Consider the following 51,790-nt stretch of genomic DNA (forward strand, 5'->3'; position numbering starts at 1 on the left):
CCAGCGCTACGGCGTGGGGCAGCTCTTCACCCGCAGCGATGGCCGCGGCCAGCGTAGAGATCACGGTGTCACCCGCGCCGGTCACGTCAAACACTTCACGCGCACGCGCAGGCAAGTGCATGGCCGCAAAGTTTGGGCGCAACAAGGTCATGCCGTGCTCGCCACGCGTCACCAGCAATGCCCCCAAATCGAGGTCAGCCATCAATTTGGCGCCCTTGGACACCAGCTCGGCTTCATCGGCGCAACCGCCGACGATGGTTTCGAACTCGCTCAGGTTTGGCGTAATCAGGCTGGCTCCCCGGTACACCGAGAAGTCCTTGCCCTTGGGGTCGGCCAGCACCGGGATGCCTTTGGCGCGTGCGGCCTGGATCAGCACCTGGTGGTTTTTCAACGCACCTTTGCCGTAGTCCGACAACACCAGCACCTTGATGCCTTCAAGCAAGTTGTCGACTTCGGCGCCCAGTGCCAATGCATCCGTGGCAAAGGGTTCTTCAAAATCAATACGCAGCAGTTGCTGATGACGGCTCATGACCCGCAGCTTGACGATGGTCGGCTGGTGCGCAATGCGCTGGAACAGTGCACGAACACCCGCGCCTTGCAGGCTGTTGGCCAGGCTGTCGGCGGCTTCGTCGTCACCGGTCACGCCCACCAACGAGGCAGGAGCACCCAGTGCAGCAATGTTGAGCGCAACGTTGGCAGCACCGCCCGGACGGTCTTCGATCTGCTCGACTTTGACCACCGGCACTGGCGCTTCAGGGGAAATCCGTGAGGTTCCGCCATGCCAATAACGGTCGAGCATGACATCGCCTACCACCAAGACAGGGGCTTGATCGAATCGCGGCATGGACAACTTCATGGAGAACCCACATACAAAATGAACAGGGGCGCGATATTAACACAGGGTGAACGCTGGTCAGTTCACGGTATTAATCGCGAGGAATGAGAATCAGACGTGGCTTACAAAACCTGCGCTCACTGACACACAGGCCCGTGCAGGAGATGGGCGAACCCATCCCCTGCAAGGGATCAGGCGATGTCGCCCGACGCCAACGGTGCATCAAGCCCCAAAGAATGCAGGCGAGCGTAGTAACCGTTTTGCGCCAACAGCTGGGCATGAGTCCCGCGCTCAACGATCTGGCCCTGGTCCATGACCAGGATCATGTCGGCTTTTTCGATGGTCGAAAGGCGGTGTGCAATCACCAAGGTGGTGCGGCCTTTCATCACATGATCCAGTGCGGCCTGAATGTGACGCTCGGACTCGGTGTCGAGCGCCGAGGTCGCTTCATCCAGAATCAGCAGCGGGGCATTTTTCAGCAAGGCGCGGGCAATCGCCAGGCGCTGGCGCTGACCACCCGAGAGCAATACGCCGTTTTCACCGACCTGAGTGTCCAGGCCCTGGGGCAGTTGCTCGATGAAGTCCATGGCGTAGGCGTCGCGCGCAGCCTTCTCGATATCGGCCCGCGGCGCGCCCGCCAGGTCACCGTAGGCAATGTTGTTGGCCACGGTGTCGCTGAACAGGGTGACGTGCTGGGTCACTTGCGCAATATGACGGCGCAGATTGAGCAGGCGGTACTGCTCGATATCAATGCCATCGAGCAGAATTTCACCCGAGGTGTGATGGTAAAAACGCGGAATCAGGTTGGCCAGCGTTGACTTGCCGCTGCCCGAACGCCCCACCAATGCCACCATCTGGCCCGGCTCGGCAATGAACGACACATCCTTGAGCACCTGGCGATCGGTGTCGGGGTAGGTGAAGTTCAAGTTGCGCACCTCAAGGCGACCGCTGACGTGGTCGCGCTCAACAGTGCCGGTGTCGACTTCCGGTTTTTCGTCCAGCTGTTCGAAGATGCTCTCAGCGCCCGCCACACCCTTCTGGATCGTGGAGCTGACTTCGGACAATTGACGAATCGGCTTGGGCAGCAGGCCCGCCAGGGTGATGTAGGCGATCATGTCGCCCGCCGAAGCGTCGCCACGCATGTACAGCACCAGGAACATCAGGATGCCCATGGCCACGTAGATCACCAGTTGCAGCATCGGCGTGTAGATCGCCCCGGTACGGGTCATGCGCAACTGTTTATCGGTGTTGCTCTGGCTGGCTTTCAGAAAGCGTTTTTGCTCGTAGGTTTCGCCGCCGAAGCTGCGCACCACGCGATAACCCTGAATGGTTTCCGAGGCCACGTGGGTGACGTCGCCCATCGCTACCTGAATCTTCTTGCTCTGCTTGCGAAACTTCTTGCTGGCCGTGCTCACCATGACCGCGATCAGCGGCAGGATGGCGATCATCACCAGCGTCAGGCGCCAGTTCATCCACAGCAACGATGCAAACAGGAACACCACGGTCATGCCTTCGCGGATGACGACCTTGATCGCATCGGTGGCAGCACCGGTGACCATGGTCACGTTGAAGGTGATGCGCGAAATCAGATGGCCCGAGTTGTGTTTGTCAAAGTAGCGGTTAGGCAGCACCAGCAGGTTGTTGAACAACTGAACCCGCAGGTCGTGAACCAGTCCCAAAGACACCTTGGCCAGGAAGTAGTTACCCAGGAAGGAACCCAAACCCTGCCAGGCCGCGATCAGCACGATCAATAGCGGCACCGCTTGCAGCAGGCGCAGGTCGCGCAAGTACGGCACGGACGGGAACAGCACCGCATCCGGGTTGGACAGGCCGTCAACAAAGTACTTGAGGATGTAACCCAGCATGGGCTGAGTGGACGCAAAAATGAGGAAGCCGACAATACTCAGCAGAAACAGACCGATATAAGGCCGGACATAACTGAGGAGGCGCAGATAGATCTTCAAGCTCGATTCGCTTGAGCTGGGGCTGGATTCGGTCATATCACGCGACAGTTGTGAAAAAAGGTTGCTGACTTTATCACAGCTTCTCTGGTGTACTGCCAGCCGGTTGGGACAAGGTCTCACAGGACGCCTAAAACGACATTAAATGGCCATTACGTTAGTATGGCCATCCAAAACCTGGAATGAACCTTTCAGCATGCAATTCAGTTACTTGAGCTACTCAAAACATCGGATGTTCGATTTCATTTGCCTGTGGCTACTGCCAATCGGGCTTTTTTTGCTTCTATCTGATTTGTATTTTGTGCCTGACCGCAGCATCCATCACAAACTGTATTACGGTTTATTCAGCATTCCGACGTTGATTGCCCTGCTGCTGCGTCCGCGGGAGATGAAAACGCTGCTTCAGGAACCCCTGATCCTGTGCCTGCTGGCGTTTATCGGCTGGTCAATGTTCACGCTGATATGGAGCCCCACCGCCGACAGCGCACTGGGCCTGCTCAAACCGCCGCTGCACATTTTGATGTTGTTTCTGGGCTGTTCTCTGTTGGTCAAATACCGCAGTGAAAGCCTGCAACCGATATTTTTTAGCGCCGCCGTGATCGCGATGCTGATCACGCTGTATAACCTCTACGTGTTTGCCGGGGAGTGGTCGCCCGACATCCCCGAGCAACGCATGATTGGCGCCGGCGCCTTCGATAACCCGTTGCTCAGCTCCCACGCCTTCGGCTTTTTCTGCATCTATTGGCTGACGCTGGGCATGACCAGCAAGCGCAAGGCCATCGTCATGGCGGCGGCCCCTGCGTTTCTCATCATGTTTGCCGCCTTGCTGGCTACAGGCTCGAGAACGCCGCTGGTGGCGGTTGTCCTGAGCATGGTCTGGCTCAGCTTCATTTGCTGGAATCGCCGCTCTCTGGCCTTGATCGGCATGCTCACAGCAGGCGCCGTGGTGGTGCTCGCGCTGTTCTCAGAGATGATCTTTCTTCGCGGCAGCTCGTTCCGGCTGGACATCTGGCGCATGGCGCTGGAGCTGATCGCGCAACGACCGTTTATCGGGCACGGGTATGAAGCACCTTTGGCGTTTGATGTGCCGCAAGTGGGTTACACCCTCAGCGAGCCGCACAACTTCGCCCTGGGCGTGCTCTATTACGTTGGCATCATCGGTTTCATTCCGTGGGTGTTCATGCAGGTGTGGGGGCTTTACAGCAGTTGGCGCCATCGCGTTAACCCTTTGTTCATCCTGGCGTCTGCCTGGTTGGTGTACGGCATCGGCGCCGCGTTGACCGAGGGCGGGGGAATCTTGCCGCGACCTAAAGAACACTGGTACTTGCTGTGGATTCCACTGGCACTGATCGCCGCGTTAAGCATTAGCCAACGCCTCAAAACCTTGCTCGACCGCCCCGTTAAGCGCCTGAACAACGCTGACTACACTGCGCTGCTAGCCCATGCAAAAGTGATCGAAGAAGACGGCCTGGGGCCCAAAGTTCTGCGCCTTGAGAACGGCAGCTTCCTGAAACTGTTTCGCGAGCGCCGCAGCTATACCTCCGGCAGCTTCAACCCCTACTCCCAGCGTTTTGCCGTCAACAGCGAACGCTTGCAAGCGATGGGTATTGCCGCCCCCAGGATTCGCGATCTGTACCTGTTTGCCGATGGCAGCAGCGGGGTGTTGTATCAGCCATTGCCGGGGCAAACGCTGCGCCAGGTGATGCAGTCGATGGGTTCGGGCGCCATGCGCCAGGCACTGGTGGAGCGCTTCGGCAAGTTCCTGGCACTGCTGCACGACAAGGGCGTTTACTTCCGCTCGCTGCACTTGGGTAACGTGTTGCTGATGGACGATGGCGAGTTTGGCTTGATCGACATCGCCGACCTGCACTTCTATCCGTCCTCGCTAAGGCTGGCCTTGCGTCAACGCAACCTGCGCCACATGCAGCGTTACCCCGAAGACCGCCGCTGGCTGTTTGAAGAACAGCTGCAAGCGTTACTCGACGGTTACGCCGTCCAGGCCCCACCGATTGCCGTGGGTCGCTTGAGGCAACAGATAGAACAGCTGGGCCGCACTGAGAGCACTGTCAGTTGAGCCTGGGGAGCAACAACCCGCTATGGGCCGTGATCGCATACGCACTGGCAATCACCACTTCAGCATTGTTGCTCCGCTTCTTCCCGCGTCTTCAGCGCAGCGTGCAACACACAGGGCAACAGCGCTTTAGCAGCGTCGATGGTTTGCGCGGTTATCTGGCGTTCGGGGTGTTCGTCCACCACACCGCCATCACCTGGATCTACCTGCACACCCGCGTGTTTGACGTCCCCAAGAACTATTTCTACGCACAAATCGGCCTGGCCAGTGTTGCGCTGTTTTTCATGATTACCGGCTTCCTGTTCTGGGGCCGCCTTATCAAACATGGCCGCCATCACGACTGGCTGGCCTTTGCCGTATCGCGCATTTTCCGCCTGTACCCGCTGTACCTGCCGCTATTGCTCGTCGTGATCCTCTGCGTGTTTTACCTGCAAGGCTGGACCTTCGAGGATGAACCGCTGGTGGTCGCCAAACAGGTTCTGGCCTGGCTGGTGTTCGATCGCCCCGACATCAACCAGTACCCGCAAACCGGCATGCTGATTTCCAATGTCACTTGGACACTGAGCTACGAGGTGTTCTTTTACCTGGCATTGCCGCTGTTCGGGATGGTGTTTGTGTACCGCAAAAACTGGAAACAGGCCGTGCTGTGCCTGCTGGGCATTTATGCCCTGTATCAGGTGGTCGGCTGGGAGCATTCGCTGAAAAAACACATCCTGATGAGCTTTCTCGGCGGCATTGCGGCGGCTTATTGGGTGCGTCGCCCACAGTGGGTGGCGTGGGGCCAGACCCGTCTGGCAGCCTGCATCGCCTTGATGCTGTTGGTCGTGGTGCTGTTCATGTTCCGCAAGAGCTTCGCCACAGCGCCACTGCTGCTGTTGACCGCGTTCTTCTGCATCGTGGCCTCGGGCAACACCTTGTTTGGCGCCCTCACGCTGCGCAGCATCCGCTGGATGGGCGAAATCAGCTACAGCACCTACCTGCTGCATGGCCTGCTCATTTGGCTGTTGATGCACCGCCTGCCGGTGGTGATGCAGTGGGACATCCAGCAACCGCTGGTATTTGTTGCATTGGCGGCGGTCGCCAGCAGTTTGCTGATCGTGATCAGCAGCCTGACGTTCTTGTTTATCGAGCAGCCCGGCATGCTCGCGGGCAAGAAGACGGTGCGCTGGCTACGTCAGCACACCCCTCTTAAAACAACCCAATCCGTGAAAGACGACGCCTGATACTCAGTCTTTTTCCAGCGGCGAAAAGTACAGACGCCCCAGACCGCGCCAGGTTTTACCGGTCCAGTGTTTGAACGGAATTTGCTTGAGCAGTTCGCGCGCCAGACCACGGTCCCGGTTGGAGGTTTTCAGGAACATCGAGTTCAGGAACTTGTAACGCACTTCGTCATACAGCGGGTGATCACTGAACAACGCGTAGATGCGCAAAATGCTGTCGATCATGAACCGGTGGTTTTTGTACGAGTTGGTGGCGTGCTTGCGGTACTGCGCCATGACCACACTCAAACCGTCGATAAAGTACCCGGCGTGGGTGATCTTCAGCTCGATGTACAAGTCTTCCAGACGAATGCTCGGGTCAAACCCGCCCACCTTGTCCAGCGCTTCACGACGAATCATCAGCGTGGTCGCGGGCGGGTAAGGTTTGCGCTCCAGAAACATGTCATCGAAGTCCAGGCGACGGAACGGCACATCACGGCGCTGGCGCTTTTCGGGGTAGAGGTTGCCCTCGGCGTCGATCAGTTCGATATTGCCCGCGCAAATGCCGACCTCGGGCTTGCCGTCCATGTACTCAACCTGAATCGCGATGCGGTCCGGTTTCATGATGTCATCAGAACCGAACGGCACGATCAACGAGCCTTTAGCCCGCGCAATCGCGCCATTGAGGGTGTTGGTCAGCCCCTGATTTTGCTGGACGCGAAAATCAAAGCCGTGCGCAGCCTGCAAGCGTTGAATGCGCTCAACACTGTCATCGCTCGATCCGTCGTCAACCACCAACAATTCGATATTGGGGTAGCTCTGGTCCAGAACGCTCTGAATGCTCTGTTCGATGTACGGGCCGTGATTGTAAGAAGCAATAATCACCGAAACCAAAGGTTGAGCGTCTGTCATGAGCGGTCCTTGCGTGCTTGACTCAGGCCTGAGTCGATCAAATCCAGATACGCCTGACGGAACACCTCGATGTCGTGGTGTTCTTGCAGGTAGCGATACGCCTGTTCGCCCTTGGCGTGCAGCGCCTCGTCTGGCAGTGCGAGGTACTCATCGAGGGCGGCGGTCAATGTCGCCACGTCGCTGGGTTTGACGGCCAGCCCTCCCGCGCCCTGAATCAACGGCAACATGGCGGGCACATCGGTGGCAATCACCGGCAAATGGCCACTCATGCCTTCAAGCAATGCCAACCCCAGACCTTCGGCCAACGAAGGCATGGTCCAGATGTCGAACGCGCGCACGTACTGCAAGGCGTTCTCCTGAAAACCCAGCAAATGCGCGCGACCGTTCAGGCCCAACTGTTCGATCTGTTCGCGCAAGCGCGACTCTTCACGACCGGCGCCGATAATGGCCAACTGCGCGTTGGGGTATTTGTCCTTGAGCGCGGCAAAAGCCTGGAGCAAGAAACGATGGCCCTTGATAGGCACCAAACGTCCCAGTGCACCGACCATGCGCGCGTTCTGGTCCAGGCCCAGTTTTGCACGGGCTTCAGCCCGCGGCAGTTGCAGGGCCTCGGCTTGCACGATGTCGATTGCGTTGGTAATCGCGTAGGTGTTTTGCTCGGTAAACCCGCACTTGCAGTCCAGCAAGTACTGTTTGACCGCTGGCGATACACCGACAAAACGCCACGCCTTGTCGATCAGGCGTTTGGCCTGGCTGCGACGATAAAGGCGGTCGTACTCACCAAAACCATGGGAAATGCCAATGCATAACGGGATTTTCAGCCAGCGATTAAGCTGCAACATCATGTTGACCGGCTTGAAGCGGTTGCAAATCACCACGTCAAACTGTTCTTTGCGACAGAACTTGTACAGCGCCCACATCGCGCGGATGCGCATGCCTTTGAGCGACTTGTCACTGAACTCGAAGTACACCGAGTGATCGGCCTTGCTCACCGGCTCGCCGGGGCCAGGGCGACCGCGCAAGAACGCGGCCGTGATTTCATAACGCTCATTGGGCAGCGCACGCACGATTTGCTCGGCCAGGTCAGCGAAATCATGGGATTTGACGTTGTAATCAGGCTGCAACTGCAAAACCTTGGAACGCTTCATAACTCTCCCCGGTGAAATCCGGTGGCATCAATAACCCAGGCAGGCTCGGCGGCCAGACGCTGGACAGTGGCGGGATCGGGAATGGGCAACGCGGCCCATTCATTGCGCTTCCAGCACACGAAGTGAAAGTACGGAAAGGTGTAGTCGCCGTCGCGGTCATTGGTCAGTTGACCCTTCTTCCAGAACCATTTGCCCGGGAAGTTTTGCGTGCCGTCATGCCACTTGATGCAACCGCCCGGCGTACTGAACGCCTCGGTGAAGTCGCTGGTACGACGCAATGGGTTGAACTTGCCCACCAGATCAAACAACGGCTTGGGAAAGTTCTTGCGCCATAAGAAGATCCGGCTGAAGGCTCCTTCATCAAGTGCATGGTGCTGATCGTCGGTAAAACGCTGCTGCCAATCCTCGATTTTCATGAACAGCTCGCGCTTGCACGGCGTGTTGCGCATCAAGCACAAATGACCTGCGACGCGGCGTTCATGGGTGGAGAACAAGTCGTAGCGCGCCAGCCGCTCAGCGGTGAAATAGCTGCGCAAGTTGCCGTACACCAGGTCGATGTCGCCAAAGGCCCAGAAATCATAGCCGTGCAGGCTGTCTTCATGGATGTAACCCAGCGCGGGCTTGATATCGCACAGTTTGTAGGCGGCTTTGGGCGCGAAGTTGATCTTCAGGCGCTCAGACACCTTGCGGCAATAATCGCCAAAACTGATGCTTTGAACAGTCACATTGGGCGGCAGGTTTTCAGGCACCCCACAGTCACTGAACAGCAGCCAGTCAATGTCAGGATTGTGCCGGCAGCTTTCCAGGAAAAAAGGCATCCAGAACGGCCATTGGCCGAAGTAAGGGATGACAAACGCAATACGCGGTGATGGTTTTATCACAGGGAACTCAATGTAATGGTCGAGAAAAGGGACAACGCTATGCCCCTGAAAACGGTGTTTTTATTATTTAAGGTGCCAAAACAGTTCATGTCGGCGAACCGCTTTGCGGAAAAATTCGTTCTCACCGTAAGGTGATGGCTTTCGGCCAGCCAAGAGCCTTTGTATCGACCGCCGCACCCGCCGCTTGAGCGCTGCACGCGGTTGCAGATCATGCATCATGCCCAGCGCCATCGCTTTGTCGCGCTGTTGCTCAAGGCTCAACACCCGGCTATACGGACGCAGCGTGAGTGAGGCATCGAACACCGGTGGCAGTGCAATGCCATCCCCGCTGTTGCCCATCGGCCAACGGTCGTTGTCATGCAAGTGGTTGGCGTAGCCCAGCAACGTGTCCGGCTGCCACGCCAAGCCTTGCAGCGCCTCAATGACCGCCGAATGCGCGCAGATATGATCGGGGTGCGGATCAATGGCGGGATGCGGCAGCACGATCACTTGCGGCTTGGCCCGCAGGATTAACGCCCGCAGGTCGGCCAGCAAATTGTTCCAGGTCGGCGCGCCATCCTCATCACCCGGCAGCGCCACGCTGTTGAACTGGCGAAACATGCGGGTATCGGTCAGGTCGGCTTCGCGAGAAGGGATCGGTTGCTCAGGGGCCGCCTGCATGGCGGGCAATTGCAGGCAGAAATAACCGAGCTGCGCGCATTGGGCTTGCGGCACACCGGCCCAGCGCGGCACCGCCACGCTGTCCCAGGCACGCAGACGACCCTTGAGACGCGCCGCTTGCGCAGGTTCGAGCCCCATCTGCTGATAATGCTGCGCTTCGATCTCACCCGCGGTCAGCGTCACGATCCAGGCTTCTTTGGCCTGACTGTACAAATCAAACGCAGCCAGCTCGGCGTCGTCGGCATGCGGGGCAATGACCATGACCCGCTGCTCGCTGTAGTCCGGCTGAGGCAAAACCCACAGTTGGGGCTGGCCCACTACACGGCAAAAGCGCCCGCGCAGCGACACCTCACCGGCGCTCAACGCCTCAGCACAGCCTGTGAGGTTCAGATAACGCAGGCCATTGACGCCGCGCTCGAATGTTTGCCGATCGTCGGCGAGCTGGACAAACGGGTCGACAAACCGCCCCAGCACGCCACTTTTCACCTTGAGCGCCAGAATCAGTGTTTCGTCACCCGCCAGGCTCAGCGGCGCTTGCAGCAGCACGCGTCCACCTTCAAGGCGCACATCAGGGCACTCAGTGTCGGCCGCAAAACGGTATTGATAGTCGTCTTTGGGGGCATAAAACAGATGGTCGGCAAACCACGCTTCATGGGCGATCCAGCCCACCACCGCCAGCAGCAGGGGTAACCACCAGGCCACCAGCACACCGCTAGCAATCAGTAACAGCAGACCGATCACCAGGCTGATGCGTTTATTGCGTCGATGGCGCTTGAGGAGTTGCTGTTTGCGGCTCATGGCTTGGCTCTTGTTGGCTGATTGCCGTTTTTAGGCGCGAGCGTGGCCCCATTGCGAGCGCGCTCGGGCCTAACGGGACGACATCACACTTTGAAGACGGGCACCGGGTTGCACCAGCGCTCTTTGTATTCGCGGTCAGCGCGGCCGAACGAGAAACGCAGCGGCTTGTTAACACTGCGGGCCTGCTCCCAGGCCGACTGGGTGTTGATAAAGCTCAACACGCTGCCGGGGCTGAAAGCACGCGTTTGGGGGTCGACGCCGCCATTGACGTACTCAACGCTGATCCATTGCGGCGATTCAACCCGATACACCAATTGGATGGCAATGGGCGCATCGTTGAGGAAGATCACCGAACCGATCAAAAACTCGCGTAATAGCTCAATGACTTCAGCCATACGCTCGGCCCCCGTGGCCACAAAGCCCCAGCGCCGCAGAAACAAATCGCAATAAATGGCCGACAACTCGACGCTGGAAAACTCAGACACCGGGCGTATGACTCCGCCCGCCTCTTCGAGTAAACGCAGTTCACGGCGCTGGTTATAGCGAAACTTCTTTGACAGCTCTTCGGGCGTGCGTGCCATCGCCAACTGTTCGGTTTGCGCGACTAGCGTACTGAAACGCCCCTCGTTGAGTTGTGACAAGTAACGCCCACGATGGCGTAAAGGCGCTGCTGCGTCATCGGCCGCTGGCAAAATCAACTCGGCATTGCCCAGATCAAACAGGCCTTTTTTGCCGTGGCGCTTGAGCACGTCCTTGGACAGTGCCAAGTCGCGGCCCCACGTCGCGATTGCGGCTTTAAGTTCAGCGCCCTGCTCCCAGGCTAAATAACGCACCGGGATGCCCGCCAAGTGCGCCAGGCGCTCAATGACCTGTGGATGGGTGGCGACGCTGCCACCAAAACGCTGCCAGGCATGGGCATAAGTGTCAGCGTCAACCGCCTGCCAGCCGCGCTCGCGCCAGCCCTGAAATCGATTAAGCATCAGGCCCCCGCAGTCAGGTCGGTGACTTGCGGCAAGTGCCAGAAGGTATCGCGCACCGCTTGATCGCTAAAACGCTCATGCAGGCGCGCCAGCATCAATTGGGCACAGGCCAGACGCTGCGCATCATCGAGCTGCGCCAAATGTTGCAGGCCCTGAGCCAGATGATCTGCGTCGCCCAGCGGGAACAGAATGCCCACGCCCTCGACCACTTCCTTGGCGCCACCACAGGCCGTGGCCAGTAACGGCACGCCAGCAGCCATCGCCTCCAGCAGCACCATGCCGAACGGTTCATGGTCGGAGCTGAGGGCAAACACATCAAACGCGCGAAAGTAGCGGCGCGCGTCGGGCACTTGACCAAGAAACTTCACCTGCTCGGCAACGCCGAGTTCTTTCGCCAGTTCCTTGAGGTCTTGCTCCAGACGGCCCTTGCCCATGATCACCAGTCGGCTGTCCGCAGGCAGGTGCGCCAGTGCCTTGGCAAAGCCTTGAATCAGCGTGGCCTGGTCTTTGTCAGGGTGCAGACGCCCAACGTTGCCGATCACAAACCCGTCAGCCGACAGCCCAAGGTCGGCACGCGCCTCGGCACGCGGTACCTGGCTGGCTTGCACCGCCTGAATGTCGATCCGGTTGTACAGCGTACTGATACGCCCGTTTGGCCATTTTGGCAGGCACTTGCGCAAGTCATCGCGCACAGCATCCGAAACGCCGAGCAGGCTCAAACGCTTGCCAAACAAGTGAGCGAACAGCTTGCGGCTGCGACGCTGGTAATCGCCGAACGCATGGTGCACGCCGATCACCGGCAAATCAGTGGCCAACAAAGCGACGTAAATCGGCTTGAAACGGTGTGCGATGCAAAAGCTGAAATCGCGCGAGGCAGCAATTTTGCGCAGCTCGCGGATGGCGCCCAGCTTCAGGCCACGAATGGCCTTGGAGCTGAATTCCATGAACAGCACGTCGTCCGACCCGCAGCCCGCTGCAACCTGGGGGTCGGCCGCCCCGGTCAAAAAGACCGTGGTGACCTTGTACCCGGTGCCTGCAAAGAGGCTGGCGTATTGACGGGCGCAGTCCAGAAACGGCCCGTCATAGCCGTGACAGAACTGCAACACATGACGCTCAGTCGAGCGAGTCATAAGCATCCGCGCCGTCTTTGACTACCAAAATGTCTTCCATGATCAGGTACTGCAAATCAGAACCGAAGAACATGTTCAGGGCGTCGGTCGGCGAGCACACCATCGGCTCGCCACGACGGTTGAGCGAGGTGTTGAGTGACACACCATTGCCGGTCAGCACTTCCAGCGCTTTCATCATGTCGTAGTAGCGCGGGTTGTATTGACGCTCAAGCACTTGGGCACGGGAGGTGCCGTCTTCGTGCACCACCTCTGGCACGCGGGTCTTCCACTCTTGCGCCACTTCAAAGGTGAAGGTCATGAACGGGGCCGGGTGATCGACCTTGATCATTTGCGGGGCCACGGTGTCGAGCATCGAAGGGCAGAAAGGCCTCCAGCGCTCGCGGAACTTGATTTGTTCGTTGATGCGGTCAGCCACACCCGAGCTGCTTGGGCAGCCGATGATCGAACGACCGCCCAAGGCACGCGGGCCAAACTCCATGCGGCCCTGGAACCAGGCCACCGGGTTGCCGTCGACCATGATCTTGGCGATGTTTTCAGGGGTGTTGTTGATCTTGCGGTACGCCGGTTTGCCAGGATGACGGGCACAGGCCGCGATCACGTCTTCGTTGCTGTACGCAGGGCCCAGGTAGACGTGTTCCATCTTCTCGACCGGTACGCCACGGGCGTGCGACACATAAGCGGCGGCACCGACAGCGGTGCCTGCATCGCCGGACGCCGGTTGCACGAACAGCTCTTTGACGTCAGGACGGGCAATGATCTTCTGGTTCAACTTGACGTTCAGCGCGCAGCCACCGGCAAAGGCCAGCTTGCCGGTTTCTTTAAGCACGTCGCCCAGGTAGTAGTCGATCATCTGCAACGACAGTTTTTCGAACAGTGCCTGCATGCTGGCCGCGTAGTGGATGTACGGCTCGTCGGCGATATCGCCTTCGCGCTTGGGACCCAGCCACTCGATCAGTTTTGGCGAGAAGTAGAAACCTTTGCCCTTTTCTTTGTAGCGGCGCAGGCCGATGACGTTGGCGTATTCGGTGTTGATCACCAATTCGCCATTTTCGAACGAGGCCAGGCGCGAGAAATCGTACTTGCTGGCGTCGCCGTACGGCGCCATGCCCATCACTTTGAACTCGCCGTCCAGCATCTCGAAACCGAGAAACTCGGTGATCGCGCCATACAGGCCGCCCAGGGAGTCCGGGTCGAAGAACTCTTTGATCTTGGTGATCTTGCCGTTTTCGCCATAACCGAAGAAGGTCGTGGCGTACTCGCCTTTACCGTCGATGCCCAGGATCGCGGTCTTCTCTTTGAAACCCGAGCAATGGTAAGCGCTGGAGGCGTGAGCCAAGTGGTGCTCAACCGGTTCGATCTTGATTTTTTTCGGATCGAAACCCAGTTGCTCAAGGCACCAGACAATCTTGTTGCGATAGCGCTTGTAACGACGGTTACCCATCAAAATCGCATCCAGCGCACGATCCGGGGCGTACCAGTAACGCTTGGCATAGTGCCAGCGCGCCTCACCGAACAAGCTGATCGGGGCGAATGGAATCGCCACTACGTCAACGTCGGAAGGCTTGATACCCGCTTGTTCAAGGCAAAATTTTGCAGATTCGTACGGCATGCGGTGTTTTGCATGCTTATCACGTACAAAGCGCTCTTCTTCCGCTGCCGCGACCAGCTTGCCGTCGATATACAGGGCGGCGGAGGGGTCATGGCTCAGGGCGCCGGACAGGCCAAGAATCGTCAATGCCACAGGTTGTGCCTCTTTTGAATGCAGGCAGGCGGCAGGCGCCTGAAAAAAGGGTGTGCTGCGCGCAACGCGCAGAAACAACTAAAGGGCGCGATTATAGCGTAAAGAGCGCGGTAATGACCCAGCGCGATTTGCCACGCCCTGCCTTGAGGGCTGATGGCGCCCTCGCGGCGTAATCCCTCCCCCACGCAATACATATGTAAGCCCAGCCCCCCTGCACTTTGCGATTTCCTGTGATGACGCATTGGTGTGCATCTCGCACCCACCCCCACGACAGGAACGCCCCCTATGCCTGACAACTTGGCATTGCTCACGAACGCCGCTAATGAACTGCTTACCCTGAGGAGAAACCTGCCAGACCTGGAAATCGCGATGGAGCATCGTCTGCGTCAGTTTTTCCCGACGCTGGCTGAGGACGTTTGCACAGACCTGCTTTTCATCAATGAACAAGTCCCGCCTGAGCCGGGCCAAACGCCCTTCATCACCAGCAAAACACTGAGCATGCTGATTGATCAGTGCTATCTCGAACAAAAGGTCCCCGCCTTTGTCCAGGGCCAAACCAAGGTCTATCACTATGCCCACACCGTGGAAGAACAAGACCAGGCCAGCGAAATCACCGTGGATCTGCTCGAAAAATTCCTCGCCTACACCACGTTTAGCCTTGAGCTTTGCCTGCGCGATGCGCTCACCGATTTTTGGCAAAAACCCCAGCGGGAGTTTAATTCACTGACGCCCAAAGCCTGGCTATCGCGCTATGTTACAAACCTGATCCGCACCGAAGCCGCTGTGCGTCATGCCGACAAAACCCTTGATGAAGCGGCCCTGAATGCCGTCAACCAGGTATTTGCTTCGCCCACACAGCCGCCCACGCCAGGCACATTCGGGTTTTATACGCTGACCCTCAACGGCAACACCCAATTGGCGGCCCTGCCTCTGTACGGCCACTTCGTAATCACCACGAAAAACCTGCCAGTCGACTCCACTGACTCCTCCCTCCTGCGCGTGGTGCAAGACGATGCGCCGCGTACGGTCGTACTTTTCACCCCCACCCAGGGCCTGGAGTCTTTCGCGTCCTTGTCGGCATTGAGCCAAGAGCTCAATGCTCGGCTTACTGACAATTACCAGCGCGATACGTTGCTCGAGAGCGTGCTGGTGCAAGACCGTGTGCGCGCCCTTGCCCATCATCATGTGGACCTCAGCCCGGTCGCCGACGCCTCTGCCCAGACCTTTTATGCCGATCAACTGATCCACAAGCAAAAACTCGACATGCGCCATGCCTGGCCAGTGGCGGTCGCGAACGGACAAGACAAGACCCTTGAGGACCTGTCCGATCACGTGGAGCAATCACTGGACTCAAGCATTGTGTTAAAGCCCGCCGGCATTTTGCAGGCGCGCTATACCCGACTGCTGGAAAGCCAGCTCCCCGAGTGGCTTAAACAGGCGAGCGAAGCGGACAAAAGCCAGTGGCGACTGGCGGTTGAAAAACTCAACCATGAACAACTGGCGTCCGAAGCCAGTCAGGCGCAATCCATTAGCCTGAGCGGGCAAAGAAACACATTGTTGGGGTACGCGCGCCAGCAGCTCATACAAAGGATCAAAACCGAGCGCAACATAGAGGTCGATCCCGATTCCATTTTCATCTCCACCACCGAAGCCTTGCAGACAGGCGCCGTGATTTACCCTTTCGGCGGTTCAGGGTTTCCCGCCGGTGTCAGCATCGAGCGGACCGGACCGTCAATTACCCATAAAACCACCGTGCGTAGCCTCAGCGAACTGGCGCTCGCCAACGTCGGGGTCTGGGATGTCACCTTTGCCCTGACGGCACGCATTACCGATGCACAAGGGCACACACACCCGATCCTGACGCACAACTACATCAAACAGCTGGTGCGAGAACTCGATATCGGCGAACGCTACAAAACCCGGCTTAATGATTTGCTGTTGAACTCACAGCAAGCGCACTGGCGCAAAGAACGGTATGTCGCCCTCAAAACGGCACAACTCAAACTGGACCTGCTTGAAGCACGCCTGTCGGGTGTGCTGAATGAAGATCAGGCTGCCTGGGTGCAAGCGGTGTTGGACCATCCGGCTGAAAAAGACCGCCCTTTGGTCAAGGGGGGGCAGATAAAAGCCCAGTTATTAATGTTGCGCTACCACTCGCTGCCGGGGCTGCTGGTATTCACCTCTACAGCCGTTTCCCAATTGCTGTGTTACCTGCCCGGCGCGCCAAAAAACACGTGGTTTGCAGTGGCCCACTCACGCAATGAGTTGGCCCGCCTGTTGTCCCAGCCGATGTTTAACGCCTATGTATTGCACAAGGTGACCTCAGCCCAGCAGGCGTATATCAGGCCATTGCTCAATGACGGGCTGAGCGACAGCAACGTGCAATTGCAAATCGTCCCTCACTCGGTGTTCGAAGCGTCCTACGACGCCGAAGCTTCGCATGCGCTCAGGGATGCCGACGAACAATCGACTTCCACCTATGAAAGCAACCTCAACACTGCCAAAGACGCGGCGTTGACGTTTCTGGACGTCATATCGTTTGTTTTACCGACCAAAATACTGCTGCCCATTGTGGCTGCGCGCTTCATCTACCAATTGACGCTCGTCTATGACGCCCTGCAACGGGATGAGGAATACGAAGGTTTTCTGCACTTGATGGGGGCCATCAGTCATCTCACCGATGGCGCTTCGGACTTTGCCGGCTCTGCGGTGTTTGGCCGCTCGATTCGTCAGCGGGCCAGACAACCTTTGGCCGCACTCAATCCCAATGCGGCCAGCTCACCGCCCCCGCAAACCCTCAGGCTACGCACGGGCAACGAGTATGGCTCAGGTGTCTATGAAGGCCCTTCAATCGGCGGTAGCGCACCGGCGCATTTCATCAAAGACAACAAGGGGAATTTGTACCGCAGCCGCTATGACAACCTGGACGATACCTGGCGAGTGAGCGACGAGAGAGCCCCTGATGCCCAACGCAGCGTGCCCGTCAGCGAGCTGTCGGCGGGCAGGTGGGACGTGCACCCGGCATCGCCCCAGCTCACGCAAAGGAGCGGCATCGAGCGCGTCATAGACAGCGCAAAAGTCACGGGAGTCAGGCTCAGCGGCAGAACACCTGACGCCCAAGGCGTGTACCGGGTCGCCAACCTTCGCTATATCGAGCAAAACGGCATTGTGTTCGAGGTTTCCTACGGTTGGCTGGGCCGTCACTGGTACCTGCAATTGCCCGCAGGTTCCAGCACCCTCGTGCGTTACAAAGTCCGGCGCACGCAAGGCTACTGGGAAATCAAGCATCGCCTGTCCAGTGCCGAAAAGCGCTGGGAACCCTTGATCCGCGATAAAACTCAATTGCCTGCACGCGCCACAGACGCCTCGTACAGCGTCTACGATCTGCCCGTTGAGCACCGCACCCTTGTGCAGGAACTCATCGCAGGCAACGACAAACTGCTGCACGTCGACTACGCATCACCCAGTCCTGAGCTTCAAAAATCCAGCCAGACCTTCAAAGCGCTCAGGGCTAAATTACTGACGGACGCCCAGACGTTCCTCAAGGCCTTTGAGCCTAAACCACGACCCGTTCGCCCTTCTTTGGCACAGTCCGTCACGCCCGATGACCTGTTCAAAAGGTTGTTCGAGCAATCGCAAGGGGTGATCTTAGGCGAAACGCATTCGCAACAATCCGCGAAAAAAATATTGATCGCACAGATGAGTGAACTCAAAAAACGCGAGGTCGGCGTGATCTTCCTGGAGCACCTGCAAACCGATACTCATCAGTCCCTGCTGGATGAATTTTTCAGCACTCAAAAAATGCCACCCCAACTGGATGAGTTTCTTAAATCCCAGGATGCCGGGCACCAGATCGACCCTTCGAGCGAGTTCACCTACAGCAAATTGGTGCGCGAGGCTGTACAACAGCGGATCCCGGTCAAAGCCCTGGACTGTACAGCCAGTTACCACGTTTCAGGGATGCCGACTCGCGTCCCTGACCTGAACCGCACTGAAATGTTCAGCTATTTTGCATCGCAGGTCATCAGGGGCCATCTGGCAACCAACCCCACTCAAAAATGGATCGCCCTCACCGGCAACAGCCATGCAAACACCTATCAAGGGGTCCCGGGAATAGCCGAACTGGAAGGCGCCATAGGGGTGCGCGTCTCAGATGCAGCACCGAACAACGCCCACGGCCTGCGCCAGAACATCCCCGAGATCATTGCGCCGAGCCTATGGCAGCGTGAGCACGTGCTGTTAAAAAATGACTACTGGCTAGAGGTAGAAATTGCCGGGACAAAACCAAAATTGCCGCCGTTCAATGCGCCGCAGATTGAGTCAAAACTCAATAAGCCTGGCACGTTCATGTTGGAAAATACGGTGTCCGAAGGCGCCTACCTGATTCATCGCGCCAGGGATCAACACATCGTGCGCACACGCATCCAGCTCGATAACGGCACACTGTTTATCGATCGTCCCAATTGGCCTGACATCCACCTTAAGCGCTATCACTACCTGGCTGATTTGGTTAGGAGCCTGAAAGCGAGAGGGCTGGAAGCTGCACGCTAACCGGCAGGGGGGCGCTTTTAATTCTGCTTGCCGCCCCCCAAATCCGTAAGTGCGCAGCACGAGGCTGCCCTTCTTGTACTGTCGAGACAGCGTGTCAGGCCAAACCGCTGTATCGACAGGCAGGCACTGCACGCTTGGCCGCCTGCCTTTTTTGCCGCAAAGCGGCGCGTGAGCCGCTAAACTGCGCGCCCTCTGCTAGCCTGATACCCGTCGCCCAAGACGGGTCGCGTCCCACGGAACTCCAATACCCCCCATGAAATTTTTTGTACCCGCTCGCCTTGCCCTTTTTGTGCCCAGCCTCTGCCTGACATCCATCTGCTTTGCTGAACCGCTGGAACTCGACCCGAGCGTCATTACCGGCTCACGCAGCGCCAGCCCGAGTTTTGATCTGCCGTACTCGGTTGACAGCATCAACCAGGCGCAAATCAGCGACGGCCAACTGGGCATTAACGCGTCCGAAGTACTGTCCCGGGTGCCGGGGCTGGTGGTGCAAAACCGTCAGAACTATGCCCAAGACCTGCAAATTTCGTCCCGAGGCTTTGGCGCGCGTTCGGCGTTTGGTGTACGCGGTATCAAATTGATTGCCGATGGCATTCCGGCCAGCACCCCGGATGGCCAGGGTCAGGCGGCAACGTTCAACCTGGACACCGCCGAGCGCATCGAAGTACTGCGCGGCCCCGCTGCGACGCTGTATGGCAGCAACGCGGGCGGAGTGATTCAAATGTTCTCGCGCGATGGCGAAGGCCCGCCGCGCATCGGCGCCGAAACACTGATCGGCAGTGACGGCATGAGTAAAAACCACCTCACGGCTGAAGGCTCGGCTGATGACGTGGGCTTTGTGCTTGACGCCTCGCGCATGGACACCGATGGCTACCGCGACCACAGCGCCGCCCGCCGCGACCAGACCTTCGCCAAGCTCAACTTCAAGCCCGACGAGGACAGCAAACTGGCGCTGATCTACAGCAGCCTGGAGCAGAACGGCACGCAAGATCCGCTGGGGCAAAGCTGGGAAGCCTACAAAGCCGACCCCCGCTCGGTGGCACCCAATGCCATTACCTACAACACGCGTAAAAGCATTGATCATCAACAACTGGGTTTGAATTACGAGCGCTACTTTGGCGACGCGACCTTGCAGGTCAATGCCTATACCGGCACGCGCAGCGTGATTCAGTATTTGGCGATTCCCAAATCTGCGGCGGGTAACAAGCAAGGTGGCGGAGTCGTTCAGTTCGACCGTAAATTCTACGGAGGCAGTCTGCGCTGGTTACAACCTGTGTACAGCGCACCCGGTGATCTGACCTTGATTGCAGGTCTGGACTTCGACCAAAGCCAGGACAGCCGTCATGGTTACCAAAACTTTGTAGGCAACCAACTGGGCGTAAAAGGCGCATTGGTGCGCGACGAAGTCGACACCGCCCGCAGTCTCGATCCGTATGCACAAGCGAACTGGGCAATTGACAACTGGACCGTACAGGCAGGGTTGCGTTACAGCACGATGGAAATGGATGTAGATGATCAATTTGTTACATCTACTAATGGCGACGACAGCGGCACCAAACGCTACGAAAAAGCCACTCCATCAATCAGCGTCATGTACGCCTTCACGCCGGAGTTGCATGGCTATGTAAGTGCTGGCAAAGGCTTTGAAACACCTACTCAGGCTGAGTTGGCTTATACAAAAGGTAACAACGGATTTAACTTTGGACTCAAGCCCGCCGAAAGCACCCAGTACGAAATGGGCTTGAAAGCACAATTCAATAACACCCGCATCAATGCAGCCGTGTTCCAGATCACGACTGAAGATGAGTTGGCCGTTTTGGAAAATGACCAAGGTCGAGCGATCTACCAAAACGCCGGCCGCACCCTGCGCCGAGGGTTTGAGCTGGGCGTCGAAAGCCAGCTCAGCGAACACTGGACCACCACCCTGGCCTACACCCGCCTGCAAGCCACTTACGACAGCGACTTCAGCAGCAGCAAAGGCACTGTCGATAAAGGCAATTACCTGCCCGGCGTGCCGCAAACCACGCTGTTTGCCGAAGTGAACTGGAAACCCGCAGATTGGGTCAGCACCGCCGTCGAAGGCATGTACCGCAGCAAGGTCTACGTTGAAGACACCAACAGCAAGAAAGCCGCCCCGGCCTACAGCGTGTTCAACTGGCGTGCGCGTTTTGAGCAGAAAGTCGAACACTGGACCTTCCACCAAACCCTGCGACTGGACAACCTGCTGGACCGCCAATACGTGGGTTCGGTGATTGTGGCCGACGGCAATGACCGCTTCTACGAAGCTGCACCGGGCCGTTCGTGGTACGCCGGAGCCGGGGCGCAATACAGTTTTTAAAAACTGTGCACCTGCTTGCGCCGCTGCCATTGATTGAGCCGCTGCTGCAGCGCCAGCGGGCTATCCAGCCCCTGTGCGCGCGCACGGCTGAACAGGATCAGCGCCAGTTCGGCGGTGGCCAGGGCATCGGCGCTGGCGTTGTGACGGTCTTCGACCTGCAAGTTGAAATGCTTGATCCAGTGGTCCAGCCCCGCCTCGCGTAAATCGGCGTGCGAGCACAGCATGGGGGCCAACGCTGCCACGTCCATAAACGGATGCTGCAAGCGATAACCCAGGCTGTCTTTCAACGCGCGGCCCAGCATGTGCTGGTCAAACGGCGCATGGAACGCCAGCAACGGGCTGTCCCCCACAAACGCCATGAAATCGAGCAGGGCATCGGCCGGCTCACACCCGGCGGCAATCGTTTCAGGCCCCAATCCATGCAGCAGCACGCTGGGGCTGAGCGGGTTGTGGGCGCGGCGCAAGGTGCGTTCAAACGCCTGGCCCAGATCAATCGCCCCGTCCTCAATCACCATCGCCCCGATTGACAGCACTTGGTCGCGGTTAAGGTTCAGGCCGCTGGTTTCCAGATCGACCACCACCCAACGTTGATGGCGCAACGAGGTGTCGCGCAGCCCCGGCGAGGCTGGCAGTTGCAGCAGGCGCTGTTGCTGCTCAAGGCTCAAGACCGGGCTTTTGCGCGACAACAGCCATGACAGCAGGCTCATAGCTGATACCGCAGCGCCAGGCTGCTTTGCAGGCGCTGCGCCTGACGCAACGCTTCACGCAGGATGCGCCGGTCGAGCTGGTTGAGGCTGTCCGGGTCGACCCGGTTGGAGTACGGGCGGTTTTCACGGGTTTGCAATTGGTGTTGCTGCATGCGCGTTTGCTGAATGAAGTGATACGCCTCTTCATAGGCCGCCCCGTCCAGCGGCTCGATCACGCCCTGCGTCACCAAGTGGCGCAAGCGTTCGAGGGTGTTGTTGGCCTCCACGCCATGGGCCAGCGCCAATAAGCGTGCACCGTCCACAAACGGGGTCAGGCCCTGCACTTTAAGATCCAGGGTGGCTTTTTCGCTGCCTTTGCGTTCCAGCACAAACTCGCGAAAGCGCCCCACTGGCGGACGATGGCGCAAGGCGTTGTCGGCCATCATGCGCTGGAACAGACGATTGTCGGCGACCTGTTCCAGAATGCCGCGGCGCAGTTGCTGGCACCCGCTGTCGTCGCCCCATACCGCCCGCAGGTCGAAATAGATGCTGGAGGCCAGCAGATTTTCAGGCGTGGCTTCGCGGATAAACGCCGCAAAGCGTCGCGCCCATTCGGCTCGTGACAAACACAGATCGGGGTTACCGGCCATGATATTGCCCTTGCACAGGGTAAAACCGCAGGCTGCCAGGTGAGTGTTAATCAACTGCGCGATGGGCAGCAGGCGTTGACGAATCTCGGCGGCCTGCACCGCATCGGCAGCGTCAAACAGAATGCCGTTGTCCTGGTCGGTGTGCAGTGTCTGTTCGCGTCGGCCTTCGCTGCCGAAACACAGCCAGGTGAACGGCACGCCGGGGTCGCCTTTTTCAGCCAGTACCAGCTCAATCACGCGGCACACCGTGTGATCGTTGAGCAGCGTGATGATGTGGGTGATCTGGGTCGACGAAGCACCGTGGGCCAACATGCGCTCCACCAATTGACCGATTTCGCCCCGCAGGTTGATCAGGCTCTCAAGCCGTGGTGCGTGGCGGATGGTGCGCGCCAGGTGCACCAGATCAACCCGTTGCAGTGAGAACAGATCACGCTCTGAAACCACACCGCACAAGCGCTGATCCTTCACCAGACAGACGTGGGCAATGTGCCGTTCGGTCATGGCGATGGCCGCATCGAACGCGCTGTGGTCGGGCGTCAGGTAAAACGGCCCCGGCGTCATGTGCTGGTCGATGGCTTGCGCAAAGTCCTGCGTGCCGTCGGCGACCACCTGGCGCAGATCGCGCAGGGTGAAAATCCCCAGCGGCGCCTTGCGCTCATCCACGATCACAATGCTGCCCACTTGCTGCTCGTGCATCAGCCGCACGGCTTCGCGCAAGGCGGTGCCGGGCAGGCAAGTAACAGGGTGGCGCATGGCCAATTCGCCCAGACGGGTATTGAGCGAATATTGAGTGCCGAGGGTTTCGACAGCTTTTTGCTGAACCTGCTGGTTCACCTTGTCGAGCAAGCTGCTGACCCCGCGCAGGGCGAAATCGCGAAACTCGTCAGACAAGGCAAACAATTTGATAAACGCGGGTTTGTTTAATTGAAGACAAAACGTGTCTTCAGCGGCGCGGTGCTCGGTGCGAGTGGCACGTTCGCCCAGCAAGGCGGCGAGAGGGAAGCACTCGCCTGCGGTGATCTCGAACGTGGTTTCGGCTTCCTGACGCCCGACATGGGTGCGCTCGCCCACCACACGGCCTTGTTTGACGATGTAAAAGTGTTCGACCGGGCCGTCCGCAGGCCGAATGATGCTTTCACCGGGCCCATAGAAGCGCAGTTGGCACTGCTCGACCAAAAACGCCAGGTGAGTGTTTTCCATGTGATTAAAGGGCGGGAATCGCTGCAAAAACTGCATGGTGCCGTGAATGTTCTGCAACACCGCAGCTTTTCCTGCCTGGAGAAACGCATCCGATTTACTCATTGACCGCTACCGCATGTCTGACCGTTGTTGTTATGCCGGGGCGCTGCACCCTGTCGTCGTAATGCAAGTCATGCTCGGTTGTCTGCGCCCAAGTGCCCATTGGACGTAAGTCTATGGGGATAGTGGCCTACTGATATTTTTGAATTACCTCACAGAAAACAGGTCCGTTTATTGTGTTGTAACGCTTGGAAATGCAGCCTTGCGGGCGCACATTGGGGCACAGCCTAGGAATAGCTGACTGCATCGGTGGGATAACAGACTGAATAACGCCGTTTTGAGAACCGTATGACCGAACACGACATTTTGAGCGACGCCGAGCGAGAGGCGCTGAGCGAAGTCATGAAAGCCCCCACTCGTGCCCAAGCTGCTCAGCGCGTACTGATCGTCGAAGACGATCAACTGGCGCGCGACTTGCTCAGCGAACTGCTGGAGTTGCATGGCATTCAGTGCATCAAGGCCGCTGGTCAGCAGCAAGCCTGGCACACGCTGGAGTCAGATAAATCGATTGCCCTGCTACTGACGGATTTGCGCATGCCGCCCGGTGACGGCCTGGAATTGATCCGCCAGCTTCGCCGTTCCGAGCGGGCGAACATGCCGGTGATCATCATGTCGGGCAATGCCGAGGTAAAAGATGCCATTGATGGCATGCACTTGAGCGTGCTCGATTTTCTGCTCAAGCCCATTGATACCGAAAAACTGACCGCGCTGATCAAACGCGAACTGCACATCGAATAGCCCCCCATGAGCTGCCGACTGAAGTGTGGCGAGCGCACCAATAAAAAGCCCCGGCAGTTCGCCGGGGCTTTTTGTTACTGCGCGTTAACGCTTATTCACAGGCCATTCTTGGCCTTGAACTCACGACGACGGCGGTGCAGCACCGGCTCGGTGTAACCGTTAGGCTGGCGGGTGCCCTCGATGACCAATTCGACGGCTGCCTGGAAGGCGATGTTGCTGTCGAAGTCGGGCGCCAGAGGGCGGTACAGCGGGTCATTGGCGTTTTGGCGGTCAACCACCGGCGCCATGCGCTTGAGACTGGCCATCACTTGAGCTTGATTGACGATGCCGTGACGCAGCCAGTTGGCGATGTGCTGGCTGGAAATACGCAGCGTTGCACGGTCTTCCATCAGGCCGATGTCATTGATGTCGGGCACTTTAGAGCAGCCCACGCCCTGATCAATCCAGCGCACCACATAACCCAGGATGCCCTGCGAGTTGTTGTCCAGTTCGTTCTGGATCTGCTCAGGCGTCCACTGCGGGTTGACGGCCAGCGGGATGGTCAGAATGTCGTCTACCGAGGCTTTGGCCCGCGTGGCCAGTTCGCCCTGACGCGCGAACACGTCGACCTTGTGGTAGTGCAGCGCGTGCAGCGCAGCGGCAGTCGGCGACGGCACCCACGCGGTGTTGGCGCCCGCCAGCGGGTGGGCGATTTTTTGCTCCAGCATCGCCGCCATCAGGTCGGGCATCGCCCACATGCCTTTACCGATTTGTGCACGGCCTTGCAGGCCAGTGCTCAAGCCGACGTCAACGTTGTTGTTTTCGTAGGCGCTGATCCACTTCTCGGCTTTCATGTCAGCCTTGCGCACCATCGGGCCAGCTTCCATCGAGGTGTGGATTTCGTCGCCGGTACGGTCCAGGAAACCGGTGTTGATGAACACCACGCGTTCGCTGGCGGCTTTGATGCACGCCTTGAGGTTGACCGTCGTGCGGCGCTCTTCGTCCATGATCCCGACTTTGAGCGTGTTGCGCGGCAAGTTGAGCACGTCTTCAATGCGCCCAAACAGCTCATTGGTGAACGCAGCTTCTTCGGCGCCGTGCATTTTCGGTTTGACGATATACACCGAACCGGTGCGGCTGTTGCTGCGCGTGGCGCTGCCGTTGAGGCTGTGGATCGCTGCGAGGCTGGTCAGCAGGCCGTCAAGGATGCCTTCGGGCACTTCGTTGCCGTCTTTGTCGAGGATCGCATCGATGGTCATCAAGTGACCCACGTTGCGCACGAACAGCAACGAGCGACCGTGCAAGCTGAGGCTGGCGCCGTTGGGCGCAGTGTATTCGCGGTCCGGGTTCATGGTGCGGGTGAAGGTGTGCCCGCCCTTGGACACCTGCTCGCTGAGGTCGCCCTTCATCAGGCCCAGCCAGTTGCGGTAGATCACCACTTTGTCGTCAGCATCAACGGCGGCCACGGAGTCTTCGCAGTCCATGATGGTGGTCAGCGCAGCTTCCATCAGTACGTCTTTGACGCCCGCGGCATCGGTCTGGCCGACAGGGCTGGTTGCGTCGATCTGGATTTCGAAGTGCAAGCCGTTTTGCTTGAGCAGCACGGCGGTCGGGGCGCCAGCTTCGCCGTGGTAGCCGATCAATTGCGCGGCATCACGCAAAGCGCTGCTGGCGCCGTCCTTGAGGGCGACGTGCAAGGCGCCGTTGACCACGGCGTAACCAAGCGCATCAACGTGTGAGCCCTTGGCCAGCGGTGCGGCTTCGTCTAGGAAGGCACGGGCGAAGGCGATGACTTTGTCGCCGCGCACCTTGTTGTAGCCTTTGCCCTTTTGCGCGCCATCGGCTTCGCTGATGGCATCGGTGCCATACAACGCGTCATACAGCGAACCCCAACGGGCGTTCGAGGCGTTGAGGGCAAAGCGCGCATTCATCACCGGCACCACCAACTGCGGGCCGGCCATGCGGGCGATTTCGTCATCGACGTTTTGCGTCGTTGCCTGGAAATCTGCGGCTTCTGGCTGCAAATACCCAATGTCTTGGAGAAAGGCCTTATAAGCCACGGCGTCATGGGCCTTGCCGGCCGCAGCCTGGTGCCAGGCGTCGATCCGCGCCTGCAAATCATCGCGTTTGGCGAGCAGTGCTTTGTTCTTGGGTGCCAGGTCGTGAATAACCTTGTCGGCACCGGCCCAGAACTGGTCGGCGGTCAAACCGGTACCGGGGATAGCTTCGTTGTTTACGAAGTCGAACAGGACTTTGGCGACCTGCAGGCCACCGACGTGAACGTGTTCAGTCATTGCTTGCCTCACTCATTTTTATTTAAAGCCTGGAGCGCTTCTTAAAACACCGCGTGGCTCATGCTGGCGGGGTTGTACGGGGTAGTGCAGACGCTTTGGCGGACCTTGTTGCAAATTATGTAGTGGTCGCCGAGGCATACTACATGATCACTTGCAGATGTGAAAATCAGACTAATCACGTCGTTCTACGACCATTTTTATCGCAGTGGTCACGTAGAAGCATGGGATGTTCTCAAGAAACGCACAGGTTGTTCCAGATAATTCTAAAAACAGTACACAATTTGTTGTTTGCTGATCTGGTTTCTAAGGCGTTTAACGACCTGCGCGGTGTGTATAAACGCCGGGGGCTGCCTTCGCGAGCCAACGCTCCCCTGCCAGTACGGCGGCGGCTGCCTATACTCAACCGACCTTTAATAAGAGAGCGTGCGCCATGAACCATCTTGTGATTACGGTCTTTGCCCCGGACAAAGCCGGGCAGGTTGAACGCATTGCGCAGTGCATCGCCGAGCACGGTGGCAATTGGCTGGAGAGCCGCATGTCGCGCATGGCCGGACAGTTCGCGGGCATCGTACGGCTGGGGGTGTCGGCCGAAGCCCATGACGAGTTGGTCAACGCACTCAAGGATCTTGAGAGGGAAGGGATTCGGGTGCTGGTGGCCGAGAGCGGAATCGAGCAGTCCTGCACCTGGAAGCCCATTGCGATGCGATTGGTGGGTAACGACCGGTCCGGCATTGTGCGCGACATTACGCGAGTGCTGACCGAGCTGGGCGTGAACCTGGAGCGATTAGTGACCGAAGTGCGGCTCGCGCCCATGAGCAACGAGCCACTGTTTCACGCCGAGGCCATTTTGGCGGTGCCGCTGACGCTCTCGCTGGAGGTGCTGCGCGAACGCCTGGAAATCCTGGCCGATGAGATGCTGGTGGAGCTTGAGTTTCAGCTTGAGGATTAACGCCGGCGCAGGCTGATCCACGCATCGATGCTGTACACCACCAAACCGGCCCAGATGAACATGAACGCGATCAAGGTGCTGTGGGACAAGTGTTCGCCATACACCGCCACCGCCAGAATCAACACCAGGGTGGGCGCCAGGTACTGCATGAAGCCCAGCGTGGTGTAAGGCAAATGCCGTGCAGCAGCGTTGAAACAGACCAGTGGGATCAGCGTCGCCGGACCTGCTGCAACCAGCAGCCAGGCTTGCGAGCTGGACCAAAACTCGACGTGTGCGCTGTTGGCTTCGGGGTGCATCAGCAACCAGCCAATGGCAATCGGCACCAGAATCCAGGTCTCGACCACCAGCCCCGGCAGCGCCTTGACCGGTGCCTGTTTACGGATCAAGCCATAAAAGCCGAAGGTCAGCGCCAGCACCAGCGACACCCACGGCAGGCTGCCCACTTGCCACACTTGCTGTGCCACACCGACGGCGGCCAAGCCCACGGCAATCCATTGCAGACGCCGCAGGCGCTCGCCCAGCAGCAACATGCCCAGCAACACATTAACCAGCGGGTTGATGTAATAGCCCAGGCTGGCTTCGAGCATGCGGTCGTTATTGACCGCCCACACGTAGGTCAGCCAGTTGGCGGCAATCAACAGGCCGCTGACCGTCAGCACGCCAAGGCGTTTAGGGTTGTCGCGCAGCTCCTGCCACCAGCCGGGGTGTTTCCACACCAGCAACAGCAACGAACCAAACAGCGCCGACCAGAGCACACGGTTGACGATGATTTCAGCCGCCGGAACGCTGGCCAGCAGTTTGAAATAAAGCGGGAACAGGCCCCAGATGATGTAGGCACTCAGGCCCAGAATGTACCCGTGGCGCGGGTTGGCGGCTTGCATGGTGGATCCTTGCTCAGGCAACAGATGGACACAGTAGAGGCCGAGAGTGTAAGCAGGTTTTACAGAGGTGTCGTGCGTGACGGTAAGCGTGCAGCGCATTTTTGAGTCGCCGCCCAAGGCCGCGAAGAGGCGCGCAAAGGGCTGCTTTGCAGCCGCTGGCAGCCTTGGACAGCGACTACAAAGAGCCTTTGCGGTGGATCAAAACAATTTCAGCGGTTCTTCATTGAGCGCCGACAGCTGCTCGCGCAAGGCCAGCACCTGATCGCCCCAATAGCGTTCGGTGCCGAACCACGGAAAGCTGTGGGGAAACGCCGGATCGTCCCAGCGCCGCGCCAGCCACGCGCTGTAATGCATCAGGCGCAGGGCGCGCAGCGGTTCGATCAACGCCAGCTCGCGGGGGTTGAAGTCATGGAACTCGCTGTAGCCGTCCATCAGTTCCGACAACTGCCCCAGGCATTCTTGCCGATCACCGGCCAGCATCATCCACAGATCCTGCACCGCAGGCCCCATGCGACAGTCGTCCAGATCGACGATGTGGAACACCTCGTCGCGGCACATCATGTTGCCGGGGTGGCAATCGCCGTGCATGCGGATGTTGGTGTGCGGCGTGGCGGCGTACACGTCTTCGACGCGTTTGAGCAAGTCACGGGCCACCGACTCGTAGGCAGGCAGCAAGCTGCGCGGTATGAAATTACCTTCGAGCAGGGTCGTCAGCGAGTCATGCCCAAAATTCTTCACACCCAGCGCTTCACGGTGTTCGAACGGCTTAGTGGCACCCACGGCATGCAGGCGCCCAAGCAGTTGGCCGAGGCGATACAGTTGGTCCAAATTGCCCGGTTCTGGCGCGCGACCACCCCGGCGAGGGAACAACGTGAAGCGGAACCCCGCGTGTTCAAACAGGCTCTGGCCGTTATGGATCATCGGCGCCACCACCGGCACCTCGCACTCGGCAAGTTCGAAGGTGAAGCGGTGCTCTTCGAGGATGGCTTCGTTGGTCCAGCGCTGGGGCCGGTAGAACTTGGCGATCAGCGGCTGCGAGTCTTCGATACCGACTTGGTACACGCGGTTTTCGTAGCTGTTGAGCGCGAGCACGCGGGCGTCGCTGAGGAAACCGATGCTTTCGACGGCGTCGAGCACCAGATCAGGGGTAAGTGTTGCAAACGGATGAGACATGCTGACTCCTGCGCGCAGCAGGCTGCCGCGTCCGGCCATGCATGTTAGCGCAGACCGGATGGCAGAGGGCGATGCAAATCCGCAGGCGTTTGATCAGCTACCGACAATCGCGCCGTCTTCGCGGCTGATGGCCACCACTGATGAGCGCGGTTTGCCGTTGGGCATGTGCTCGGGGAATGTCGAACCGCCGTTTTCACCCGGATGCTGAATACCGACGAACAGGGTTTTTTGATCCGGTGAAAAGCTGATCCCAGTGACCTCACAGCCGACCGGCCCGACCATGAAGCGACGAATTTCACCGCTCGCCGGGTCGGCACACAGCATCTGGTTATTGCCCATCCCGGCAAAATCACCGGTGTTGCTGACGTCGCCGTCCGTCAGGATCCACAGTCGTCCCGCGTCGTCAAACCCCATGCCGTCGGGGCTGTTGAACATGTTTTGCGCGGTGATATTGGCCGAGCCACCCTTGGGCTGTTTGGGGTGCACGGCCGGGTTGCCTGCCACCACGAACAGGTCCCAGTCGAAACTCATCGCGCCATGCTCGTGGTTGTGTTCGTTCCAGCGCAGGATCTGCCCATAAACGTTTTTCTCGCGCGGATTGGGACCGCCCACGGGCTGGCCGTCTTCACCGCGTTTAACGTTGTTGGTCAGCGTGCAATACACCTGGCCGTCTTTAGGGCTGACGACAATCCATTCCGGGCGGTCCATGCGCGTGGCTCCCACCGTGCTGGCCGCCAGACGCGCGTGAATCAGCACCTCGGCCTGATTGGCAAAACCGCTGCCCGCGTTGATGCCGTTTTTACCGTGACTCAGTTCGATCCACTGGCCCTGGCCTTTGGGACGGTCGGGGTTGCTGTCGCCGCCGTCGAAGCGGGCGACATACAAGGTGCCGTGGTCCAGCAGGTCGCGATTGGCTTGGGGGTTTTGCTGGTCGATTTTGTCGCGACTGATGAACTTGTAGATGAACTCACCGCGCTCATCGTCGCCCATGTACACCACGGCGCGGCCGTCAGCGGTTTGCGCCAGTGCGGCGTTTTCGTGCTTGAAGCGGCCCAGCGCCGTGCGCTTGACCGGGGTCGATTGCGGGTCAAAGGGGTCGATTTCCACCACCCAGCCGTGACGGTTTAACTCGTTGGGGTTGTGCGCCAGATCGAAGCGCGGGTCGTGCAGGTGCCAGTTGATGTCTTTGCTGGCGGCAACGGCGCCGTAGCGTTTTTGCGCGGCGTCGAAGCTGTGTTGGGGGTCGGTGCTGCCAAAACAGTCCGTGAAGTTTTCTTCGCAGGTCAGGTAGGTGCCCCACGGGGTCTTGCCGTTGGCGCAGTTCTGGAACGTGCCCAGCGCCAGCGTCCCGCTGTTATCGGCCCGGGTGCGCAGCAAAGCATGCCCGGCAGCCGGGCCACTCAGGCGAATCGGGGTATTGCCGTGGATGCGTCGATTAAACGGCGAACCTTGCACAAACTGCCAACGGTCGCCCTTGCGCTGAATCTCGATCACCGACACGCCTTCGCTGGCCTGCGCTTTGTGCACCTCTTCGGCTGAAGTTGGCTGACCGCCGTGGGGGTAAAGGTAGCGGTAGTTGGTGTATTCGTTGTTGATGGCCATCAGGGCACGGTTCGGGTCATCGGGGAAAGCGAAGAGGCTCATGCCGTCGTTATTGTCGCCAAACTGGACTTCCTGCTCGGCAGCGGTGCCGGTGCCGTCGGGGTTGAAGGCAGGGCCGTCGCTGTGCAGCGGTTGGCCCCAACTGATCAACACCGATGAGCGGTAGCCGGGCGGCAACGTGATGCTATCGGTGGTGGCAGCCTCGATACTGCCAAACCCCAGCAACGTGCTGGAAGCGGTACGGATGCCGTCTGCCAGCACGCTGCGGCTTAACAGGCTACCGCCCAAAAACATAGCGGCCCCGCACAAGGCCCCGGCGCTGATAAAGCCGCGACGGCTGAGGCCGACGATGTGCTCAAGATCGGTGGGTTGGTCTTCTTGTAATAGGTTCATGGCTGCCTGCACTCACGACGGTTTTGGCAGCCACCTTAATCAGCCGGTGTGACAACGATGTTTCAACGCACCCGCAGCCTCAGACAGAAGGGGCTGAGGCGCTGGCTGGCAAGCGCGCATCAATCACTTGATACAACGCGCTGCTGGCTGGCCAGTTGCGCATAAAGCGCGCCCGATCGCGGGCATACGCCGGAGCAAAACTGCTGAGCGAGCGGTGCTGGCACATCGAGTCCAAGTCAATCAGCGCCCAGCGACCGTTGTCCCAGAACACGTTATGCCCCTTAAGGTCGCCGTGGCTGATGTGTTCGCCAAGCAAATCGGCAAACAGTTGATCCAGCGCCTGCAACTCGGCTTCTGGCGCATCGCCCTGCTCTACATAAGGTGCAAAGCGCTCAATGATGTCCGGGCCGGGTAAATATTCAGTCACCAGATACGCTTTGCCACGCAACCCCAAAAAACGCGTTTCGAGCAGCGCCAGCGGCGTGGGCGTGGCGATGCCCAGGAACGCCAGCCGATTGCCTTCACGCCACGAATGCCAAGCGCGGCTCGGGCGCCAAAAACGCTTGAGCCAATGGGCAAAGCCTTTAATGTTGTAACGCTTGATGACCAGCATACGAGCGGCCACTTCGACTTTACCCACGCTCGCAGCGCCACCGGTTTTATACAGATGACCCGCGTCCAGCAACGCATCGGCATTGGCCAGCACCGGCAACATCGCGGCCTCTTCTTCGCGACGGACCGCCCGCAATGCAGACACCGTGTTCTGCACGCTGAACAGTGTGCAGTCGCGTCCTGTTTTGCTCAGAAAGTCGTTCAAACGCCAGGCACGGATTTTCTCGACCTGTTTGAGCAGCGCTTCGAGCGGCAAGGCGTGTTCGCCGTTGCTCAGCAGATAGTGCACCAGCAACTCTTCGGTAAACGGTTCAAGGCTTTTGGGCAACTGGGCGAAAAACACACCGAGGTTTTCCAGCACTTTGGGCCGGGACAGTGGTTTTCCTGCCTGTTCGACGCAGATCCCTGCACCATCGATCAAGTACAGCGCGCCGTTGTGGCGCAGCAGGTTGTCCAGGTGCAGGTCTTGTTGCCACAAGCCTTTGAGGTGCATTTGGCCGATGGCCGCCAACGCCTCAGCCAGCACCGCTTGTTGCTCGTCTGCCAGCACAGGCAGGTGTTGCACCGCACTCCAGGCTTCGCCGAGGCTTTGCGCGCCGTCCAGAAACTCGAACAATAACCAGCCGCCCTCGCCTTCCTGCAAGCCGTCGGCCAGCAACTGTGGCGTGGTCAGCCCTTGCTCGGCCAAGAGCCGCACACCGGTCAGCTCGCGCTCAAAGTTGCGCGCCGCCTTGCTGCCGACCATCAGCTTGGCCAGTACCGTACGGCCGCGCCACACCCCCGCGCCCACGTAACGTTGGCCCGGCAATACACGCAACAAGGTCAGCAGTTGCAATTGCGCAGGCCCGGCGGCATCCGCCAGCTCGATGCTCAGCGGCAAGCCCGGCGCACGTCCGGCTTTTTGCAGTTCAGACAGGCGCATCAGCGAGTTTCCTTTTGGCTACGACGCACATTCAGGCGCTGATACCACGCCTGCACCAGGCCACTGTCCGCAGGCTGATCGAGATAGGCGGCGAGCAACGCGCGCACTTCGGTTTCGGTCCAGACCTGAGCCCTGCGCAATAACGGCTCGATGTCTTTGACCCGGTCACGCTGGCCCAGCAGCAGCGGCCGGGTTTTTTCCAGGTCGATCAATTGCGCGCGATAAGCCTCGCCATCTGCCTGCAAAAAGATGTGCTTGGGGTAGAAACAGCCGTGCACCTGACGCACCGCGTGCAGCCGTCGCGCCAGTTGCCCGCACGCGCGCAAGATCGCCTGCTGCTGTTGAGCCGTCAGTTGCGGCCACTGCTCCAGCAGCGAATCGAGGTCATTCCAGCCGTCCAGCGCACGGGTCATCAGAATCGCCCGACGTTCACCCTGGACCTTACGCTCACCAAAAAACACCGCTTCCAACGCAGGAATGCCCAACGCCTGATAGCGCTGAATATTACGAAACTCGCGGGCAAAACTCGGCTCGCCCAGGGGGCTGTGCAGCGTGCGGGTCAGGTAGTTGCTTTGGCGTTTGAGGTAAAAGCCCTGACCGTCGAGGTCCAGACGGAACACGCTGCTCCAGCCACCGCGGCTGGTGTTGGGTTCGTCCACGGCATCGAGTTGCAGGTGCCACAGCGCTTCAAAATCCGCCAGCCCGTTGCGTTCCAGCAAGGCACGATCAGCGTCTGCTACAAAATCAGTCATTCCCGACCCTCAAAAAAACGCACGATATGGCGTACACGTTCCTTGTCCGCCGCGTTGAGCGTCGTGCGCCCGGTGTATTGGAAATAAAAACGCAGGCGCTGGGTGGCCGACAGATGATATTTGGCCACTTTGTCCAGGCACGCCAGGTCTTTGGTGATGCGGTACTTGAGCCAGAAACCGCGCCAGAAGTCGCCATTGGGGCAGTCGATCAAATACAGGCGTGCCTGATCGTCGATCAGCAAATTGCGCCACTTCAGGTCGTTATGCGTGAAGCGATGGTCGTGCATGGTTTTGGTGTAACGCGCCAACTGGCGGCTCACACCGTCGACCCAGACCCGGTCTTTGAGCAGCGGATCGTGGTTGTCGGCCAGGTCGGACAAATCGCGGGTATTGGGCAACTCACGGGTAATCATCGCGCCACGGGCATAGGCCATGCCTTTGCGCTCAAGGCCCCAGGCCACCACGTCTGCGGTAGGAATGCCCCACTTGGCGAAGCGCTTGAGGTTCTGCCATTCGGACTTCACGCGCGGGCGGCCCAAATAACGGCGCAAGCCTTTGCCTGCCCCGGTGTAGCGTTTGACGTAGTAATTGACGCCCTGACGCTCGACACGAATGACCTCGGACAACGGATCGCGGGTCAAGTGTTCGCCTTGCAGGGCAAACACGGCATCCAGGCTGCCAAAATCGTGGGCCAGCGCACTGTAGGCAGGGTCAAGGTTCCAGCCCGCCATTACAGTGCATCCCCATAACGCACTTTACGTGCATAGAGTTTGTTCGCTTTGCCTTCCAGCCACGCCAGCAGGCGGGCCTCTTCGCGCAGGATCTGGCGCAGCGGCATTTGGAAATAGCCGCGCAGGAAGCGCAACTTGTCGCGTTGCGTCAGGCCGATGTCCAGCGCCGAGAAATACAACGCGGCCAGATCCTTGTTGCGCCAGCGCTGGCTGATCACGGCGCGGGTTTGGGCGCGGTGCAGGTCGATCACCGACAAACGGAAGTTATCGGCGGTGACCGGGGTGTCGGTGTGCAGCAAAAAGTGGCAAATGTAGCAGTCGCGGTGGTTGACGCCTGCGCGGTGCATCATGCCGGTCATGCGCGCCACCTCAGCAATCAACGCACGTTTGAGCGCGGGCTGCGGCGGCTGCTTGACCCAGTTGAGGCTGAAATCTTCGAGGCTGACGGTCGGCGCGAGTTCTTCAGTGATGATGAACGAGTGCTGCGCGGCCGGGTTGCTGCCTTTTTCGCCGTAGGCTACGGCGGTCATGGTGGGTACGCCGACTTCGTGCAGGCGATTGATCGCCCGCCACTCCTGACCTGCACCGAGCACCGGCAATTTGGCGGTCAGCAGGTTTTTGAACACTTCACCCCAGCCAATGCCACGGTGGATTTTCACAAAGTAGCCGCGCCCGTCGACTTCAGTACGCAAAGTACGTCGCCCTTCCAGTTCGCGGTACACCTCGCCTTCCAGACGCTCGACTTCGGTGAACGCATCGCGCCCGGCCCACAAGCTTTTGAACGGTTCGGCAAGAATCAGTTTCATCAGTGTTGCTCCGCCAGAATCACATCCGCAGCGTGCTGCGGCATGCTATAGAGGTCGGCCGTCTGCGCGAAGGCCAGGCCGTTTTGGCTCCAGGCCGCACGCGCAGCATCATCGGACAACATGTGGGTCAGGTACTCATTGAGTTGCGCCTGCTCAAACGGCTCGTCCAGCACGCGCCCCGCGTCTGCATCAGCGATGTAATGGGCATAGCCGCATACCGCGCTGACCAGCACCGGCAAACCGGCCACCAGCGCTTCGAGCAGTACGGTGCCGGTGTTTTCGTTGTAGGCCGGGTGAATCAGCAAGTCAGCGCCCAACAGGAAACGCGGGATGTCACTGCGCCCTTTGAGAAACTGCACCTGATCGCCCAGCCCCAATGTGGCACTTTGCAACTGAAAGACTTTGGGGTCGTCCTGGCCGATTACAAACAGCCGGGTACGCTTTTTAAGCTCGCCAGGCAGCGCCGCCAACGCTTTAAGGCTGCGATCCACGCCTTTGGTCTTGAACCCGGAGCCAATCTGTACCAGCAGCAGATCATCGTCGGCCAACTTGAATTCACGGCGAAACTGGGCACGAATCTCGGCGGCATTTGGCGGCGCACGGCGGTCCAGCGCGATACCCGGCGGCAGCAGGTGAAAACGCTCCAGCGGGGTGCCGTAATGCTTGATGAACAGCGGCTGCTGGACTTCGGAAATCATCAGGATCTGGGTCTTCGCCTCTTTGGCAAACACCGCGCGTTCGTACTCGGCAAAGTGCTTGTAACGTTTGAAGAAGCGGTAAAACGCATGGCGCAGGTTTTGCGCTTTGTCTTCAAAACAGCCGTCAGCGGCGTAGTACACGTCCAGACCGGGCATTTTGTTGAAGCCGATCAAGCGGTCCACCGGACGCTTGGCCAGGTCGGCCTGCATCCAGGCGAGCATTTTTTCGTTGCGGGTGTGGTTGTGAAACGCCTTCACCGGCGCCACCAACACTTCAAAACCGGGCGGAATATCGCCTTCCCAGATCATGGTGTACACACGGATCTGGTGCCCGCGCTGCTGGCACTCCAGCGCAATGCGCATGAAGTCGCGTTGCAAGCCACCAAACGGGAAATATTTGTACAGCACAAAAGCCAGTTGCATCAGCGCAGTTCCTCAGCCAGTAACAACGTGCTTAATCGACTCGCGACACGCTCAGGGTTCAAACGAGTGAAGCACAGCGGCCACTCGTTTTTCAGGTCAAACCGCTGCTGGTCCTGTGCAGTCGGCGAATAGGTACATTTTTTTTGCAGGCACGGCGCGCAGGGAAAGTCGCTGGCCAAGTGGATTTGCACCTTGCCGTAAGCGCCCGTCAGGCCGGGGTTGGTGGGGCCAAACAGGGAAATGGTCGGCACATCCAGTGCGGCGGCCAAATGCCCCAGACCGGTGTCCACCGCCACGCAGGCACTGGCGCTGGCCAGCACTTTGGCAACGCCTGCCAGGTTCAACTTGGGCAGCACCACAGCGTTGTGCAAATCCTTGGCAATGCGTTCAGCCCGCGCCTTCTCGGCCGGGTTGCCCCACGGCAAACGCACGTCGACACCCAAATGGCCCACGCGAATGGCCAGGTCGCGCCAGTACACTTCGGGCCAGTGTTTGGTGTCCCATGTGGTGCCGTGCAAGAACAACACGAAGGGTTTTTTACGCGGCAACTCGACCAGTTTTTCGACGTCCAGACCATAGTCGCCCAAACCTTTGGGCAGGTCGTAGCCCAGCGCAACCGCAAACAACTGACGCAACCGCTCGACCGCGTGTTGGCCACGGGCCACCGCCAAACGACGCTGATAAAAGCGGCTGGCCAAGGGTTCGCGGGCCGAATCTTTATCCAGCCCGGCCACCGGCGCCTTGACGTAGCGGGTCAGCCAGGCACTTTTGAGCAGACCCTGGGCGTCGATCACCAAGTCGTATTTTTCGCCACGCAGGCTTTGCTTGAAGCGTCGCCATTCGCCGCTCTTGAAGGTTTCCCAGATGTTTTTACGCCAGCGGCGAATCGCCACCGGAATCACTTTACCCACGGCCGGGTGCCAGGTCGGAATTTCGGCAAAGCCTTCTTCCACCACCCAGTCAAAGGTGATGCCCGGAATCGCCCGCGCGGCATCGGTCAGGGCGGGCAACGCATGAATCACATCCCCAAGGGATGAGGTTTTGACCAACAGTACGCGCACCTAGTGGACCTCGACCGGTGAACCCTGCAACCGCTGCAAGGCGTCTACGACGGGTTGCGGCATCAGCTCGCGCAAACAGTTGTAATGGCCGAAACGGCAGGTGCGCTCAAAGCAGGGGCTGCACTCAAGGCCCAGACGCACGATCTCGACCTTGTCGGCCAACGGCGGTGTAAAGCCTGGCGACGTTGAACCGTAGACCGCCACCAGCGGGCGATTCAAGGCGGCAGCCACATGCATCAGGCCCGAGTCGTTGGACACCACCGAGTCGGCGCAGGACAACAAATCAATGGCCTCGGCCAGCGAGGTCTCGCCGCTGAGGTTGACGGCTTCTTCACGCAGACCGGGAATCAGGCGCGAGCGGATGTCTTCGCCTACCGCATGATCATTTTTCGAACCGAACAGCCAGACTTGCCAACCTTCGCGGATTTTTTGCTCGGCGACCTTGGCATAGTGCTCGGATGGCCAGCGCTTGGACTCGCCAAACTCGGCGCCGGGGCACAGCGCCAGCACCGGACGGTCGAGCGCCAGACCAAACTTGGTCAATGCCGCCTCACGGCTCTGCGGATCAATCTGCAACGCAGGCCGCGGGTAAGGCTTGGGCAGCTCTGCACCCGGCTCGAAGGCCAGCGCCATGAAGCGCTCGATCATCAGCGGGTAGCGTTCTTTATCGAGCTTGCGCACATCGTTCAGCAGGCCGTAGCGAAACTCGCCACGCCAGCCGGTGCGCTTGGGCACCCGCGCAAAGAACGGCACGAGGGCTGATTTCAGCGAGTTGGGCAGCAAGATGGCCTGATCGTACTGCCCCTTGAGGGACTTGCCGATCTTGCGCCGCGTGGCCAGTTCCAGCGCGCCGTGGCCGAGCGGAAAGCTCAAGGCCTGGCGAACTTCAGGCATGCGCTCGAGAATCGGCCGGCTCCACTCGGGGGCCAGCACATCGATTTCGCACTCTGGGTGACGCTGTTTCAGGCACTGGAACAGTGTCTGCGCCATCACCATGTCACCGACCCAGCTGGGCCCAACGATCAAAATATTCATAAGTTTCCATAAACAAGCAAGGGAGGCATTCGCCTCCCCGCTGTGATGCCATTTCGCTTTATTTGACCAGTGTACGCCACTCGGGGTGGGCCGTTGTCTTGCCGGTCACCAGGTCAAAGTAAGCCTTTTGCAGTTTTTCAGTGATCGGGCCACGGCGGCCGATCCCGATTAGACGCCCGTCGACTTCACGAATCGGCGTGACTTCAGCGGCAGTGCCGGTGAAGAACGCTTCGTCGGCGATGTACACCTCGTCGCGGGTAATGCGTTTTTCAACAAATTTGTAACCCAGCTCGGTGGCCAGGGTCAGGATCGTGCTGCGGGTGATGCCGTTCAGGCAGGCCGTCACGTCCGGGGTATAAATGACGCCATCTTTGATCAGGAATACGTTCTCGCCCGAACCTTCGGCGACAAAACCTTCCGGGTCGAGCAACAGCGCTTCGTCGGCACCGCCCGAAATCGCTTCCTGCAAGGCCAGCATCGAGTTGATGTAGTGGCCGTTGGCCTTGGCACGGGTCATGGAGATGTTCACATGGTGGCGGGTGAAGGAGCTGGTACGCACCTTGATCCCGACTTCCAGCGCTTCGGCGCCCATATAGGCACCCCAGCTCCACGGCGCGATGATCACATGCACCTTCAAACCGGTGGCGCGCAAGCCCATTGCCTCAGAGCCGTAAAACACCATCGGGCGAATGTAGGCGCTGTCGAGGTTGTTTTCACGCACCGCCACGCGGGTCGCTTCATTGATTTCGTCTTTGCTGAACGGGATCTTCATGCCCATGATGTGGGCCGAATCGAACAGACGGTCAGTGTGCGCCTGCAAGCGGAAAATCGCTGCGCCCTGCGGGGTTTCGTAGGCGCGCACACCTTCAAATACACCCATGCCGTAATGCAGGGTATGGGTCAGCACGTGGGTGGTTGCGTCACGCCACGGCACCAGTTTGCCGTCATACCAGATCACACCATCACGATCAGCCATCGACATCATTACGCTCCTCAAAAGAATCCAGCACCTGCGCCTTGAGACGACAGGCAAATTGGACGAGCCTTATGGGCCCGCCGGATACGTTCTACAGCTTTAACTCTGTGTTCTGGCTGACCGGGTCAAGACCCAGCTCAGACCAAATGCGCCGCACGTGTTGACGTTCGACGACAAACTGATCACCCGTGACCACCCCCGCTTCCTTTTGCAAGGCTTGACGGTGAGCGACAGCACGGAAGGCTTTGTAAGCCTCACGCAACAGGCTGGCATCAGCGGCGGGCATCAACCCGGCCTGTTCCAGCCCTTCCAGAATGCGGATGTTATCGGTGTAACGGAGCAATTGCGGGTATTCCCACGCCCATGCAAGGGCCGCGTATTGCACCATAAATTCAATATCGACGATACCTCCGGCGTCCTGCTTGAGGTCGAACGGCACCGTGGGCTGGAAGGCGTTTTCGCCCAGCCCCGCCGCGGTGATGCGCGTGCCCAGGTTGTCGCGCATTTTGGCCCGCATCTCGCTGACCTCCAGGCGGAGCGTGGGCAAGTCACGCTCACGGCCCAACACCTTGGCGCGAACCTGCTCGAACGCAGCCCCCACTTGTTTGCAGCCTACAAGCACCCGCGCGCGCACCAGCGCCTGGTGCTCCCAGGTCCAGGCTTCGTTTTGCTGATAACGCTCAAAGGCACCGAGCGAGCTGACCAACAGCCCGGACGCGCCTGACGGACGCAAGCGCATGTCGACTTCATACAACTGACCGGAGTTGGTTTGCGCCGTGAGCAAGTGAATGATCCGTTGCCCCAAACGGGTGAAGAACTGCGCGCTGTCGATGGGTTTGGCGCCGTCCGTTTCGGCGTTCGGGTCACCGTCGTGGATAAACACCAGGTCCAGGTCCGAGCCGTGGCCCAGCTCGATGCCGCCGACTTTGCCGTAGCCCACAATAATGAAGCCCGGATCGCACAAGCTGCCGTCGGTGCGTTGCGGCGTGCCGTACTTGGCCACGGTCTGGCGCCAGGCCAGTGCCAGCACTTGCTCCAGAATGGCTTCAGCCAGCCAGGTCAGGTAATCGCTGACCTTCATTAATGGCAAGCTGCCAGCAATTTCCGAGGCCGCAACGCGCAAGCGGTGCGCCAGCTTGAAGTTGCGCAGCGCTTCCATCTGCTGCTCAAGGTCATCTTCGGGAATGCGCGTCAGGCGCTCGCGCAACTCGGCGGCCAGCTCCGGCGCCAAGGGTGGCTTGAACAGACGGCCTTCGTTGAGCAATTCATCGAGCAACAGCGGGAAGCGGGTGATTTGTTCGGCAATCCACGGGCTTGCCGCACACAAGGTCAGCAAACGACGCAGCGCGTCCGGGTTTTCGGTCAGCAGCACCAGATACGCTGAACGGCGGGCCACGGCTTCTACCAGTGGCAATACCCGCTCCAGCACCAGGTCCGGATTGGCGTGCTCAACGGCCTGTGCCAGCAAGCGCGGAATGAAGGCATCCAGTCGCTCACGTCCCAAACGCTGCATCGCCCGCAGCTGCGGGCTGGAACGCAGCCCGGCCAGTTGTTTCAACGCTTTGGGCGCATCTGCAAAACCGGCTTCTTGCAATTGAACACAGGCGGCAGCGTCGTCCTGAACTTCTTCCCACAACGGCAGCCACTCGCCGCCCACGATCAACTCACCCTCGTCGATATCTTCTTCATCGTCCGGGTCAGCGATCACCTGACGGAAATGCCAGTCAATTCGCCCACGCCACGCCATCAATTGCTCATGGAACGTGGCCCAGCTATCGAAGCCCATCATGAAAGCGATACGCGCCTGATCCTGCTCGCTGTCGGGCAGCATCTGGGTCTGGCGGTCGGCAATCGCCTGAATCGCGTGCTCGGTGTAGCGCAAAAATTCATAGCCTTCACGCAGCTCACTGACCACCGCGCCCGGCAAGTAACCCTGACCTTCGAGGATGCTCAGCACGTTAAGCAGGGGACGCTGCTGCAAGCTCAGGTCGCGGCCGCCGTGGATCAGCTGGAACGCCTGAGCGATAAATTCGACCTCGCGGATGCCGCCCGCCCCCAACTTGATATTGTCGGCCATGCCTTTGCGCCGCACTTCTTGCTGAATCAATTGCTTCATGGTGCGCAGCGCTTCAATCGCCGAAAAGTCGAGGTAGCGCCGATACACAAACGGGCGCAGCAGATTGAGAAGCTGCGCGCCCATCACTTGATCGCCCGCCACCACACGGGCCTTGATCATCGCGTAGCGCTCCCAGTCCCGGCCCTGATCCTGGTAATACTGCTCCAGCGCATTGAAGCTCAGTACCAGCGCGCCCGATGAGCCGTAAGGGCGCAGGCGCATGTCGACCCGGAAGACGAAACCGTCGACGGTCATCGGGTCGAGTGCTTTGATCAGGCGTTGACCCAGGCGGATAAAGAACTCCTGGTTGTCCAGCGGGCGCTTGGCACCCACCGTTTCACCCCCTTCGGGGTAGGCGAAAATCAAGTCGATGTCTGACGACAAGTTCAGCTCGACGGCGCCGAGTTTGCCCATGCCCAGAATCACCATCGGCTGCGGCTCGCCACTGCGCTGCCCGATCGGCGTGCCAAATTGCTGGCAATGGCGCTCATACAACCAGCGATACGCCTGATCAATGCTCGCGTCGGCCATGTCCGACAGATCGCGACAGGTTTCGATCAAATCCGCCTGACGGGTCAGATCGCGCCAAATAATGCGCACTTGCTGACGCGTGCGTTGGCGGCGCAATACGCGCCCCAGCTCATCATCGGTGTGCGCCTGCTGCACTGCGGAGCCAATTTGCCCGCACAGCTCGCCGGGGGCAAAACTGCGGTCCAGTTCGCCAAAGCCCGCCAGCTCCAGCAGCATCAAAGGGTCACGTAACGCTTGTTCAATAAAGAAGTCACTGGCGGCGCTGACGCGATTGAAAGCCATCCACCGCTCGGCCGACCAATCCTCCAGCGCCCACTCACTGTCTAGCCCGGCCACCGCAGCGCGCCACGACTGTTCGGCACGGGTTACCAATGGCAATAAAAGGGGGGGGATTGGAGCAAGCGACGGAAGGCTCATGGTCTATCCTTGATCGGCGACAGTAATGCCGAGTACGGTGACAGGAAGAAACAGCGGTTTAATCCGACTGTCGAACAAAGGTTATTAATAGCTGAATGCTGTTTTTTATTGGCAGCAAACCTTCCAAAAGAAGGCAATAAATTAAATTTCGCACTAACAATATCGATTTTTCGCACAACTACACGGCTGACCATCAGCGCCTGACATGTAGTTTTACTACTGAGTGACCCACTTGAAAGGCTGAAATGGCCAACGATTTGTAGTAAAACTACACAACGCTGGAATCTACTTCCGGTCATCCAAGAATTTATGTCGTCTGCCCACAAGGCCAGTCGCAAACTCAGGCAACCGATTCTGGAAGCCTTTCCGCCCTGGAGCAAGCCATGCAAGACCTCGATCCCGTCGAAACCCAGGAATGGCTGGACGCCCTGGAATCGGTTCTCGACAAAGAAGGCGAAGACCGCGCTCACTACCTGATGACCCGTATGGGTGAGCTCGCAACCCGCACCGGTTCGCAACTGCCGTACGCCATCACCACGCCATACCGCAACACCATCCCTGTGACCCACGAAGCACGCATGCCTGGCGACCTGTTCATGGAACGCCGCATTCGCTCGTTGGTTCGCTGGAACGCCATGGCAATGGTAATGCGCACGAACTTGAAAGATTCTGACCTGGGCGGTCACATCTCCAGCTTCGCTTCCAGTGCAACCCTGTATGACATCGGCTTCAACTACTTCTTCCAGGCCCCGACCGAAGAACACGGCGGCGACCTGATCTACTTCCAGGGCCACACCTCCCCAGGCGTTTACGCCCGTGCGTTCATGGAAGGCCGCATCACCGAAGACCAGATGAACAACTTCCGCCAGGAAGTCGACGGTCAGGGCCTGTCGTCCTACCCGCACCCTTGGCTGATGCCTGATTTCTGGCAGTTCCCGACCGTGTCGATGGGTCTGGGCCCAATCCAGGCGATCTACCAGGCCCGCTTCATGAAGTACCTGGAAGCCCGTGGTTTCATCCCCGCCGGCAAGCAAAAAGTCTGGTGCTTCCTGGGCGACGGCGAATGTGACGAGCCTGAATCCCTGGGCGCGATCTCGCTGGCTGGCCGCGAAAACCTCGACAACCTGATCTTTGTCATCAACTGCAACTTGCAGCGCCTCGACGGCCCGGTTCGCGGTAACGGCAAAATCATCCAGGAACTCGAAGGCGTGTTCCGCGGTGCTCAGTGGAACGTGACCAAAGTCATTTGGGGCCGTTTCTGGGACCCGCTGCTGGCCAAAGACGTCGACGGCATCCTGCAACGCCGCATGGACGAAGTCATCGACGGCGAGTACCAGAACTACAAGGCCAAAGATGGCGCGTTCGTTCGCGAACACTTCTTCAATACGCCTGAACTCAAGGCGATTGTTGCTGATTTGTCGGACGACGAAATCTGGAAGCTCAACCGTGGCGGCCACGACCCGTACAAGGTCTACGCGGCGTACCACGAAGCGGTCAACCACAAAGACCAGCCAACCGTGATCCTGGCCAAAACCATCAAGGGTTATGGCACCGGCGCCGGCGAAGCGAAAAACACCGCGCACAACACCAAGAAAGTCGACGTCGACAGCCTGAAGTTGTTCCGCGACCGTTTCGACATCCCGGTCAAAGACGAAGAAATCGAAAACCTGCCGTTCTTCAAGCCAGAAGAAGGCAGCGCTGAAGCCCGCTACCTGAGCGAGCGCCGTAGCGCACTGGGTGGCTTCGTGCCACAGCGCCGCGCCAAGAGCCTGAGCATTCCGACCCCGCCACTGGATACCCTCAAGGCCATCCTTGACGGTTCAGGCGAGCGCGAAATCTCCACCACCATGGCTTTCGTGCGCATTTTGGCGCAACTGGTCAAGGACAAAGACATCGGCCAGCGCATCGTGCCGATCATCCCGGACGAAGCCCGTACCTTCGGTATGGAAGGCATGTTCCGTCAGTTGGGCATCTACTCCTCCACCGGCCAGCTCTACGAGCCAGTCGACAAAGACCAGGTGATGTTCTACCGCGAAGACAAAAAAGGTCAGATCCTCGAAGAAGGCATCAACGAAGCAGGCGCCATGAGCTCCTTCATCGCTGCCGGTACTTCGTACTCCAGCCACAACCAGCCGATGCTGCCGTTCTACATCTTCTACTCGATGTTCGGTTTCCAGCGCATTGGTGACCTGGCCTGGGCCGCTGGCGACAGCCGCACCCGTGGCTTCCTGATCGGCGGCACCGCCGGGCGTACCACGCTCAACGGTGAAGGCCTGCAACACGAAGACGGTCACAGCCACATCCTGGCCTCCACCATCCCTAACTGCCGCACCTTCGATCCAACCTACGGCTATGAGCTGGCGGTGATCATCCAGGACGGCATGAAGAAGATGACCGAAGAGCAACAGGACGTCTTCTACTACATCACCGTGATGAACGAGTCTTACCAGCAGCCAGCCATGCCGGCCGGTGTTGAGGAAGGCATCGTCAAGGGCATGTACCTGCTCGAAGAAGACACCAAAGAAGCGGCACACCACGTACAACTGATGGGCTCCGGCACCATCCTGCGTGAAGTGCGCGAAGCGGCAAAAATCCTGCGTGATGAATTCAACATCGGTGCCGACGTTTGGAGCGTTACCAGCTTCAACGAACTGCGTCGCGACGGCCTGGCCGTTGAGCGTGAAAACCGTCTGCATCCTGGCCAGAAGCCAAAGCTCAGCTACGTAGAAGAGTGCCTGAGCGGGCGTAAAGGTCCGGTCATTGCCTCCACCGACTACATGAAGCTGTTCGCCGAACAGATTCGTCAGTGGGTACCGGTCAAAGAATTCAAAGTGCTGGGCACTGACGGTTTCGGCCGCAGCGACAGCCGCAAAAAACTGCGTCACTTCTTTGAAGTAGACCGTCATTTCGTGGTGTTGGCAGCCCTTGAAGCACTGGCTGACCGTGGTGATATCGAACCTAAGGTAGTGGCAGAAGCCATCGTCAAGTTCGGTATCAACCCAGAAAAACGCAACCCACTGGACTGCTGAGGAGAATTTTTGTGAGCGAACTCATTCGAGTACCTGACATCGGCAGCGGTGACGGTGAAGTCATCGAACTGTTTGTAAAAGTCGGCGACCGTATCGAAGCCGACCAGAGCATTCTGACGCTGGAATCAGACAAGGCGAGCATGGAAATCCCTGCTCCCAAAGCGGGCATCGTCAAAAGCTTGAAAGTAAAGCTGGGCGACCGCCTGAAAGAAGGCGACGAACTGCTGGAACTGGAAGCCGAGGGCGCCGCTGCGGCGCCTGAAGCTGACGCTCCTGCGGCACCGGCAGCGGCTGAAAAGCCTGCGGCCGCGCCCGTAGCCGAGGCCCCTGCGGCCCCGGCCGCTGCACCTGCAAGCTCGACGGTTCAGGACATTCACGTCCCGGACATCGGCTCGTCGGGCAAAGCCAAAATCATCGAGATTCTGGTCAAGGCTGGCGACACCGTTGAGGCTGATCAGTCGTTGATCACCCTCGAATCCGACAAGGCCAGCATGGAAATTCCATCGCCAGCCGCCGGTGTGGTCGAAAGCATTTCGGTCAAGCTCGATGACGAAGTTGGCACTGGCGACTTCATCCTCAAGCTCAAAGTACAAGGTGCTGCGGCCCCGGCTGCACCTGCGCCAGCCGCTGCTGCTGAACAAGCTCCGGCCGCTCAAGCACCGGCTGCGGCCCCTGCGCCAGCCGCCAAAGCCGAGGCAGCCCCTGCCCCGGCAACCGCGCCTGTGCCAAAAGGCGCCAAAGTTCACGCTGGCCCTGCCGTGCGTCAACTGGCCCGCGAGTTCGGCGTCGAGCTGAACGCGGTCAGCCCAAGCGGCCCGCACGGTCGTGTGCTGAAAGAAGACGTGCAGGTTTACGTCAAAGCCATGATGCAAAAGGCCAAAGAAGCCCCGGCCGCCGGTGCAACCGGTGGAGCTGGCATTCCGCCGATTCCGGCTGTCGATTTCAGCCGTTTCGGTGAAGTCGAAGAAGTGGCCATGACCCGCCTGATGCAAATCGGCGCGTCGAGCCTGCATCGCAGCTGGCTGAACATCCCGCACGTGACGCAGTTCGATCAGGCTGACATCACTGAGCTGGAAGCTTTCCGCGTTGCACAAAAAGCGGTCGCAGAAAAAGCCGGTGTGAAACTGACCGTGTTGCCGCTGCTGCTCAAGTCCTGCGCGCACCTGCTCAAAGAAATGCCCGACTTCAACAGCTCGCTGGCGCCAAGCGGCAAAGCCATCATCCGCAAGAAGTACGTCAACATCGGCTTCGCCGTAGACACCCCGGATGGCCTGCTGGTCCCTGTGATCAAGAACGTTGATCAGAAGAGCCTGCTGCAACTGGCGGCGGAAGCGGCGGCACTGGCTGCCAAGGCCCGTGACAAGAAGCTCACCGCTGACGACATGCAAGGCGCCTGCTTCACCATTTCCAGCCTGGGCCACATTGGCGGCACCGGCTTCACGCCGATCGTCAACGCGCCGGAAGTGGCGATCCTTGGGGTTTCCAAGGCAACTATCCAGCCAGCCTGGGACGGCAAAGCCTTCCAGCCGAAACTGATGCTGCCGCTGTCGCTGTCCTACGATCACCGCGTGATCAATGGCGCTGCGGCTGCACGCTTCACCCAGCGTCTGAGCCAGTTGCTGGGCGACATCCGCACCATCCTGCTGTAAGCCAGACCCTGGCCTTCTTCACAGAAGGCCGGGGCCGCGCACTCTTTTTCGAGCGCCACGCTCGTACCTCAACCCCGCCCATGTGGCGGGGCTTTTTTTATCGCTGCGACCCTCCACCGAGTCGATCCCGGTGCACATGCTCGAATCCGTGATCCCCACTCCCGCACCGTCATAAAACTGAAACGTACGACGGTCGGTATGCAGGAAAGTCTCCGCCTGCCGATAACGCTATATAGCACTTAGCCTGCATGCTCACTTGTCAGCGCCGTGAGCATGATGCAACCTTGCCCAAACCGCAGGAACAGGCGCCAGCCCGTGCGTAAACAGCATTTGTGAAGCGAGTTTCCCAATGAAAAGCCAACCCGATGCTGCCCCGCGCGCGGCAGCCGAGGTCGTGACGCAGCTCCCCGTGCCTTCCAGGCTCGGTATGCTGCGTTTCGAGCGGCTTAATGAAGCCAGTTGGGCCTTGCTCTATCTGGACCCTAATTGCGAACGTCAGTTTGGCCTCGCTGCGGTAGACCTGTGTTCGCTGGTCGGCTCACCCTTTGCCAGCCTGATGGAGCCTGAAGCGCGCTATCGCCTGCACGATGCGATACAAACCCAGCTTGGGGCCAGCCCGCATTACGTGGTGCATTACACGCTGCATACCTCTCGGGGCGCCTTGAGCCTGATGGAGTTGGGCGAAGCGTACAAACAGCACAATCGGCATTTGCTGCGCGGTTACCTGCTCGTGCTTGAATCCACCCTCAACAGCACCCCGCCGGTGCCGCTCGCCGACCTCGAAACCCAGAATTCTCGCCTGCAAATCGCGCTGGAACTTAATCAGCGTGCCCAACAAGAGCAGTTGCAGCATTTGGAGCGGGTGCGGGCGCAGCAGGACTTGATCCTGCGTCTGGCGCGCCACCGTTATAGTCAAAACAACTCGCTGCAAGAAGCCGCCGAGCTGATTACCCACAGCGCCTGCGATATCTATCAGATCGACGCAGCCAGCCTGTGGAACCTTGAGGGCAACCGGCTGCTGCCTATTTCCGCCTACGAGCGTGAAAGCCAAGCGCACGTGGCCAACGAGGTTTTTGACGCCAGTGGCTTTCCTGATTATCTCGAAGCCCTGCACACCAGCCGCTCAATCGACGCGCACAACGCCACCCGCGACCCGCGCACCCGCGAATTGGCAGCCAGCCTCAGTCGCGGCGACGTGAGCGCGATGCTCGATGCGAGCATCCGCATTGATGGCCAGGTGGTCGGCGTACTGTGCCTGGAACAAATCGGCAGTACCCGCGTGTGGCAGTCCGATGAGATTGCTTTTGCCGGCGAGTTGGCGGACCAGTTTGCGCAGGTTATCAACAACCACAACCGCCGCGCTGCCACCAATGCCTTGCACCTGTTCCAGCGCGCGGTGGAGCAAAGCGCCAACGCCTTTTTGCTGGTCAACTGCGAGGGCCTGGTGGAGTACGTGAACCCCAGTTTTACCGCCATCACCCAGTACAGCACTGAAGAAGTGCAGGGCCACAAACTCTCAGAGTTGCCCGCGCTGGAGAACCTCAGCGAACTGCTGTTCGATGCCCAATCGAGCTTAAGCAAAAGCAACAGCTGGCAAGGCGAATTCAAGAGCCGGCGTAAAAATCTGGAACCGTACTGGGGCCAGTTGTCGATTTCCAAGGTCTACGGCGATAACCGCGAACTGACGCATTACATCGGCATTTACGAAGACATCACCGACGCCAAACTGGCGCAACAGCGCATCGAGCGACTGGCCTACACCGACAACCTGACCAATCTGGGCAACCGCCCGGCCTTCATCCGCAACCTTGATGAACGCTTCAATCGCAACAGCGAACAGCCCATCTGCCTGCTGCTGGTGGACATTGATAATTTCAAGCGCATCAACGACAGCCTCGGCCACCAGACGGGCGACAAACTGCTGATCAGCCTGGCACGCCGCCTGCGTAACAGCCTCAGCCCTGGCGGCAGCCTGGCGCGCTTTGCCAGCAACGAATTCGCCGTGCTGCTGGACGACACGGACCTGGAGACAGGCCAGCAAATTGCCAGCCAATTGCTGATGACCCTCGACAAGCCGATGTTCGTCGACAACCAGTTGATCAGCGTCACCGGCTCGGTTGGCGTGGCGAGCGCGCCGATTCACGGTCGTGACCCGCAGACCTTGATGCGTAACGCGGGGCTGGCGCTGCACAAAGCCAAAGCCAACGGCAAACATCAGGTGCAAGTGTTCACCGAAGCGCTGAACGCCGAAGCCAGCTACAAGCTGTTCGTCGAAAACAACCTGCGCCGCGCCCTGACCCAAAACGAACTTGATGTGTTCTACCAACCCAAACTCTGCCTGCGTTCGGGCCGGTTATTGGGGATGGAAGCGTTACTGCGCTGGAACCACCCGGAACGCGGCATGATCCGCCCCGATCAGTTCATCAGCGTCGCGGAAGAAACCGGGTTGATCATCCCTATCGGCAAATGGATTGCGCGCCAGGCATGCCGCATGAGCAAGCAATTGAGCGCCGAAGGCTTGGGCAATCTGCAAGTGGCGATCAACCTGTCGCCCAAACAGTTTTCTGACCCGGACCTGGTCGCCTCGATTGCCAGCATCCTCAAGGAAGAACAGCTACCGGCCTCTTTGCTGGAGCTGGAGCTGACCGAAGGCTTGCTGCTGGAAGCGACAGAAGACACCCATTTGCAGCTCGATCAGTTGAAAAAACTGGGCCTGACGCTGGCGATGGACGACTTTGGTACGGGCTACTCATCGCTCAGTTACCTGAAGAAATTCCCGATCGACATCATTAAAATCGACCGCAGCTTTATCAACGAAATCCCGGACAACCAGGACGACATGGAGATCACCTCTGCCGTGATCGCGATGGCGCACAACCTCAAGCTCAAAGTGGTGGCCGAAGGCATCGAAACCGCAGAGCAACTGGCCTTCCTGCGCCGTCATCGCTGCGACGTAGGCCAGGGATATCTGTTTGACCGACCGATCCCCGGTAGCGAACTGGTAGAAAAACTTAAACGCTACCCGCGCGGCCCTCTGGCCTGACATCGTTGCAACACTCGGGCACACTGGCGGTCTACATTTTTACAATCTGACTGAGAGGGCTTGAAACATGGTCTTGCGCTCGGAAATCCTGGTGAATAAAAACGTGCTACCTACTCCTGAACAAGCCCTGCCGGGGCGCGAAACACCCATGGTGTTGCCTGAATACCATTTTGTTCATAAAAACATCCCATTGCTGGGACCTTTTATTGGCAATGTCGGCTTTGCGATTTTTGGCCTGGGTTGCTTCTGGGGCGCAGAGCGCAAGTTCTGGCAGAAAGAGGGTGTTGTCAGTACGGTTGTGGGCTATGCCGGAGGCCATACGCCGAATCCGACCTACGAAGAAGTGTGCTCCGGCCTGACGGGTCACAGCGAAGTGGTGCTGGTGGTCTATGACCAGGACAAGGTCAGCTACCAAGAGCTGCTGAAGATGTTCTGGGAACTGCACGATCCGACACAAGGCATGGGCCAGGGCAACGACATCGGCACTCAATACCGCTCCGTGATCTACTGCACAACCCCTGAACAGCTCGACGAAGCATTGGCCAGTAAAAACGTATTCCAGGCCGAACTGACCAAAGCCGGCAAAGGCACTATCACCACCGAAATCCTTCAAGCGCCGACCGTCTATTTTGCCGAGGCTTACCACCAGCAATACCTGGCGAAAAACCCGAACGGCTACTGCGGCATTGGCGGCACAGGCGTGACCTGCCCGATTTGAGGCAAGCAAAACGTGTAGATACCGTCTTGACCCTCATCGCGCAAGCGCAATGCCGGGGTCAAACGCTCTGCCCGATCGCAGCCTCGTACCTCGACAGCGACTACAAAGGCCCGCGACTCCCGAGCACACACCTGTAGTCGCTGACGAGTCGTGCGAGGCTGCGTCCGGCGGCGCAGCCGTCGTAAACCATTCAACGCGCTGTTTCAGACACACCGCAGCGCCCGATCGCAGCCTCGTACCTCGACAGCGACTACAAAGGCCCGCGACTACCGAGCACACACCTGTAGTCGCTGACGAGTCGTGCGAGGCTGCGTCCGGCGGCGCAGCCGTCGTAAACCATTCAACGCGGTGCCTCAGACACACCGCAGCGCCCGATCGCAGCCTCGTACCTCGACAGCGACTACAAAGGCCCGCGACTACCG

Annotated in this window: 34 protein-coding genes (1 of these 34 only partly in view); 10 read left to right on the forward strand and 24 right to left on the reverse strand. The window is 59.0% G+C overall.

Annotation, left to right across the window (positions count from 1 at the left end):
* Together hldE and msbA are read right to left on the reverse strand one after the other, a co-directional pair.
* Nucleotides 1-856: the 5' portion of a bifunctional D-glycero-beta-D-manno-heptose-7-phosphate kinase/D-glycero-beta-D-manno-heptose 1-phosphate adenylyltransferase HldE gene (gene hldE / locus ACP7A4_RS16685; protein WP_059763558.1), read on the reverse strand. 566 nt of this gene lie to the left of the window's left edge; only the first 856 of its 1,422 coding nucleotides appear in the window; its start codon is at nucleotides 854-856; the stop codon falls past the left edge of the window.
* Nucleotides 857-1,026: 170 nt separating this feature from the next.
* Entirely contained in the window at nucleotides 1,027-2,835 is a 1,809-nt protein-coding gene (gene msbA / locus ACP7A4_RS16690; protein WP_203303062.1) for a lipid A export permease/ATP-binding protein MsbA, read from the reverse strand.
* 157 nt (nucleotides 2,836-2,992) lie between these two features.
* On the opposite strand from msbA, the gene ACP7A4_RS16695 reads away from it, so the two are divergent.
* Both ACP7A4_RS16695 and ACP7A4_RS16700 read left to right on the forward strand, forming a co-directional pair.
* The gene (locus ACP7A4_RS16695; protein WP_426247830.1) at nucleotides 2,993-4,870 is read left to right on the forward strand and encodes an O-antigen ligase family protein; all 1,878 of its coding nucleotides are present in this window, start codon (nucleotides 2,993-2,995) and stop codon (nucleotides 4,868-4,870) included.
* A 2-nt stretch (nucleotides 4,871-4,872) separates the two neighbouring features.
* Complete coding sequence (locus ACP7A4_RS16700; protein ID WP_177332404.1) at nucleotides 4,873-6,090, forward strand: acyltransferase family protein; 1,218 nt, start codon at nucleotides 4,873-4,875, stop codon at nucleotides 6,088-6,090.
* 3 nt (nucleotides 6,091-6,093) lie between these two features.
* Here the strand turns inward: ACP7A4_RS16700 and ACP7A4_RS16705 are convergent, their stop codons facing one another.
* The 7 genes from ACP7A4_RS16705 to ACP7A4_RS16735 form a co-directional block, all read right to left on the reverse strand.
* Nucleotides 6,094-6,978, reverse strand: a complete 885-nt coding sequence (locus ACP7A4_RS16705; protein ID WP_059763567.1) for a glycosyltransferase — start codon at nucleotides 6,976-6,978, stop codon at nucleotides 6,094-6,096.
* Nucleotides 6,975-8,126, reverse strand: coding sequence for a glycosyltransferase (locus tag ACP7A4_RS16710; RefSeq protein ID WP_426247810.1), 1,152 nt, complete (start codon nucleotides 8,124-8,126; stop codon nucleotides 6,975-6,977). The genes ACP7A4_RS16705 and ACP7A4_RS16710 overlap by 4 nt, the downstream gene beginning before the upstream one ends.
* Nucleotides 8,123-9,007: a DUF6625 family protein gene (locus ACP7A4_RS16715; protein ID WP_177332400.1), complete on the reverse strand. Its 885-nt coding sequence runs from the start codon at nucleotides 9,005-9,007 to the stop codon at nucleotides 8,123-8,125. Before ACP7A4_RS16715 ends, ACP7A4_RS16710 begins: the two co-directional genes overlap by 4 nt.
* A 63-nt stretch (nucleotides 9,008-9,070) precedes the next feature.
* A complete protein-coding gene (locus ACP7A4_RS16720) occupies nucleotides 9,071-10,465 on the reverse strand; it encodes a PIG-L family deacetylase (protein WP_426247811.1) in 1,395 nt (464 codons plus the stop codon).
* An 83-nt stretch (nucleotides 10,466-10,548) separates the two neighbouring features.
* Complete coding sequence (locus ACP7A4_RS16725) at nucleotides 10,549-11,445, reverse strand: GNAT family N-acetyltransferase (protein WP_048400535.1); 897 nt, start codon at nucleotides 11,443-11,445, stop codon at nucleotides 10,549-10,551.
* A complete protein-coding gene (locus tag ACP7A4_RS16730) occupies nucleotides 11,445-12,575 on the reverse strand; it encodes a glycosyltransferase (protein ID WP_426247812.1) in 1,131 nt (376 codons plus the stop codon). The genes ACP7A4_RS16725 and ACP7A4_RS16730 overlap by 1 nt, the downstream gene beginning before the upstream one ends.
* The gene (locus ACP7A4_RS16735) at nucleotides 12,559-14,316 is read right to left on the reverse strand and encodes a carbamoyltransferase family protein (protein WP_059763658.1); all 1,758 of its coding nucleotides are present in this window, start codon (nucleotides 14,314-14,316) and stop codon (nucleotides 12,559-12,561) included. The genes ACP7A4_RS16730 and ACP7A4_RS16735 overlap by 17 nt, the downstream gene beginning before the upstream one ends.
* Nucleotides 14,317-14,601: 285 nt before the next feature.
* Here ACP7A4_RS16735 and ACP7A4_RS16740 point away from each other — a divergent pair, with 285 nt between their 5' ends.
* Together ACP7A4_RS16740 and ACP7A4_RS16745 are read left to right on the forward strand one after the other, a co-directional pair.
* Complete coding sequence (locus ACP7A4_RS16740) at nucleotides 14,602-18,867, forward strand: dermonecrotic toxin domain-containing protein (RefSeq protein ID WP_426247813.1); 4,266 nt, start codon at nucleotides 14,602-14,604, stop codon at nucleotides 18,865-18,867.
* Between the two features lie 253 nt (nucleotides 18,868-19,120).
* Entirely contained in the window at nucleotides 19,121-21,205 is a 2,085-nt protein-coding gene (locus ACP7A4_RS16745) for a TonB-dependent receptor family protein (RefSeq protein ID WP_426247814.1), read from the forward strand.
* Here ACP7A4_RS16745 and ACP7A4_RS16750 read toward each other — a convergent pair.
* A complete protein-coding gene (locus ACP7A4_RS16750; protein ID WP_426247815.1) occupies nucleotides 21,202-21,912 on the reverse strand; it encodes a 3'-5' exonuclease in 711 nt (236 codons plus the stop codon). The two genes, ACP7A4_RS16745 and ACP7A4_RS16750, sit on opposite strands and share 4 nt — an antisense overlap.
* The gene (locus ACP7A4_RS16755; RefSeq protein ID WP_426247816.1) at nucleotides 21,909-23,843 is read right to left on the reverse strand and encodes a putative nucleotidyltransferase substrate binding domain-containing protein; all 1,935 of its coding nucleotides are present in this window, start codon (nucleotides 23,841-23,843) and stop codon (nucleotides 21,909-21,911) included. The genes ACP7A4_RS16750 and ACP7A4_RS16755 overlap by 4 nt, the downstream gene beginning before the upstream one ends.
* 285 nt (nucleotides 23,844-24,128) lie before the next feature.
* Here ACP7A4_RS16755 and ACP7A4_RS16760 point away from each other — a divergent pair, with 285 nt between their 5' ends.
* The gene (locus tag ACP7A4_RS16760; protein WP_059763584.1) at nucleotides 24,129-24,578 is read left to right on the forward strand and encodes a response regulator; all 450 of its coding nucleotides are present in this window, start codon (nucleotides 24,129-24,131) and stop codon (nucleotides 24,576-24,578) included.
* A gap of 95 nt (nucleotides 24,579-24,673) precedes the next feature.
* Here the strand turns inward: ACP7A4_RS16760 and ACP7A4_RS16765 are convergent, their stop codons facing one another.
* The gene (locus ACP7A4_RS16765) at nucleotides 24,674-26,851 is read right to left on the reverse strand and encodes a malate synthase G (protein WP_203303070.1); all 2,178 of its coding nucleotides are present in this window, start codon (nucleotides 26,849-26,851) and stop codon (nucleotides 24,674-24,676) included.
* 430 nt (nucleotides 26,852-27,281) lie between these two features.
* Between ACP7A4_RS16765 and ACP7A4_RS16770 the strand changes: the two genes are divergently transcribed.
* Nucleotides 27,282-27,800: a glycine cleavage system protein R gene (locus ACP7A4_RS16770; protein ID WP_203303071.1), complete on the forward strand. Its 519-nt coding sequence runs from the start codon at nucleotides 27,282-27,284 to the stop codon at nucleotides 27,798-27,800.
* On the opposite strand, the gene rarD is transcribed toward ACP7A4_RS16770, so the two are convergent.
* From rarD to glnE, 12 genes are all read right to left on the reverse strand, one after another.
* On the reverse strand, nucleotides 27,797-28,681 hold the full coding sequence (gene rarD / locus ACP7A4_RS16775; RefSeq protein WP_059763589.1) for an EamA family transporter RarD: 885 nt from the start codon (nucleotides 28,679-28,681) through the stop codon (nucleotides 27,797-27,799). The genes ACP7A4_RS16770 and rarD overlap by 4 nt on opposite strands.
* Nucleotides 28,682-28,879: 198 nt before the next feature.
* The gene (locus ACP7A4_RS16780) at nucleotides 28,880-29,854 is read right to left on the reverse strand and encodes a serine/threonine protein kinase (protein WP_048364492.1); all 975 of its coding nucleotides are present in this window, start codon (nucleotides 29,852-29,854) and stop codon (nucleotides 28,880-28,882) included.
* Between the two features lie 93 nt (nucleotides 29,855-29,947).
* Nucleotides 29,948-31,849, reverse strand: coding sequence for a PhoX family protein (locus ACP7A4_RS16785; protein WP_426247817.1), 1,902 nt, complete (start codon nucleotides 31,847-31,849; stop codon nucleotides 29,948-29,950).
* 79 nt (nucleotides 31,850-31,928) lie between these two features.
* The gene (locus ACP7A4_RS16790; protein ID WP_426247818.1) at nucleotides 31,929-33,383 is read right to left on the reverse strand and encodes a lipopolysaccharide kinase InaA family protein; all 1,455 of its coding nucleotides are present in this window, start codon (nucleotides 33,381-33,383) and stop codon (nucleotides 31,929-31,931) included.
* On the reverse strand, nucleotides 33,383-34,135 hold the full coding sequence (locus ACP7A4_RS16795; RefSeq protein ID WP_203303073.1) for a lipopolysaccharide kinase InaA family protein: 753 nt from the start codon (nucleotides 34,133-34,135) through the stop codon (nucleotides 33,383-33,385). The genes ACP7A4_RS16790 and ACP7A4_RS16795 overlap by 1 nt, the downstream gene beginning before the upstream one ends.
* Nucleotides 34,132-34,866: a lipopolysaccharide kinase InaA family protein gene (locus ACP7A4_RS16800; RefSeq protein ID WP_059763603.1), complete on the reverse strand. Its 735-nt coding sequence runs from the start codon at nucleotides 34,864-34,866 to the stop codon at nucleotides 34,132-34,134. Before ACP7A4_RS16800 ends, ACP7A4_RS16795 begins: the two co-directional genes overlap by 4 nt.
* On the reverse strand, nucleotides 34,866-35,672 hold the full coding sequence (gene rfaP / locus ACP7A4_RS16805) for a lipopolysaccharide core heptose(I) kinase RfaP (RefSeq protein ID WP_059763606.1): 807 nt from the start codon (nucleotides 35,670-35,672) through the stop codon (nucleotides 34,866-34,868). Before rfaP ends, ACP7A4_RS16800 begins: the two co-directional genes overlap by 1 nt.
* A complete protein-coding gene (locus ACP7A4_RS16810; RefSeq protein ID WP_203303074.1) occupies nucleotides 35,672-36,793 on the reverse strand; it encodes a glycosyltransferase family 4 protein in 1,122 nt (373 codons plus the stop codon). The genes rfaP and ACP7A4_RS16810 overlap by 1 nt, the downstream gene beginning before the upstream one ends.
* Entirely contained in the window at nucleotides 36,793-37,854 is a 1,062-nt protein-coding gene (gene waaC / locus ACP7A4_RS16815) for a lipopolysaccharide heptosyltransferase I (RefSeq protein ID WP_203303075.1), read from the reverse strand. The genes ACP7A4_RS16810 and waaC overlap by 1 nt, the downstream gene beginning before the upstream one ends.
* Nucleotides 37,855-38,889, reverse strand: a complete 1,035-nt coding sequence (gene waaF, locus ACP7A4_RS16820; protein ID WP_059763613.1) for a lipopolysaccharide heptosyltransferase II — start codon at nucleotides 38,887-38,889, stop codon at nucleotides 37,855-37,857.
* A 58-nt stretch (nucleotides 38,890-38,947) separates the two neighbouring features.
* Nucleotides 38,948-39,871, reverse strand: a complete 924-nt coding sequence (locus tag ACP7A4_RS16825; RefSeq protein ID WP_048364501.1) for a branched-chain amino acid transaminase — start codon at nucleotides 39,869-39,871, stop codon at nucleotides 38,948-38,950.
* An 85-nt stretch (nucleotides 39,872-39,956) separates the two neighbouring features.
* Nucleotides 39,957-42,929, reverse strand: a complete 2,973-nt coding sequence (gene glnE, locus ACP7A4_RS16830) for a bifunctional [glutamate--ammonia ligase]-adenylyl-L-tyrosine phosphorylase/[glutamate--ammonia-ligase] adenylyltransferase (RefSeq protein WP_426247819.1) — start codon at nucleotides 42,927-42,929, stop codon at nucleotides 39,957-39,959.
* 383 nt (nucleotides 42,930-43,312) lie between these two features.
* Here glnE and aceE point away from each other — a divergent pair, with 383 nt between their 5' ends.
* The 4 genes from aceE to msrA all read left to right on the forward strand — a co-directional run bounded on the left by aceE (nucleotide 43,313) and on the right by msrA (nucleotide 51,368).
* Nucleotides 43,313-45,958 carry a pyruvate dehydrogenase (acetyl-transferring), homodimeric type gene (gene aceE, locus ACP7A4_RS16835; protein ID WP_426247820.1) on the forward strand — a complete coding sequence of 882 codons (2,646 nt, stop codon included), beginning with the start codon at nucleotides 43,313-43,315 and terminating at the stop codon, nucleotides 45,956-45,958.
* A gap of 11 nt (nucleotides 45,959-45,969) precedes the next feature.
* Nucleotides 45,970-47,607, forward strand: a complete 1,638-nt coding sequence (gene aceF / locus ACP7A4_RS16840; protein ID WP_426247821.1) for a dihydrolipoyllysine-residue acetyltransferase — start codon at nucleotides 45,970-45,972, stop codon at nucleotides 47,605-47,607.
* A gap of 349 nt (nucleotides 47,608-47,956) precedes the next feature.
* Nucleotides 47,957-50,650 carry a putative bifunctional diguanylate cyclase/phosphodiesterase gene (locus ACP7A4_RS16845; protein WP_059763622.1) on the forward strand — a complete coding sequence of 898 codons (2,694 nt, stop codon included), beginning with the start codon at nucleotides 47,957-47,959 and terminating at the stop codon, nucleotides 50,648-50,650.
* A 67-nt stretch (nucleotides 50,651-50,717) separates the two neighbouring features.
* On the forward strand, nucleotides 50,718-51,368 hold the full coding sequence (gene msrA / locus ACP7A4_RS16850; RefSeq protein ID WP_426247822.1) for a peptide-methionine (S)-S-oxide reductase MsrA: 651 nt from the start codon (nucleotides 50,718-50,720) through the stop codon (nucleotides 51,366-51,368).
* The last annotated feature ends 422 nt before the right edge of the window (nucleotides 51,369-51,790 follow it).

Origin of the sequence: Pseudomonas sp. TWR3-1-1 (assembly GCF_049896545.1) — a bacterium.
GTDB lineage: Bacteria > Pseudomonadota > Gammaproteobacteria > Pseudomonadales > Pseudomonadaceae > Aquipseudomonas > Aquipseudomonas weihenstephanensis.

What these genes read in the sequence shown, in the direction of transcription:
- msbA (WP_203303062.1), bottom strand. Translation starts at nt 2,835, where the DNA reads ATGACCGAATCCAGCCCCAGCTCAAGCGAATCGAGCTTGAAGATCTAT.
- ACP7A4_RS16695 (WP_426247830.1), top strand. Translation starts at nt 2,993, where the DNA reads ATGCAATTCAGTTACTTGAGCTACTCAAAACATCGGATGTTCGATTTC.
- ACP7A4_RS16705 (WP_059763567.1), bottom strand. Translation starts at nt 6,978, where the DNA reads ATGACAGACGCTCAACCTTTGGTTTCGGTGATTATTGCTTCTTACAAT.
- ACP7A4_RS16710 (WP_426247810.1), bottom strand. Translation starts at nt 8,126, where the DNA reads ATGAAGCGTTCCAAGGTTTTGCAGTTGCAGCCTGATTACAACGTCAAA.
- ACP7A4_RS16720 (WP_426247811.1), bottom strand. Translation starts at nt 10,465, where the DNA reads ATGAGCCGCAAACAGCAACTCCTCAAGCGCCATCGACGCAATAAACGC.
- ACP7A4_RS16725 (WP_048400535.1), bottom strand. Translation starts at nt 11,445, where the DNA reads ATGCTTAATCGATTTCAGGGCTGGCGCGAGCGCGGCTGGCAGGCGGTT.
- ACP7A4_RS16730 (WP_426247812.1), bottom strand. Translation starts at nt 12,575, where the DNA reads ATGACTCGCTCGACTGAGCGTCATGTGTTGCAGTTCTGTCACGGCTAT.
- ACP7A4_RS16740 (WP_426247813.1), top strand. Translation starts at nt 14,602, where the DNA reads ATGCCTGACAACTTGGCATTGCTCACGAACGCCGCTAATGAACTGCTT.
- ACP7A4_RS16745 (WP_426247814.1), top strand. Translation starts at nt 19,121, where the DNA reads ATGAAATTTTTTGTACCCGCTCGCCTTGCCCTTTTTGTGCCCAGCCTC.
- ACP7A4_RS16750 (WP_426247815.1), bottom strand. Translation starts at nt 21,912, where the DNA reads ATGAGCCTGCTGTCATGGCTGTTGTCGCGCAAAAGCCCGGTCTTGAGC.
- ACP7A4_RS16755 (WP_426247816.1), bottom strand. Translation starts at nt 23,843, where the DNA reads ATGAGTAAATCGGATGCGTTTCTCCAGGCAGGAAAAGCTGCGGTGTTG.
- ACP7A4_RS16760 (WP_059763584.1), top strand. Translation starts at nt 24,129, where the DNA reads ATGACCGAACACGACATTTTGAGCGACGCCGAGCGAGAGGCGCTGAGC.
- ACP7A4_RS16765 (WP_203303070.1), bottom strand. Translation starts at nt 26,851, where the DNA reads ATGACTGAACACGTTCACGTCGGTGGCCTGCAGGTCGCCAAAGTCCTG.
- ACP7A4_RS16770 (WP_203303071.1), top strand. Translation starts at nt 27,282, where the DNA reads ATGAACCATCTTGTGATTACGGTCTTTGCCCCGGACAAAGCCGGGCAG.
- rarD (WP_059763589.1), bottom strand. Translation starts at nt 28,681, where the DNA reads ATGCAAGCCGCCAACCCGCGCCACGGGTACATTCTGGGCCTGAGTGCC.
- ACP7A4_RS16780 (WP_048364492.1), bottom strand. Translation starts at nt 29,854, where the DNA reads ATGTCTCATCCGTTTGCAACACTTACCCCTGATCTGGTGCTCGACGCC.
- ACP7A4_RS16785 (WP_426247817.1), bottom strand. Translation starts at nt 31,849, where the DNA reads ATGAACCTATTACAAGAAGACCAACCCACCGATCTTGAGCACATCGTC.
- ACP7A4_RS16790 (WP_426247818.1), bottom strand. Translation starts at nt 33,383, where the DNA reads ATGCGCCTGTCTGAACTGCAAAAAGCCGGACGTGCGCCGGGCTTGCCG.
- ACP7A4_RS16795 (WP_203303073.1), bottom strand. Translation starts at nt 34,135, where the DNA reads ATGACTGATTTTGTAGCAGACGCTGATCGTGCCTTGCTGGAACGCAAC.
- ACP7A4_RS16800 (WP_059763603.1), bottom strand. Translation starts at nt 34,866, where the DNA reads ATGGCGGGCTGGAACCTTGACCCTGCCTACAGTGCGCTGGCCCACGAT.
- rfaP (WP_059763606.1), bottom strand. Translation starts at nt 35,672, where the DNA reads ATGAAACTGATTCTTGCCGAACCGTTCAAAAGCTTGTGGGCCGGGCGC.
- ACP7A4_RS16810 (WP_203303074.1), bottom strand. Translation starts at nt 36,793, where the DNA reads ATGCAACTGGCTTTTGTGCTGTACAAATATTTCCCGTTTGGTGGCTTG.
- waaF (WP_059763613.1), bottom strand. Translation starts at nt 38,889, where the DNA reads ATGAATATTTTGATCGTTGGGCCCAGCTGGGTCGGTGACATGGTGATG.
- ACP7A4_RS16825 (WP_048364501.1), bottom strand. Translation starts at nt 39,871, where the DNA reads ATGTCGATGGCTGATCGTGATGGTGTGATCTGGTATGACGGCAAACTG.
- glnE (WP_426247819.1), bottom strand. Translation starts at nt 42,929, where the DNA reads ATGAGCCTTCCGTCGCTTGCTCCAATCCCCCCCCTTTTATTGCCATTG.
- aceE (WP_426247820.1), top strand. Translation starts at nt 43,313, where the DNA reads ATGCAAGACCTCGATCCCGTCGAAACCCAGGAATGGCTGGACGCCCTG.
- ACP7A4_RS16845 (WP_059763622.1), top strand. Translation starts at nt 47,957, where the DNA reads ATGAAAAGCCAACCCGATGCTGCCCCGCGCGCGGCAGCCGAGGTCGTG.
- msrA (WP_426247822.1), top strand. Translation starts at nt 50,718, where the DNA reads ATGGTCTTGCGCTCGGAAATCCTGGTGAATAAAAACGTGCTACCTACT.